The organism is Actinomadura sp. 6K520 (assembly GCF_004349245.1).
Taxonomy (GTDB): domain Bacteria; phylum Actinomycetota; class Actinomycetes; order Streptosporangiales; family Streptosporangiaceae; genus Spirillospora.
This window is the reverse complement of record NZ_SMLC01000032.1, coordinates 1-56,665: the sequence shown is the minus strand read 5'-3', so window position 1 is coordinate 56,665 and position 56,665 is coordinate 1. Positions and strand designations below refer to the sequence as shown.

Here is a 56,665-nt window from a genome sequence, read left to right as displayed (position 1 = left end):
CGCCGTAGCTCATCATCCCCAGGCAGATCCGCGAGACCCGCATGCCCGTCGTGCCGAGCCGTACCTGTTCCATCGCTGCTCCTCTCAACCTCTCCACGGTGCACGGCCACACCGGCGATCACCAGCCCCACCCCGGCTAGTTCCGGTCCCGTCGGAACCTGCCGCAGCACCACCAAGCCGATCACGGTGGCGGTCGCCGGCAGCAAGGCGACCATGACCGCATAGGTGGCACGGCTGAGCCGCGCCATCGCCAACTGGTCGCACACGTAGGGAATGACCGACGACGAGATGCCCACACCGATCCCTGCGGCGAGTGCCACCGGGTCCGTCAGCACCGTCGCGGCCTGCACGCCACCCAGAGGCAGGACGAACACCGTCGCGATGACCATCGCCATGGCCAGCCCGTCGATGCCCCCCGCCTCGGACTGTGCCGCCCGATGCGCGACCACCACGTACACGGCGAACAGTCCCGCATTCGCGAACGCGAAGGCGAACCCCAGTGGCTCCCCCTCAAGCCGCACGTCCGTCAGCACGTACACGCCGCACACGGCCGCTGCAAGGGCGGCGAAGTTCCGGGCCGTCCGAACCCCCACTGCCGCGAGCGCGATGACGGGCAGGAACTCGATCGCCGCCACCGTCGCCAGCGGCAGCCTCGCGATCGCCATGTAGAAGGACGAGTTCATCACGGCGAGCACGGCGCCCCAGACGACGATCGTCCGCCACCCGTTCCGGTTGAACCTGCGCCATGGGCGGCGCCAAAGGACGAACACCACGACGGCGCTCCAGATCCGCAACCCGGCCACGCCGAGCGGCCCCACGCGGGAGAACAGCAGGACGGCGAACGAGGGCCCCAGGTAGTGGAAGACCGCGCTACCGACGAAGTACGTCCAAGGCGGAAACGACATGGCCGTATCGTCGGCCGATCCGTAGGTTGGAGGAATGGCCAACCGAAGGGGCCGTCCGGGCCGCGCCTACGAACCGAAGCCGCTCGACGCGATCGACCTAAGGATCCTCACCGAGTTGCAGCGGGACGGCCGCGCGACCCTGGCCGAACTGGGCCGCCGCGTCGCACTGTCCGCCCCGGCCGTCGCCGAACGCGTCCAGCGCCTTGAGGATTCCGGCGTCATCACCGGCTACCACGCCACGGTCGACGCGGTCGCCCTGGGCTTCCCCATCGCGGTCCTCGTCCGGGTAAGCCCGAGCCCACGCGAACTGAGCCGCATCCCGAAGATCGCCGACGAGATCCCGCAGATCGTCGAATGCCACCGCATCACCGGGGACGACTGCTTCTTCTTCATCGCCCACCTGCGCAGGGTCGAGGAACTGGAACCGATCCTCGACCGCTTCACCCCGTATGCCCGCACGACGACCTCGATCCTTCAGTCCTCGGCCGTTCCGCGGCGTCCTCTCCCGGTCGACTGACGGCATCCGACCACGCCTAATCAACCGGTCTAGATCTCCCCAAAGGCGCCATAAAGGTGATCCGTCACGGTTTGCACCCTCGCTGCGGGAGGGCACCCTCCGGTCACCGGGTCGGCGGCCCCACGGCCGCGACGGGGAGGGGGTTCGATGACGACCAAGACGACTCACGGCGCCGCTTCGACATCGGCGCGTGGGCGGCAACTGACCTCGGGGTGGCTGACGTTCGCCGGCACGATCGCCCTGGTGGTCGGCACGTTCAACATCATCGCCGGACTGGTCGCGCTGCTCGACGACGAGTACTACCTCGTCGGCCAGAACCAGATCCTGGTGTTCGACTACACCACGTGGGGCTGGTTCTGGCTCGCTCTGGGCATCTTCCAGATCGCGGTCGGGGCGGGGATCGTGGCGGGCAAGATGTGGGCGCGCGTGGTCGGTGTCGTAGGCGCCGTCCTGGCGGCGATCGGGCACCTGGCGTTCCTGCAGGCGTTCCCCATCTGGTCGGTGCTGACCATCGCGCTGTGCGTCCTGCTGATCTACGCGCTCACCGCGCCGCCGCCCGGCAGCCGGGCCGCCTGATCGCACGCCGCTGAGCGGCGGCGGCAGGGGCCCGTCCGGACGGGACGAGCCCCTGGTGGATGTGCGGGGTCAGTTGAAGGCGCGGCACTCGACCACGGCGCGGCGTTCGGTCATGCCCTGCTGCGTCGCCGAGGTCACGCATGCCTGCTGCTTCGCGGTGAGTTCGGGCTGGCCGCACTCGGTGACGCTGGAGTAGGTGCGGCAGTCCTGGCGTGCGGACTCGGGCTGGGCTCCCTGGGCGGCCGCGGCTCCGCCCACCCCCGTGAACCCTACGGCCGCGGCGATCAAGGCACCGGTCATGACCCTCTTCACGTGCTTCCTCCCCCGTCGTGCGCATCAGCCAACGAGCGTCATCCTCCCCGGGGCCTCCGACCACCAAACGCCCTCAAACTCCAAGAAAACCACCAAATCCCCAGGTCAGCGGGCGAACTCGGCGCGGACACCGAGGAGCCGTACCGGCCGCCGTTCGGTGAACCGGTCGAGCGCGGCGAGGGCGGCTTCCTCGATCCGGTCCGCCGCGGTCGCGGGCGCCTCCAGCGTCCGGCCGTGCGTCCGGGTGATGAACGGCGCGTACCGGACCTTGACGATGACGCGGCCGATGTCCCGCCCGTCGTCGGCGACGTCGTGCGCGACCCGCCGCGCCAGTCGGGCGACCTCGCGCCGCACGTCCTGCCAGTCGTCCAGATCGTGCTGGTACGTGGTCTCCCGGCCGCGGGACCGCGGGACGTGCGGCGCGTCGCTCACCGGCGAGTGGTCCCGGCCCTGGGCGAGCAGCACCAGCCAGGGGCCGGTCGTGGGGCCGAGCTCCGCGGCGAGGACGTCCGGATCGGCCGCCGCGAGTTCGCCGACCGTGCCGATGCCCAGTCCGCGCAACCGCTTGGCCGTCTTGGCCCCGATGCCCCACAGCGCGTCCGCCGGGCGGTCGCCGAGCACCTCGAACCAGGTCTCCCCGGTGAGCCGGAAGATCCCGGCGGGCTTGCCGAAACCGGTCGCCAGCTTCGCCTGGAGTTTGTTCTCCCCGATGCCCACCGTGCACTCCAGCCCCGTCGCCGCGCGCACCCGGTCACGGATCCGCCGGGCCAGCGCCTCCGGATCGCCGTCGACCGCCAGGAACGCCTCGTCCCAGCCGAGTACCTCGACCACGAGACCGAACTCCCGCAACGTCGCCATGACCCGCTCCGAGACGTCCTCGTAGAGATCGCTGTCCACGGGGAGGAACACGGCGTCCGGACATCGCCGGGCCGCCGTCCGCAGCGGCAGCCCGGAGTGGACGCCGTAGGCACGCGCCTCATAGGACCCCGTGCTGACCACGCCGCGCTTCGTCGGATCGCCGTCACCTCCGACGACGACCGGCCGCCCGCGAAGCTCCGGATGGCGCAGCACCTCGACGGCGGCGATGAACTGGTCCAGGTCAACGTGCAGGACCCAACGAGCCACCTCCCCATTGTCCCTCTACCAGCAGGGACAGGGCTCAGGCGGGGACCGTCGCCCGCGCCACGCGACACCGACAAAGCGCTGCATTGTTCCCGGCAGGACGGAAAATGTGAGCAAATCAGCCTTTAATGGGATTTACCCTGAAGGAGACATTCTTTCGCTTTTCAGTGGTAGGGCTGCAAGGGCCAAAGAAAGGATGCACATGCTTACCAAGGAACAAATTCCTCAGGTGTTGGACCACCCGCTCTACGACGAGGGCGGCAGCAAGGTCGGCGACGTCAAGCACGTCTTCCTCGACGACGAGACCGGGCGTCCCGAGTGGCTGGGCATCCAGATCGGACTGCTGGGCAACAAGGAGACCTTCGTCCCGACCAGCGGAGCCGAGTGGGTTTCCGACCATGTCGAGGCGGGGTACGAGAAGGAATTCATCAAGCAGGCACCCCACGTGGACGTCGAGGCCGGGCACATATCGGCGGACGAGGAGGAGCGGCTGTACCGCTACTACGGCCTTGAGCCGGGCGGAACGCGCGCCCCCGCACAGCCCGGGGAGGCGCCGCCGGAGCGGGCACGCGAGCCCGACGACGCGATGACCCGCTCTGAGGAGCAGCTCCACGTCCACAAGGAGACCCGGGAGAGCGGCCGCGCCAGGCTGCGCAAGTACGTGGTCACCGAAGAGCAGCAGATGACCGTTCCGGTCAGCCACGAAGAGGTCCGGGTCGAGCGTGAGCCGATCACCGACGAGAACCGGGACGCGGCGATGCGCGGATCGGAGATCACCGAGGCCGAGCACGAGGTCACCCTGCACGAGGAGCGGCCGGTGGTGTCCAAGGAGACCACCCCGGTGGAGCGCGTGCGGGCCAGCAAGGAGACCGTCACCGAAGAGGAGACCGTCGGCGGCGAGATCCGCAAGGAGCGCATCGAGATGGAGGAGGAGGACGCAAGACGGCGAGGCCGCCGCGAGCGGTGACCCGCCTCCCGCCCCGGGCCGATCGGCGGCCCGGGGCGTCCCTGCGCCCTGCCCCCGCCACCGCATCAGGCCGGAGCCATCCCGCGGACACGGGGATCGGCTGCGCGCCTACCGCTTGAGGTCGGTCAGCAACGCGGCGAACGCCCGCCGGCTCACCACCAGCTTCGGGCCGTCCGGGTCCTTGCTGTCACGAACGGCGACCGTGCCGGGAACCGAGGCCAGTTCAACGCAGTCACCACCATTGGCGGTGGTGTAGCTGGACTTGCGCCATGCGGTCTTAGTCAGGTCCATTTCTCCCGTACCACCTTGCGAATCATTTCGAGGGACTGGTCCGTGGGCAGGGCCAGCGATCGGACGGCCATGAGGGTTCTGCTGAGGGTCGCGATGTCTTCCGGGTCGCTCATCGTGAGTCCGCGCGCCGCCATGTCCGCGTACGCGATCTCGGTCCGGTCAGCCAGGGTAGCGATGTTGAACGCACCGCTGTTGCCGACGTGCTCGCCCCGGCTCGGGACGATCTGCAGGGCCACGGCGCCCTGTTCGGCCATGAGGAGCAGATGCTCCAGTTGCTCCTTCATGATCTCCGGGCTGCCGGTGAGCCGGTGGAGGGAAACCTCGTCCTGGAGGAGCGAGAAGTCGGGAGGGGGCGGGTTCTCCCTGAAGAGGATGCTCTGCCGGTTCATCCGCGCTTCGACGGCGTCCTTGTCGCCCTTGAGAACCGCTGACGCGTAGGCCGGGGTCTGGAGCAGTCCATGGACCAGGAGGGGCTGGTACGACTCCAGCATGCACGCCTCGGGTTCGACGGTGTGCCAGTCGAACCACGTCGGGAAGGTGGCGTCCTTGACCAGGTCGTCGTACAGGTAGAGAAGCTCGCCGTTCGCGTCCAGGGCGTGGTCCATCGTCTCGGCGAACTCCCGCGTGCAGCGGGTCCGGCCGTTCTCGACCGCCCCGATGTACTGCGGCTTGACGCCCATGCCGCCGTTGGCTCGCCGGGCGACGGATTCCTGCGTCCAGCCCTTGGCCTCCCGCAGCCGCCGGAAGCGGCGCCCGAAGGCGAGCAGCGTGGGCGAGACCGTCCCGCGCTTCCGCTGTGGAGCCATGTCCTCATCCTCCCTTGCAAAGGGCGCCCAACCAACACCCAATCGGCATGGGCGCACGGAACCTGACTTGCCTCGCATGGCCTGCGATTTGTTACGCAGAGTACTTTGAAGATGGCTGACTGTCGCTGGAAATGCAGGACACGTTCCGAAGGTGGTGGCCATGCCTCCGACAGCTGTGGCGCCTGAGGTGCCGACGCTCGTGCTCGAACCGTCCGGACGGGCGCCGTCGCTGGCGCGGCGGTTCGTCGCCGACCGGCTCCGGGAGTGGGGAATCGCGGACGACTCCGACGCGCGGGTCGTCGTCTCCGAACTCGTCACGAACTCGCTGCAGCACGGGGAGGGGCCGATCGTCGTCCGGGTGCTGCGGGACGAGCGCGACGGGCGTCCCGTGATCGAAACGTGGGACGGAGGCCAGGGGCTGCCCGAGATCAGGCCGGAGGACCATGCGGCTACGTCCGGGCGCGGATTGCTCATGGTCTCGCAGCTCGCCTTGGACTGGGGCACCCGGCCGCTGCTGGAAGGAGGCAAGCTGACGTGGGCGAAGTGCTGAACCTGGAACGCGGCGTCCTGCTCTGGCGGACGCGAATGGGCCGGAAGACCGCCGTCCGGTACCTCGACGTCCTATCGGTCGCACTGCGGCCAAAGGGATGGCGCTTCATCAAGCTCTACCGGCCCGCCCCGACCCCGCTCCTGCGCGTCTACGCGTGCGGGCCCGAGGAGATCGGAATCATGGTGAGCGTCTTGGCCGTACCGGGCGGCGCCTGGGGCTACCACGAAGCCCCGCGCGGACGTCGGGGATACCTCGCCCCCTGCGGCGACGCGAAGGCCGCGGCGGATGTGGTGGACGGCCTCCTCAAACACCGCATGTACCCGTCCACCTGGTAAGCCGTGGTCCGGTCGCGTGACTCATCGGCGCCGCCGGGTCGGGGGCGGCATCACGAGCGGCGCTTGCCCGCGTACTGGCGGCATTCGCCGGTGAAGACGGTGGCCAGTTCGGTCTTGATGATCGCGGGGGCGATGGCGGCGAGTTCCGCGGGGTCGCGGTGAGCCTGCATCGCCAGGCCGTCGGTCACGGCGGCCAGGCGGACGGCGGCCGGTCTCGGTTCCAGGGACGGTTCGACCTCCCCGCACTCCTTCCCGTTGTGGACGGCCTGGACCAGTTCGTCGAGAAGTGTGCGGGCCGTCGCGATGTCGACCTCGGCCAGGGCCGGGACGTCCAGGGCACGCCCCTCGAACGCCTTGACGACGCGGAACTCGGCGCGGCGTTCGCCGTCCAGAGGCAGGAACTCCGCCAGCGCCTCGGCGAGCACCTGTGAGATGGGGCGGCGATGTTCGGCGCCCGCCTGGATCCGTTCGTCGATCCTGCCGCGGATGGACGCGCTGACGTGGGTGAACGCGTGCAGGAGCATCTCGTCCTTGGTGCGGAAGTAGTGCTGCACCAGCCCGACCGAGATGCCCGCGGCGGCGGCGGTTCGGGCGACGGTCACCCTGTCGAAGCCGTCCTCGGCGATGAGGTCGCAGACGGCCGCGGCGATCTGGCGGCGGCGCTGTTCGTGATCGGCGATTCTCGGCACTTGATAACCATATCGCGGTACGGTAAAACCGTATGGCCATATTGCCATCGATCCCGACCGAGGACTCCCCCATGCTCATCCGACGCTGGTGGCCGCTCGTCGCGGTCCTGCCGGTGGCGCTGCTCTGCGTACCGATCGTCCCGGCCGCGGCGCGACCCGACCGGTACGCGGCGATCGACGCCTACGTCCGCGAGCGGATGGAGGCCACGCACACCCCCGGGCTCGCCTACGCCGTGGTCGGCCCCGACGGCCCCATCCACCAGCGCGCCTGGGGGACGGACGGGCGAGGAGACCGCGTCACGTCCGAAACCCCGTTCCTGTGGGGCTCGGTAGCCAAGCCCGTTACGGCGACCGCCGTCATGACGCTCGTCCAGTCCGGACGGCTCCGGCTGGACGGCCGGGTCGTCGATCACGTACCGGAGTTCCGGTTCGGTGGTGCGGCGCACTCCTCCAAGGTCACGGTCCGCCATCTGCTGAACCAGACCGCCGGGATCCCGGCATCCGTCACCGCCAGGATCACCGACTGCTTCGGCTCCGGCTGTCCCGGGCCCGCCGAACGCCTCCGTGCGCTGGACGGCGTGCCGCCGCTCGGGCCTCCGGGAACCCGGTATGCCTACACCAGCGTCAACTACCTGGCCCTAGCCGCGGTGGTCGAGTCAGTCACCGGGCGGCCGTTCGCCGAGCACCTGCGGCGGGCCGTGCTCGGCCCGGCGGGCATGGACGGCGCCATCGCCGACGCTGCATCGGCCGAGCGGCTCCCTCCCGGGCACCAGCTCCTCTGGGGCTTCCCCGCCGCGACCGCGGACGGGTTCGACCACCACGGCGCAAGTTACGGCTACCTGGGGGGTGACCTGAACGACCTCGCCGCCTTCGCCTCACTCCAGCTCCGGTCCGGCCGGCCCGTGCTAGAGCCGGAGTCCGCGCGGGTCATGCGGGCGGAGGGGCGGCTGGAACCCGGCGGCGACGGGACGGGCTACGGGTTCGGCTGGCGGGTCGGCGGGCTGGACGCGCCGCTCGACGGCTCCATCTGGCATACGGGCGGTCACCCCGGCTACTCCGCGATGGTGTTCCTGCTGCCACGGCGGAACGTGGCCCTGGTCGTCCACCAGAACCTCTACGGGCTGCTGCAGGACGCGGCGGTCATGCAGGCCGGGTTCGGCGCGGCCCGGCTCCTCGCGGGCGGCCGGCCGGCCGACGCACCGTCCGCGTCCGGACACCACCTGGCCGTCTGGGGCGTCACCTCGGTCGCCATCCTGCTGCTCCTCGCGGCCGGGCGCTCGGTTCAGCTCCTCCGCCGCCCTGTCGTCCACGCCTCCACGCCGCGCCGTGCCACCATGACCGCCGCCTGGGCTGCGGCAGGCGCGTCGCCCGGGGTCGCTCTCGTGGCCCTGGCCGGGCGGGCCGGCTTGACCGCGCCGATGATCTGGGTGCCGGACGCGTTCCTCGCCCTGTGCGTCGCAGCCGTCGCCGGTGCCGCCACCGTCGTGCTCCGATCCGCGCTCGCCGTCCGCGCCCATCGGCGCCGCGGGTAGTCCCCGGAAACGGCGAAGGCCGCCGCCCGCGTGATGCGGACGGCGGCCTTCCTTCGTGCCTGGACTTACCGGTTGTACTGCCCGAAGTCGTACTCCTCCAGCGGCACGGCCTCGCCGGAGCCCTGCCCGAAGGCGTACTCGGCGCCGTCGTCGTAGGAGCCGACGGAGTACACCGCCGCCTTCGCCTCCTCGGTCGGCTCGACCCGGACGTTGCGGTACTGCGGCATGCCGGTACCGGCCGGGATGAGCTTGCCGATGATGACGTTCTCCTTGAGGCCGAGCAGCGGGTCGCTCTTGGCGTGCATCGCCGCCTCGGTGAGCACCCGGGTCGTCTCCTGGAAGGACGCCGCCGACAGCCACGACTCGGTCGCGAGCGAGGCCTTGGTGATGCCCATCAGGACGGGGCGGCCGGCGGCGGGCACGCCGCCCTCGGCCACGACGCTCCGGTTCGTCTCCTCGAAGATCGGCCGCTCGACCAGGTCGCCCGGCAGCAGATCGGTGTCGCCCGACTCGAGGATGTTCACCCGCTTCAGCATCTGGCGGACGATGATCTCGATGTGCTTGTCGTGGATCGACACACCCTGCGACCGGTAGACCTCCTGGACCTCCTGGACCAGGTGGAGCTGCACGGCGCGGGGCCCGAGGATGCGCAGCACCTCGTGCGGGTTGATGGCGCCCGCGATGAGCTGCTGGCCGACGTCGACGCGCTCGCCCTCCCGGACCAGGAGGCGGGACCGCATCGGCACCGGGTAGGCGATCTCGTCGGAGCCGTCGTCGGGGACGACGACGACCTTCCGCGACTTCTCCGTCTCGTCGATCTTGACGGAGCCGGCGACCTCGCTGATCGGGGCGACGCCCTTGGGGATGCGGGCCTCGAACAGCTCCTGGACACGCGGCAGACCGTGCGTGATGTCGCCGCCCGCCACACCGCCGGTGTGGAAGGTGCGCATCGTCAGCTGCGTGCCGGGCTCGCCGATGGACTGCGCGGCGATGATGCCGACGGCCTCACCGACGTCCACCCGCTTGCCGGTGGCCAGCGAACGGCCGTAGCAGGCGGCGCAGACACCGATCTTGGCCTCGCAGACCAGGGCGCTGCGGGTGCGGACCTTGTCCACGCCCGCCTCGACCAGGCGCGACACGACCGCGTCGGACAGGTCGGTGTCGGCCGGGAAGATGACCGTCCCGTCGACGACGACGTCCTCGGCGATCGTGCGGCCGACCAGGCTGGTCTCCGAGGTGGCCAGCTTGACCAGCGTGCCGTCGGGCATCTTGTCGGCGACCTCGAACGGGATCGTCCGGTCGGTGCCGCAGTCGATCTCCCGGACGATGACGTCCTGCGCGACGTCCACCAGGCGCCGGGTCAGGTAACCCGAGTCGGCGGTGCGCAGCGCGGTGTCGGCCAGGCCCTTGCGGGCGCCGTGCGTCGAGATGAAGTACTCGACGACCGACAGGCCCTCGCGGAACGACGACTTGATCGGACGCGGGATGGTCTCGCCCTTGGGGTTGGAGACCAGGCCGCGCATGCCGGCGATCTGGCGGAGCTGGAGCGGGTTGCCGCGGGCACCCGACTGGATCATCATCCAGATCGGGTTGTCCTTCGGGAACGCCTCCTCCATGTCCACCGCGACGTCCGCGGTGGCCTTGTTCCAGATCTCGATGAGCTCCTGCTTGCGCTCGTCGTCGGTGATCAGGCCGCGGTTGAACTCCCGCTGCACCTTCTCCGCGCGCTGCTCGTAGCCGCCCAGGATCTCCGCCTTGTTCGGCGGCGCGAGGACGTCGTCGATCGCGATCGTGACGCCGGACCTGGTCGCCCAGTGGAAACCGGTGCTCTTCAGCGCGTCGAGGGAGTTCGCGACCTGGACCTTCGGGTACGTCTCCGCCAGCTCGTTGACGATGGCCGACAGCTGCTTCTTGCCGATCTCGTCGTCGACGAACGGGAAGTCATCCGGCAGCGTCTCGTTGAACATGGCGCGGCCGAGCGTGGTCTCCAGCCGGTACGGCTGCCCCGGCTCGTAGCCCTCCGGCGCGATCCAGTCGCGCGGCGGCGGGATGTCCTTCAGCCGCAGGCTGATCTTGGCCTGCAGGTCCAGCTCACCCCGGTCGTAGGCCATGATCGCCTCGGCGGACGACCCGAACGCGCGTCCCTCGCCCGCGGCCCCGTCCTTCTGCGTCGTCAGCCAGTACAGGCCGATGACCATGTCCTGGGTGGGCATGGTGACGGGCTTGCCGTCCGACGGCTTCAGGATGTTGTTCGTGGACAGCATCAGGATGCGCGCCTCGGCCTGGGCCTCGGCCGACAGCGGCAGGTGCACGGCCATCTGGTCGCCGTCGAAGTCCGCGTTGAACGCGGTGCAGACGAGCGGGTGGATCTGGATGGCCTTGCCCTCGACCAGCTGCGGCTCGAACGCCTGGATGCCGAGACGGTGCAGGGTCGGCGCCCGGTTCAGCAGCACCGGGTGCTCGGTGATGACCTCTTCCAGCACGTCCCACACGACCGGGCGGGCCCGCTCGACCATCCGCTTGGCGGACTTGATGTTCTGCGCGTGGTTGAGGTCGACGAGCCGCTTCATGACGAACGGCTTGAACAGCTCCAGCGCCATCTGCTTGGGCAGGCCGCACTGGTGCAGCTTGAGCTGCGGGCCGACGACGATGACCGAACGGCCGGAGTAGTCGACGCGCTTGCCCAGCAGGTTCTGCCGGAACCGGCCCTGCTTGCCCTTGAGCATGTCGGACAGCGACTTCAGCGGGCGGTTGCCCGGCCCGGTGACCGGGCGGCCGCGGCGGCCGTTGTCGAACAGCGCGTCGACGGCCTCCTGCAGCATCCGCTTCTCGTTGTTGACGATGATCTCGGGCGCGCCCAGGTCGAGCAGGCGCTTGAGCCGGTTGTTCCGGTTGATGACGCGGCGGTACAGGTCGTTCAGGTCGGACGTGGCGAACCGGCCGCCGTCGAGCTGCACCATCGGACGCAGGTCCGGCGGGATCACCGGGATGCAGTCCAGCACCATGCCGAGCGGGCTGTTGCGGGTGTTCAGGAACGCCGAGACGACCTTCAGCCGCTTGAGGGCGCGGGCCTTCTTCTGGCCCTTGCCGGTGCGGATGACGTCGCGCAGCTTCTCGGCCTCGGCGTCGAGGTCGAAGTTCTGCAGCCGCGCCTGGATGGCCGCGGCGCCCATGCCGCCCTCGAAGTACTTGCCGAACCGGTCGCGCATCTCGCGGTAGAGCAGCTCGTCGCCCTCCAGGTCCTGGACCTTGAGGTTCTTGAAGCGGCTCCAGACCTCGTCGAGGCGGTCGAGTTCGCGCTGCGCGCGGTCGCGCAGCTGCTTCATCTCCCGCTCGGCGCCGTCGCGCACCTTGCGCTTCTGGTCGGCCTTCGCCCCGGCCTCCTCCAGCTCCGCCAGGTCGCCCTCCAGCTTCTGCTGGCGGGCCTCGACCTGCGCGTCGCGGGCCTGCTCGATCTGCTGGCGCTCCACGGAGATGTGGGCCTCCAGCGTCGGCAGGTCGCGGTCGCGCCGCTCGGCGTCCACGCTGGTGATCATGTAGGCCGCGAAGTAGATGATCTTTTCGAGATCCTTCGGGGCCAGGTCCAGCAGGTAGCCGAGGCGGGACGGGACGCCCTTGAAGTACCAGATGTGCGTGACCGGGGCGGCCAGCTCGATGTGGCCCATCCGCTCACGGCGCACCTTGGCGCGGGTCACCTCGACGCCGCAGCGTTCGCAGATGATGCCCTTGAACCGGACGCGCTTGTACTTACCGCAGTAGCACTCCCAGTCGCGGGTAGGACCGAAGATCTTCTCGCAGAAGAGCCCGTCCTTCTCCGGCTTCAGGGTCCGGTAGTTGATCGTCTCCGGCTTCTTCACCTCGCCGTGCGACCACTGGCGGATATCGTCGGCGGTCGCCAGACCGATGCGAAGCTCGTCGAAGAAGTTGACGTCAAGCAACAGTTTTCCCCTTGAGTTGATCAGACCTCTTCGACACTGCTCGGCTCACGCCGGGACAGGTCGATGCCGAGCTCCTCCGCAGCACGGAAGACGTCCTCGTCGGTGTCGCGCATCTCGATGGACATGCCGTCGCTGGAGAGCACCTCGACGTTCAGGCACAGCGACTGCATCTCCTTGATGAGCACCTTGAAGGACTCGGGAATGCCGGGCTCGGGGATGTTCTCGCCCTTGACGATGGCCTCGTACACCTTCACGCGGCCGAGGACGTCGTCGGACTTGATGGTCAGCAGCTCCTGCAGGGCGTAGGCGGCGCCGTACGCCTCCAGGGCCCACACCTCCATCTCACCGAAGCGCTGCCCGCCGAACTGGGCCTTACCGCCGAGCGGCTGCTGGGTGATCATGGAGTAGGGACCGGTCGACCGCGCGTGGATCTTGTCGTCGACCAGGTGGAGCAGCTTGAGGATGTAGATGTAGCCGACCGAGATCGGGTCCTTGTAGGGCTCGCCGGTGCGGCCGTCGAACAGCCTGGCCTTGCCGCCCGGGCCGACCAGGCGGTCGCCGTCGCGGTTCGGCAGGGTGGACTCGATCAGGCCGGTGACGTCGCTCTCCTGGGCACCGTCGAACACCGGGGTCGCGGTGTTCGTCCACGGCTCGGCCTCGTCGGCGCCGATCGCCTTGAGGGCCCGCTTCCAGTCGGTGTCGTCCCCCTCGATCTTCCAGCCGCGGGAGGCGACCCAGCCGAGGTGGGTCTCCAGGACCTGGCCCACGTTCATGCGCCCGGGGACGCCCAGCGGGTTCAGGACGATGTCGACCGGGGTGCCGTCCTCCAGGAACGGCATGTCCTCGACCGGCAGCACCTTGGAGATGACGCCCTTGTTGCCGTGCCGGCCGGCGAGCTTGTCACCGTCGGTGATCTTGCGCTTCTGCGCGACGTACACCCGGACCAGCTCGTTCACGCCGGGCGGGAGCTCGTCGCCCTCGTCGCGGGAGAACACCCGGACGCCGATGACCTTGCCCTGCTCACCGTGCGGCACCTTCAGCGAGGTGTCGCGGACCTCACGGGCCTTCTCACCGAAGATCGCCCGCAGCAGCCGCTCCTCCGGGGTCAGCTCGGTCTCGCCCTTCGGCGTGACCTTGCCGACCAGGATGTCGCCGGGGACGACGTCGGCGCCGATGCGGATGATGCCGCGCTCGTCGAGGTCGGCCAGGACCTCCTCGGAGACGTTCGGGATGTCCCGGGTGATCTCCTCGGGGCCCAGCTTGGTGTCGCGGGCGTCGACCTCGTGCTCCTCGATGTGGATCGAGGACAGGACGTCGTCCTGCACGAGGCGCTGGGACAGGATGATGGCGTCCTCGTAGTTGTGGCCCTCCCACGGCATGAACGCCACGAGGAGGTTCTTGCCGAGCGCCATCTCGCCCTGGTCGGTGCACGGGCCGTCGGCGATGACCTGCCCGAGCTCGACCCGGGCGCCCTCCTCGACGATCGGCTTCTGGTTGAAGCAGGTGCCCTGGTTCGACCGCTTGAACTTGGCGACGCGGTAGGTCGTCCGCGTGCCGTCGTCGTTCATGACGGTCACGTAGTCGGCGGAGACCTCCTCGACGACGCCGGCCTTCTCGGCCGTGATGACGTCGCCGGCGTCGGTCGCGGCGCGGTACTCCATGCCGGTGCCGACCAGCGGCGCCTCGCTGCGCAGCAGCGGGACGGACTGGCGCTGCATGTTGGAGCCCATCAGCGCGCGGTTGGCGTCGTCGTGCTCCAGGAACGGGATCATCGCGGTGGCGACGGAGGTCATCTGCCGCGCCGAGACGTCCATGTACTGGACGTCGCGGGCGGGCACGAGCTCGACCTCGGCGCCCTTCTTGCGGACCAGCACGCGATCGTCGACGAACGTGCCGTCGTCGTTGATCAGCGAGTTGGCCTGCGCGATGATGTAGCGGTCCTCCTCGTCGGCGGTCAGGTAGTCGATCTCGTCGGTGACGATGCCGTCGGTGACGCGCCGGTACGGGGTCTCGACGAACCCGAACGGGTTGACCCGGCCGTACGCCGCGAGCGAGCCGATCAGCCCGATGTTCGGGCCTTCCGGCGTCTCGATCGGGCACATGCGGCCGTAGTGGGACGGGTGGACGTCGCGGACCTCCATGCCCGCCCGCTCGCGCGACAGACCACCGGGACCCAGCGCGGACAGCCGCCGCTTGTGCGTCAGTCCGGCCAGGGGGTTGGTCTGGTCCATGAACTGCGACAGCTGGCTGGTGCCGAAGAACTCCTTGATGGAGGCGACGACCGGCCGGATGTTGATCAGGGTCTGCGGCGTGATGGCCTCGACGTCCTGGGTGGTCATCCGCTCGCGGACGACGCGCTCCATGCGCGCCAGGCCGAGCCGGACCTGGTTCTGGATCAGCTCGCCCACCGTGCGCAGGCGCCGGTTGCCGAAGTGGTCGATGTCGTCGACCTCGATCGGGACCGGGACGGCGCCGAGGGTGGCCTCCTCCTCACCGGCGTGCAGCCGGACGAGGTAGTCGATCGTCGCGACGATGTCGTCCTCGGTGAGGGTGCCCTGGTTCATGTCCAGGTCGAGGCCGAGCTTCTTGTTGATCTTGTAGCGGCCGACCTTGGCGACGTCGTAGCGCTTCGGGTTGAAGTACAGGTTCTCCAGCAGCGTCTGCGCGGACTCGCGCGTCGGCGGCTCACCCGGGCGCAGCTTGCGGTAGATGTCGAGCAAAGCGTCATCCTGGCCGGACGTGTGGTCCTTCTCCAGGGTGACGTTGATCGACTCGTAGGAGCCGAAGCGCTCGCGGATGCGGGCCTCGTCCCAGCCGAGGGCCTTGAGCAGCACGGTGACGGGCTGCTTGCGCTTGCGGTCGATGCGCACGCCGACGTTGTCGCGCTTGTCGATCTCGAACTCGAGCCAGGCGCCGCGGCTCGGGATGACCCGGCAGCCGTAGATGTCCTTGTCGGACGCCTTGTCGAGGGCCCGGTCGAAGTAGACGCCGGGCGAGCGGACGAGCTGGGAGACGACCACCCGCTCGGTGCCGTTGATGATGAAGGTGCCCTTCGGGGTCATGAGCGGGAAGTCGCCCATGAACACCGTCTGGCTCTTGATCTCACCGGTGGTGTTGTTGATGAACTCCGCCGTGACGAACATCGGGGCGGAGTAGGTCATGTCCTTGTCCTTGCACTCCTCAACGGAGTACTTGGGCGGCTCGAACCGGTGGTCGCGGAACGACAGCGACATGGTTCCGGAGAAGTCCTCGATCGGACTGATCTCTTCGAAGATCTCCTCCAGCCCCGACTGGGTCGGGACGCTCTTACTTCCGGCCTTCTGGGCCGCCTCGACCCGGGCCTTCCACCTCTCGTTGCCCAGCAGCCAGTCAAAAGAGTTGGTCTGCAGAGCAAGGAGGTCCGGGACTTCGAGCGGCTCCTTGATGCGCGCGAAGGAGACGCGGTTCGGACCGGTTGCGGTATTCGAGGCGTTGCGCGAGGCTGCCAAGAGTGGTCCTTCCGAGGGCTCGCGGCGTAACTTGGTGACACGCACGCCAGACGATCCACGTCCGAGACCTGCACAAGGGGGTCCAAAAGGGACCACGGCAGGGGTGCTCTCACACGCGGATAGTCAGAGGGCAGCGCAAAGGGGCAGTGTAGCCGACTGGTACACCGCTCGCAACTCTAGCGCCGCAGTATGCATCACGTTGCCATGGAGCATCGCTCCTCAACGCCTCTCAGTCAAGAGCGGACTTGGACTTTTCGGCCCCTGACCTGCAGTGAGGAAGGCCATAGTTTAAGGCCCCGGCGCCGGTCGGCCGACCGCCCCCGCGAAGCCGCGAACGGCCGCCCCCGAGGGGGCGGCCGCACGGTGTTCCCAGGTCGTCCCGGCGAGCGGTCTCAGCGGATCGCGGGCCGGTGGTCCGGGCGGGTCAGGAGATCACGTCGACGTCCTGCGCCAGCCACTTGCCGTCGGTCTCGACCATCGTCATCTTCAGGCGCAGCGACTCGGGCAGGCGCTGGGTCTCGTCGTCCTTGGTGGCCGACGTGCGGTTGGCGTAGACGAGGACCACGACCTTGCCGGGGGCGGCGCTGACGACGCCCGTCTTGAGCACCGTCGTGGTTCCGACGAGCTGCTGCTGCGTCGCGCTCGCCTTGAAGGACGGCATCTCCTTCATGTAGTCGCCGCGCAGCTTCCCGGTCGTCATGTCGGCGGCCGTCTTCATGTCGGCGTCGATGGTCCGGTAGTCGTACGACGACAGCGCCTTGGCGGCCTTGGACGCGGCCCACGCGCCCTCCCTGCCGGCGGTCTCGACGGCGTTCTGCTCCCGGTCCTTGAGGTACAGCACCGTGGCCGCGGTACCGAAGGCGAGGACGAGGACGGCCAGCACGGCGATGACCGTGTACCCGGAGCGGGTGGCGTGGCCGCGGGCGTCCCCCTCGTCGTCGTCCTCGTCGTCTTCGTCGTCTTCGTCGGCGGCCGGCTTCTTCAGCTTGACCGGCCTGGCCGGCTTGCCGACCTTCTTCGGCTTCTCGACCTCGGCGGTCTCGTCGTCGGTCTCGGCCGACTCTTCTTCGGTGTCGTCGGCGTCTTCGGTGTCGTCGGCGTCCAGGTCGGCGGAGGCTTCCTCGCCGGGGTCGTCGTCCGCGCGGGTTTCGACCTCGGGGTCGTCCACATCGGCCACAGACGCCTGTGCGGGCTCTGAGGTCTCCTCTGCCGCGTCGACATCGCCGTCGGGTGCCTCGGAGGCTTCCGGGGCCTTCTTGGCGCGACGGGCCTTCTCAGACGTTTTGACGGTCTTTTTCGGCTCCGGCTCGTCCGCGGCGGCGGCGTCCGCGGCCTCCTGGGCCAGGCGGGCCGCCTCCTTCGCCTTGGCGGCGGCCTCCTCCGCCAGGCGGGCGGCCTCGGCGGCCTCCTCGGCCCTGCGCGCCTTCTCGTCCGCGGCGGTCTCGTCCGCGGCGGTCTCTGCCGCGGCGCTCTCTGCCGCGGCCTTCTCGTTCTTCCGTGCGGAGCGCTTGCCCCGGCCGAGCATGGTCACGGGACCACCTCCAGTTCGGACACGAGCCAGCGATCATCGACCCGGGTGAGGTCCATCAGGTACCTGTAGGCGCGCGCCGCGCCGTCCTTCACCTTGGGATTGGTGACCGTCCCGTTGAGGGACACCATCACTTCGGCGGAGTCGTCGTCGATGGACACGACGCCTGCCTCGACCTGGTCGACGCTCGACTTGGCCTGGGTCTTGCTGAGCTGGTCCAGGAGCTGCTTCGACTGGGTGCTGAGCTTGTTCTTCAGCTCGCCGGTGGTGCCCTCGACGATCCGGTCGAGGTCCTTCTGGGCGGTCTCGTGGTTGAGCGACATCAGGTTCACGCCCATCTGCCGCGCCGCCTGCGTGGCCTTGGCGCGCTCGTCGGCGTCGTTCTTGCCCTGCCAGGTGCGGGCGCCGAGCACGCCGGTGGCGACGACCAGCGCGACGACGAGCACGCCCAGGACGACCGTGGTGATCTGGGGCCAGCGGCGCCTCATCGGACCCCCCTCACTGGCTCAGGGGTCCGAGCATGAGCCACTTCCACGAAGAATCTCCCAACTCACGGGTACCGGCGGTGCGGGGCATGGCGTACCGCTTGCCGTCGGGCCCGTAGACGGCACCGGTCGTTGGATCGTATCCAGCGAATTCCACTGAGTTGGCCGGATACGAGAGGTAGAGGTTGCCGTTCGCCAGCTGTGCGGTCGGGGCCGCGGCCTTCGCCTTGGCGTCGCCGTCCTTTGCCTTGGCCTTGGCGTTCGCATTGCCGTCGCCGTCGCCGTCGCCGTCTTCGGCATAGGCGCCGCCCTCGGGGAAGCCGGCGCCGGCGGTGGCGCCCGGCGGGACCTGCGGGTACGGCGCGATGGCGTCGGCCGGGAAGTTGCGGGGGCCGCGGACGGCGGTGGACGAGTTCTTCGGCGCCTTGCAGCCGGCGTCCAGGCGGGGCTTCTTCTTGGCCGTGTGCTGCGGCCAGCGCCGCTTCACCTGCTCGTAGCCCTCGGTGCACGGGGGCGGGGAGTCGATGTTCAGCGCGAGGCCCAGGTGCTGGGTGCCATCGCCGGGCGTGACGGTGAACGCGCCCGCGATCGTCACCGGGTAGAGGATGAACAGCGAGCGCAGGCCCGCCTTGCGCGAGGAGATGACCTGGCCGGTGGTGGTGAGGTTCGCCAGGAGGACGGGCAGCGTCGGCGCGAGCTGGTGGATGGCCTTGTGCGTCTCGTCCACCGCGCCCGGCACGCTGTCGATGGTCCGGCGCAGCGCCGGGTCGTCGTTGCGGAGGGACGTGGTCAGCTCGTTCAGGTTCCGCGCGAAGCCCCGGATGTTGGCGGCCTGCCCGCGCTGGGTGTCCAGGACGGTCATGCTGTTGTCCAGGAGCCGCTTGGTGTCGGGGTACGCCTGGTCGGCGGTCTCCAGGATGCGGTCCGTGTCGTCGAGGAGGGACTGGAGGTCCTCGGCGGAACCGGAGAACGCCCTGTTCAGCTCGTCCACGATGATGCCGAGGTCCTCGGTGTTCACCGAGCCGACCAGCGCGTCGACGTTGCGCAGCAGGTCGGCGGTGGACACCGGCAGCGTCGTGCGGTCGCGCGGGATCGTGTACGGGTCGCCCTCGTCGAGGTAGGGCCCGCTCTTCCGTCCCGGGACGAGGTCGATGTACTGCTCGCCGACCGCCGACCGGTTCGCCACGACGGCCTTCGTGCCCTCGCGCGGGATCCGCTCGCCGCGCCGGAGCTCCAGCTTGACCCGGATACCGGTCTCGGTCAGCTCGATCGGCCCGACCCGCCCGACCGGGACGCCCCGGTAGGTGACCTCGGCGTTGCTGAACACGCCGCCCGAGTCGGTCAGGTCGACGTAGGCGACGTACTCGCGGCCGAGGAGGCCGCGGCCGACCCCGATGTAGTTCACAGACACGACCGCCACGCCGACGACGGTGATCACCGCGAAGGTGATCAGCTGGAGGATGATTCCGCGGCTGAGGATCACGAGAGGCCCCCCGTCATCAGGGTCCGCAGACCACTGTCACCGGATCCCGGGCCGAGTGCGCCGGGACGGCCCTGCTGGTCCGAGCGGGGCTGGTCCGAGCCGGGCTGGCCCGAGCCGGGCTGCTCCGAGCCGGGCTGGTCGCCGTTCCCCGGCAGGCCGGGCAGGCCGCCGGAGCCACCGCCGGGCGACTGCGGCAGCACGCCCAGCGGCGAGTCGGGCAGCGTCACGTTCGGGACCTGGAGCATGTTGCGCATCTGCTGGCCGCTGCCGAGCGTCTTCTCCAGGTCGGTGCCGCCGAACAGGTTGTGCGCGAGGGACTCGAAGTCCAGGTCGATGCGCAGGTGGACGTTGCCGTAGTCGCCCTCGATGACGTTCTCGAACGTCGCGGGGAACGGGAAGGTGATCAGCGTCTCCAGCGACTTCGGCAGGTCCGAGCCGGCCTTGTTGAGGTTCCGCAGGATCTTGTCGAGGTCCTGCAGGTTGGCGAGCAGGTCGGCCTTGGACTGGTTGATCACGTTGGTGGTGGTGCGGCTGAGCTTGTCCAGCGCGACCAGCATCTTGGTGAGGTCGGCGCGGTTGCGGTCCAGGACGGCGATCGCCGGGCCCGTCTGGTCGATGGTGTTCCGGATCGTCTCGCGCTCGTCCGCCAGCTTCCCGCTGAGCCGGTCGATGCTGTCCAGTGCCCGGGTGATCGCGGTGCGGTTGCGGTCGAGCGTGCCCGTGAACGTGTTGAGCCGGTGCAGCACGGACTTGATCGTCGCCTCGCGGCCGCCCATCGCGGCCTGCAGCTCCCGGCTGATCGTGGAGACCTGCTCCAGCCCGCCGCCGTTCAGCAGCAGCGACATCGCCGACAGCACCTCTTCGATCTCGGTGCCGCGGGAGGTGCGGTCCAGCGGGATCAGGTCGTCGTTCCCGAGCTGCCCGGTCGGGGGCTCGTTCGCCGGTGAGTCGAGCTGCACGAACTTCTCGCCGAGGAGGCTGGTCTGGCCGATCGTCGCGACGGCGTTGTCCGGCAGCTTGACGTCCTTGCGCACCTTGACGGTGACGACGGCGTACCAGCCGCGGTCGGACCGCGCGTCCCCCGCCAGCTCGATGTTCTCGACCTGCCCGACCGAGACGTCGTTGACCTTGACCGCCGACTGCGGGACGAGGTCCAGCACGTTCGAGAACTCGATCTTCACGGTGGTCGGGTCCGACCCGAGGTCGGGACCGCCGGGCAGCGGCAGCGACGACACGCCGTCGAACGTGCAGCCCGTCAGGGCCGTCACGCCGGCGACCGCGACGACGCCGAACAGCCGTGCGCGGCCGCCCGCGAGGCGTCCCGCCCGGCGTACCCGCCGTGTCGTGCTCATCGGCCACCTCCAGGCAGCAGCGCGGTGATGTCACCCGGCGCGCCCTGCGCCGCGGCGGCGCCGGTCCCGCCGCCGTTCGACCGGTTGTTCGTCTTGGCGGACTTGGGCGGCCCCTGGGGCCCGTAGGCGTCCGGCGGGATCGGGACCGGGTCGTAGTGCGTGGTCAGCGCGGTGATCCAGGACAGGTCCAGGTGCAGGCCCGTCAGCGCCTTGCCGATGCCGTTGTACGGCTCGACGAAGTCGAGGCACTCCTTGGCGGGCGTCCCCACCGAGTACGCCAGCGAGCAGACCCAGTCGGCCAGGTCGTGGAACTGGCGGAAGTTGTTGCGGGTGTGGATGGTGCCGCTGATCGGGTCGTACGCGCGGGCCAGGTTGTTGATGGCCAGCGGGCCGGCCTGCAGGATCTCGGCGAGGGCGTCCCGCTCCTTCACCAGCACGCCGGTGATCTGGGCGAGCTGCCGGACGCTCGCGGCCAGCTCGCCGCGGTTGTCCTTGACGAACCGCTGGACGTTGCGCAGCGTCGGCGCGAGGGTGTTGAGGGCCGCGCTCAGCTCCTCCTTCTCCCCCGCGAGCTGCGCCGACACCTCGTTGAGATGCCCGCCGAAGGACTTGATCTGCTGGTCGTTGGCCTTCATCGCGTCGGTGATGACGCGCAGGTTCCGGATCGTCTCGGCGATGTCACCGCGGTCGGTGCTCAGGGTGCTGAGCGCCTTGGAGGTGTCCGCGATCGTCTGCCGGATGTCGTCGCCCTGCCCCTCCAGGTTCGAGGCGCCGACCCGCAGCAGCTCCGACAGGGCCCCGCTGCCGTCCTCGTCCGGTGCGTTGGCGCCCTCCGGGCCGAGGGCCTTGGTGAGGTCGTTCAGGCTGCCGCCGATGTCGTCGATCTCGACCGGGACCGCGGTGCGGCTCGTGGTCAGGGTCGCGCCGTCCGCCAGGACCGCGCCGCCCTTGTACACCGGCGTGAGCTGGATGTACCGGTCGGCGACGAGCGTCTGGTTGATGATGACCGCCTGCGCGTTGGCCGGAACCTTGTACTTGGCGTCGTACTCCAGCTCGACCTTCACCGAGTCGCCGACGGGGTCGACGCTCGTGACCTCCCCGACGGGGATGCCGAGGATGCGGACGTCGGCGCCCGGGTAGAGGCCGACGGTCCGGGTGAAGTACGCCGTCATCCGGCGCTGCTCCGGCTTCTGGAGTACCAGCAGGAGCACGGCGGCCAGCACCGCGACGGCGAGTATCGCGCCGCCGAGTCGGAGGATGGTCCCTGAATTGCGCACGGAAACCTGCCTGCTCACGGGAGGAAGGGCAACGGGTTGTCGCCCGTGACGCCGGTCTGGCCATTGCCGGACGAGCCGTTTCCGTTGCCGGTACGGCCGCCCTGCTGGTGGGTGCTGCCTCCGCCTCCGCCGCCGCCCGGCCCGTCGCCGATCGAGGCGGGGATCGGCAGGAGGTTCTGGATCCACGAGTCGAACCAGCGGCCGGTGCCGGTCACGTCGGCGAACTGCCGGGCGAAGGGCGCGAACAGCTGCAGGATCCGGTCCAGGTTGTTCTGGTTCTTCAGCAGCACCTGGTTGACCCGCGCCAGGTTGTTCAGCATCGGCTTGAGCTGCTTCTCGTTCTCACTGATCAGCGCGTTCACCTGCTGGGACAGCGTCACGGTGCGGATCAGCAGCTGGTGGATCACCTCGCGGCGGGCCTGCACCGCCTGCAGCACCTTGTCGCCGTCCTGGACGAGCTCGGCGAAGTCCTGATTGCGGTCGGCGAGCAGCTGCGAGACATCCTTGGCCTTGCCGGTCAGCTCGTGCAGCTCCTCGTCGCGGGACGCGATCGTGTCCGACAGCCGCCGCAGGCCCCGCAGCGACGCCCGGATCTCCTCGGGGGAGTTCTCGAAGGTCTGCGACAGCACCTCGAACGACTTGGCGACCTGCTCGACGTCGATCGCGCCGACCCGCTGGCTCAGCTCGCTGATCGCCGGGACGACCTCGAACGGGACGTGCGTCCGCTCGATCGGGATCGTGCGGCCGAGCTCGCCCTTCCCGCGCGGGATCAGCTCCAGGTAGTGCGAGCCCAGCACCGTCTTGATCTTGATGCTGGCCTCGGTGCGGTCGCCGAGCCGCACCCCGTCGTCGACCCGGAAGGTGACCTTGACGTGGTCGCCGTCCAGGTCCAGGGCCTCGACCTCGCCGACCTTGACGCCGGCGATGCGGACCTCCTCGTCGGCTTCCAGCCCCGCCGCCTCCTTGAACTGGGCGGTGCGGGTGGTGCCGCCGGCGACCAGCGGGATGTTCTGCAGGTTCATCGCGAGGACGACCAGCACGATGATGACGGCGAACCCGATGAGGCCGATGGGGACCGGGTTGCGCTCGCGGAACGAGACCCTCATCTACTTGCACCTCGCGTTCTCGTTCACGATCGCCGGCGTCTGGTAGACCGGTCCGCCAGGCAGCCGCACCCGCGCGTCGAGGCCGCAGATGTACATGTTGAACCAGGAGCCGTAGGAGGAGATGTTCAGCAGCTTCTCCAGCCGGTTCGGCGTCCGCTGCAGGCCCGCGTCGATGTCCTTGCGGTTCGCGTCGAACGTCCCGGTGAGCTTGCGCAGCCCCGCGATGTCGTTCCGGATGTCCGGACGCGCGTCGACGAGCAGGTCCTGCGTGGTGCCGGTCAGGTCGTTGATCGCGGCCACCGAGTCGAAGATCGCCTGGCGGTCGTCGGAGACGCCGCTGACGAACCCGCGCAGGTCGAGGATCAGCTTGTTGACCTCGTCGTGCCGCTCGTCGATGGTGCCGAGGACGGCGTTCAGGTTGTCGATCACCCGGCCGATGACGCGGTCCCGGTCGGCGAGCGTGTTGGTCAGCGACGCGACGTGCGCGAGCAGGCTGTTGATCGTCCCGCCCTCGCCCTGCAGCACCGTGATGATCTGCATCGCCAGCGTGTTGACGTCCTTGGGCTCAAGGGCGCGGAACAGCGGCCGGAAGCCGTTGAACAGCGTCGTCAGGTCCAGCGCGGGCTGCGTCTGCGAGATCGGGATCGTGTCGCCCGGGTCCAGGTAGTCGTTGGCCTGGCCCTCCCCGTCGGCCAGCGCGAGGTACCGCTGGCCCATCAGGTTGCGGTAGCGGATGTGCGCCTGCGTGGACGACGGCAGCCCCGCCCGGAACGCGCCGTTCTCCTGGACGCTGAACGTCACCTCGGCCTGGTGCCCCCGGTGGAGCTTGATCTCCTCGATCTGGCCGACGCGGACGCCGGCGACGCGGACGTCGTCGTTCTTCAGCAGCCCGGTCACGTCCGTGAAGATCGCCTTGTAGGTCTTGGACGGCCCGAACCGCATGTTGGAGATCGTCATCGCCAGCACGCCGGTGGCCACCGCGGTGATGACCACGAAGGTCAGCAGCTTGATCGCGGCACTGGTCGTCTTCACTTGATCGTCACCACCGATCCGCGCAGCAGCGGCCCGAACAGCAGCGACGAGACATCCGGGACCTCATCGGCCGGCGTCCGCGTCATGGGCCCGACAATGCTCTTGATCTTTTCTTCCTCGCTCATCGAACCCGGGTCGACGAAGATGTTCGACACCGCCCGGCCGCGGCCGCCCGCGGGCGCGTTCGCCGGGTCGGGGTCCTTCCACCAAAGGTCGTCCTCGGTGCCGTCCAGCGCCAGGTAGTCCGGGAACGGGACCCGCGGGTTCGGCAGGTTGTAGCAGCGCGGGTTCCGCTGGTCCTTCACCTCGGGCAGGTCCAGCGGGTTCTTGTAGCCCGGCCGCGGCTTGACGATCTCGATCGTCAGGTTGAAGGTCTTGGACCCGTTCCCGCCGGCCACCCGCTCGGCCTCCGGCTTGATCTTCATGAGCCCCGCCAGCACGCACGGCATCGACGGCGAGTACCGGGCGACGAGGCTGAGCACGTCCCGGTTCGCGATGTTGAACCCGACGATCTTCGGTCCGTTGGTGCGCATGAACACGTCGCCGTCCTGCGCCAGCGCGGTCGTCGCCGGGATCAGCCGCTCGATCGTCGCCGTCTTGTCGGTGATCGTCTTGCTGGTCACGTTGAGGTTCCGGAGCGTCTGCAGCAGGTCCGGCGCGGCGGCGTGGTAGATGTCGGACACGTCCGCCAAGCCGTTCAGGTCGTGGACGAGCGTCCCCAGCTCCGGGTTGATCTTCTTCAGCAGCGCGTCCGCCTGCTCCAGGTTCTGCCCGATCTGCTCGCCGCGCCCCTGCAGCGCCGTGGCCAGGGCGTTCAGCGTCGCGTTCAGCTCCGCCGGCTTCACCGCCTGCAGCAGCGGCAGCAGGTCGTTCAGCACCTTGTCGATCTCGACGGCGGCCCGGGACCGGTCCTGCTGGATCACGGCCCCCTCGGCCAGCCCCAGCGCACCCGGCTGCTCCGGGATGTGCAGCTCCACGTACTTCTCGCCGAACAGCGTCTTCGGCAGCAGCCGCGCCTGGACGTTGCCCGGGATGAGCTTCGCCTTGTCGGGGTCGAGCGCCAGGTGCAGCGTCGCGCCCCGCGCCGTCGCGTCGGTGTCGCGCACCTCGCCGACGATCAGGCCCCGCACCTTCACGTCCGAGTGCGGCAGCAGTTGCAGCCCGGCGCGCTCCGTCCGGACCGTCACCTCCGTCACCGGGGTGAACGCCTTGTTGAACAGCGCCACGGTGAGCACCAGCAACAGGACGATCACCAGCAACATGGCGATCCCGAGCAACCGAAACCGGATACGTTCCGTCATGATGCCGTTACCCCGCGATCCGGACTGTGGTATCTGTGCCCCAGATCGCCATGCCGAGGAGCAGGTCCGCCACGTTGATGACCACGATGCTGGTGCGCACCGCGCGGCCCACCGCGACGCCGACGCCCGCCGGGCCGCCGCTCGCGTGGTAGCCGTAGTAGCAGTGGATCAGCATGACCAGCACCGAGAATATGATCACTTTTCCGAATGACCACAAGATGTCGTTCGGTGGTAGGAACAAATGGAAATAGTGGTCGTAGGTGCCGGTCGACTGTCCGTAGAACACCGTCACGATCAGCCGCGTCGCGCCGTAGGAGGCCAGCAGGCCCACGATGTAGAGCGGGACGACCGCGATCATCCCGGCCAGCATCCGGGTCGTGACGAGGAACGGCATCGACGGGACCGCCATGACCTCCAGCGCGTCGATCTCGTCGGAGATCCGCATCGCGCCGAGCTGGGCGGTGAACCCGCAGCCGACCGTCGCCGACAGCGCCAGCGCCGACACCAGCGGGGCGATCTCGCGGGTGTTGAAGTAGGACGCGATGAACCCGGTGAACGCGGCCGTGCCGATCTGGTTCAGCGACTCGTAGCCCTGCAGGCCGACCTGGCTGCCGGTGAAGAACGTCATGAATCCGACGATCACCACCGAGCCGCCGATCACGGCGAGGCCGCCGGTGCCGAGGCTCACCTCGGCCAGCAGCCGCAGCACCTCCGTGCGGTAGCGGCGCAGCACCCGGAACGTCCACGCGAACGCGCGGGCGTAGAACGACATCTGGTGGCCGAAGTCGTCCAGCCGCTGGAGCGGCGCGTTCACCGCCTTGGTAACGGCCTTACCCGTCTTCCCAGGAGCCGTGCTCATCGCCTCGCCTCCGCTCGGCTGCGAGCGGCCGTGCCCGGCGCCGTCTTCCCTCGTCGCTCCGGTCGCAGGCTCCCTGCGCTCCTCAGTCCAGACGACGCCCGTCCGCTCGCCCTGCTCATCGCCTCGCCTCCGCTCGGCTGCGAGCGGCCGTGCTCGGCGCCGTCTTCCCTCGTCGCTCCGGTCGCAGGCTCCCTGCGCTCCTCAGTCCAGACGACGCCCGTCCGCTCGCCATCACATGCCCTTCGACGGCACGAACTGGAAGTACAACGCGGAGATCAGGAAGTTCTCCAGGAAGAGCAGCATGAAGGTGATGACCACGGTCTGGTTGACCGCATCACCGACCCCCTTCGGCCCGCCCTTCGCGTTCAGCCCCTTGTACGCCGCGACGAGGCCGGCGGTGATGCCGAACACGAACGCCTTGAACTCGGCCTGCAGCAGGTCCGGCAGTTGCGCGATCGCGTTGAAGGACGCCAGGTAGGCGCCGGGGGTGCCGTCCTGCAGCATGACGTTGAAGAAGTAGCCGCCCATGAGACCGACGACCGAGACCAGCCCGTTCAGGAACAGCGCGACGAACGCGCAGGCGAGCATCCGCGGCACGACGAGGCGGTGCAGCGGGTTGATGCCCAGCACCTCCATCGCGTCGATCTCCTCGCGGATCTTGCGGGAGCCGAGGTCGGCGCAGATCGCCGAGCCGGCGGCGCCCGCCACCAGCAGCGAGGTGACCAGCGGGCTGGCCTCCCGGACGATCGCGACGACCGCGGTCGCACCGGTGTAGGACTGCGCGCCGAGCTGCCGGATGAGCCCGCCGACCTGCAGCGACAGGATGCCGCCGAACGGGATGGCGACCAGCATGGTGGGGACGACGGTGACGCTGACGATGAACCAGGCCTGCTGGATGAACTCGCGCCACTGGAAGGGCCACTTGAACATCGCGCGGCCGGTGTCCAGGCAGAGGGCGAAGAAGCGGCCCGGCTCCCGGATCGCGATGTTGGCGGCGCCGTCCCCGATCTTACGGAACGTCGTGGACGACCCGCCGCCCTTGCCGTCCCCTCGCTGGTCCGCGCCGATACCAGGAGTGGACATCAGTACCCTGCACCCGCCCCAGGCTGTCCAGGCGGCGGGTTACCCGGGAAGTGACCGGAGGAACCGCCGGGGTGCATGCCGGGCGCGGGCGGCGGCCCGCCGGCGGGCGCCATCGACGCCACGTACCGCGGCCACTCCTCCACCCAGTTGCGGCCCAGGTCGTCGACGAAGGATCCGGGCGGCGGGGTGACGCCGTGCGCGGCGCACCAGGCGCCGGGGGCGTGCTGCCCCGGGCGGATCCGGCCGTCGCTGGTCATCAGCTGCGGCGGGATCGGCGGCAGCTTGCCCGGGTCGTGGCCCTGCTTCGCCTCGGCCTCCAGCTCAGAGACGTCCTTCTCCTCCGACATCCCGATCGGGCCGATCTTGCGCGCGTTGAGGAACTGCCGGACGACCGGCTCCTCGCTGGACAGCAGCATCTCGCGCGGGCCGAACATCACCAGCTCGCGGCGGAACAGCAGGCCGATGTTGTCCGGAACGGTCCGGGCGGTGTTGATGTCGTGGGTGACGATGAGGAACGTCGCGCCGATCTCGGCGTTCAGGTCGACGATCGTCTGGTTCAGGTAGGACGTGCGGACCGGGTCGAGGCCGGAGTCGGGCTCGTCCACCAGCAGGATCTCGGGGTTCAGGACGAGGGCGCGGGCGAGGCCGGCGCGCTTCTTCATCCCGCCGGAGATCTCCCCGGGAAGCTTCTTCTCGGCACCGAGCAGCCCGACGAGTTCGAGCTTCTCCATGACGATCCGCTTGACCTCGGACTCCGACTTCTTCGTGTGCTCGCGGAGCGGGAAGGCCACGTTGTCGTAGATGTTCATCGACCCGAAGAGGGCGCCGTCCTGGAACAGCACGCCGAACAGCTTGCGGGTCTCGTAGAGCTGCGCTTCCGGAAGGTGGGGGAGGTCCCGGTCGCCGACCCAGATGTGCCCCCGGTCCGGCTTGAGCAGCCCGACCAGCGACTTTAGGAAGACCGACTTACCGGTGCCGGAGGGGCCCAGGAGAACGGAGATCTCTCCCGCGGGCAGCGTCAGCGACACGTCCTGCCAGATGGTCTGACGGCCGAAGGACTTCGTCAGCCCTTCGACTCTGATCTCGACGCCCACTCGTCACCTTTCGTCCAGGCCGGGGGAATCCCGAACCAATGAGCGAGTAGCTCTAGGCTCTTTGTCGTCACACCGCGTGTCCGCCCTCTTACTACCGTCCGGTAGCCGTGACGGGTGCCACTACCGTAGCGGGACTCCGTCCAATTGGAAGGGGTTCCACTCCAGATCAGCGGCCAAATGCGACGTCGTAAGACAATCGTTACTTACGGCGCCTATGAGACTAGTGGTCCAAGAACCGGTGCCTCAAGCGGGGTCGGGGTGTTCGGCCGGGGAAGGACGGCTTCGTCCGGTCCACCGGGACGCTCCGGCCCTCGTGTGGCCACAGCGTCAGAGGGGACGGTACGCCGCGCTCCAATATGCGCACAACCCGCCCGGACGCACGCTTTCCGGCATGCGTTTATCACTCCGGCACAACGAAAAGAGGCGGCCGCCCCACCCGTGGTGGGACGACCGCCTCCCGAGGAGCGAACGGAGCCGTAGCAGCCCCGGGCTCTGGAACGCCCTACTTGACGGTGACCGTCGCGCCGGCCTTCTCCAGGGCCTCCTTGGCCTTGTCGGCGGCCTCCTTGTTGACCTTCTCGAGCAGCGGCTTCGGCGCGCCGTCGACCAGGTCCTTGGCCTCCTTCAGGCCGAGGCTCGTCAGCGCGCGTACCTCCTTGATGACCTGGATCTTCTTGTCGCCGGCACCCTCGAGGATGACGTCGAACTCGTCCTGCGCGGCGGCCTCCTCGGCGGCCGGGGCGCCGGCCCCGCCCGCGGGGGCGGCCACGGCCGCGACCGGCGCCGCGGCCTTGACGTCGAAGACCTCCTCGAACTGCTTCACGAACTCCGAAAGCTCGAGAAGGGTCATCTCCTTGAAGGCGTCGAGCAGGTCGTCGGTGCTGAGCTTCGCCATGATCTTTCCTCCGCTATGGCTTGAAAACTGGGGATTACGTAACCGCGGGTGCCTACTCGGCGGACGCCTCGGCGGCCTCGGCGGCCGGCGCGTCGGCGGCCTCCTCGCGCTTGGCGCGCAGCGCCTCGGCGAGCTGCGCCGTCTGCGTCGGCAGGGCGTTGAAGAGCGCGGCCGCGTTGGACAGCGAGCCCTTCATCGCACCGGCGAGCTTCGCGAGGAGCACCTCGCGCGACTCGAGGTCGGCGAGCTTGGTGACCTCCGCCGCGCTCATCGCCTTGCCGTCGATGTACCCGCCCTTGATCACCAGCAGCGGGTTGGCCTTGGCGAAGTCACGCAGGCCCTTGGCGGCCTCGACCACGTCGCCCCGGACGAACGCGATGGCCGAGGGGCCTTCGAGCAGGTCACGGAACTGCTCGTCGACACCGGCCTCGTCCGCCGCGCGCCTGGTCAGCGTGTTCTTCACCACGCGAAACCGTGCGGTCTCGCCGAGATTGCCGCGCAGTTCCCCGACCTGCGCGACGGTCAGCCCGCGGTACTCGGTCAGCACGGCGCCGCTGGAGCTCTGGAACTCGTCCTTGAGCTCGGCGATCGCCGCGTCCTTATCGGCCCTGGCCATGCGGCCTCCTTCCGATTACCTGGGTGTTCACGACCCTCCCCGTCCCCCGGGGACGGGGCCCGATCGAACCGAAAAACGCCCCGGCGCAGGCGCACGGGGCGTCCAGGCAAGGCACGGAGGCCATGCGGAAGCTCTCGTCTCACCTACGCAGGCCGCCCGACGAATCGGGTCCTTCGGCCACCTCGGCAGGAGGTGACGACCGGCGGTCTTCGGCACCGAACAGAGTACGTGCACGTTCCCCGACTTACCAAATCAGCGAGGGGACCGCGCCATCACGGCGCGGCCCCCTCCCGTCATCGGCCCTGTCAGCTTCCCGGCAGGCCGCCGCCACCGAGCCCCTGCAGCATCTGGCTGAAGTCGGTGACCTGGTTCGCCGGCGGCGGAGTGATGTTCACCGGCTTGCCGAAGTCGCGGTACTTGATGGCCATGTTCATGACGCCCTCGGCGGTCTGCTGGGACTTCATGGTCATCTTGCGGGGCAGCTGCTGGTCGTCCACCCACAGGTCGAACTGCATGTTGTCCATGCCGCTCTGCGCGTAGCCCTTGCGGAGCAACTCCTGCTGGTCCGCGGGCAGCTTCGCGATCGCGTCCTCCAGCCGGTAGGTACCGGTGAAGTGCGTCGTCTGGACGCCGTCGACCGTCTCCTTGCCGACCTCACGCGCGTCCTTGGACGCCGTCAGCATCTTGGTGTTCTGGACGGGGTCCATCTGCTGCGACTGCTGGAGCAGCTGGTCGACGTTCAGACCGGACTTGCGGCCCAGCTCGTCCAGCGACATCTTCAGCCACGGCTTGCTCGCGGACCCGCCGCCGAGCTGGCTGAGCGCCGGCATCTTCATGTAGATGGTCCGGCCCACCAGCATCTGCTGCATGCCCGGCATCGACTGGCCGGCGACCGTCATCTTGTCGAAGTTCATGCTGTAGGCGAGTTCCGGCTTGAGCTGGTACTGCATCCCACCGGTCATCGAGACGTCGCCGTCCGCGGCACCGGTCATCTGCATCGCCATGCTCGCCTTGAAGGTGTCGAGCTGGCCGGTCTTCTCCGCTGCCTTGCCGAGCACCTGGGCGGCCGAGAGCTTCAGGTTCTCACCGGCCTCGCCCACCTTGTCACCGGCGCCGCCGAGGCAGCCGGTCAGTGAGAGGGCGAGGCCGGTGGCCAGCGCGACGCCCGTGGCGAAACGACGGATCATCGTGGGGGGTCTCCTTGGTCTGCTCCACGGCCCGCTACATCCGTGCACGGTCGGGCCGCCTGAAGGATCAGACGCACCAGGGATCCACCGGGTTCACCGTTGCGGCGATCTTGTTGGCGGAAGGTCAGTTCCCGCCGAGCAACCCGGCGATCGACAGTTCACCGACCTGGTCGGACGGCGGCGGGTTCACCTTGAACGACTTGCCGTAGTCACTGTAGAGGACGGTCACCGTGCCGGTCTCGCCCTGCTCGCCGTTCATCTTCGACACGAGCTTGCGCGGCAGGTTCTCCCCGTCCGTCCACAGATCGAAGTTGATCTTGTGGTTCGCCTTCTCCGCCGGCAGCCACTTGCGCACCTTCTCGCGCGACTCCGCGTCGAGCCGGTTCAGCGCGTCCTGGACGGTCACCGTCCCGGTGTAGTGCGTCGTCTCGACCCCGTCGACCTTCTCGGTGCCGACCCGGCGCGCGTCCTTGGAGCCGGTGAACATCTTCGTCTGCTCGGCCGGGTCCACCTTCTGGACCTGCCCGATCAGACCCTGGATGTCGAACCCGGTGTGCTGCGCCGCCTGGTTCACATCGATCTTCACCCACGGCTTGCCGCCGCTGACGAACTGGGCGAGCTGCGGAACCTTCGCGTACAGCACGTTGCCCGTGTACAGCGCCTGCCCCTGCGCCCCCGGGACGCTCTTCCCACCACGGCTGAACTCGTCCAGCTTCGCGCTGAACTGCAGCGTCGGCCGCAGCTGGAACTGCCCGTCGGCGCGGATCTCTCCGCTACCGCCCTGCCCCGTCCCGGTCACCGTGAGGTCGGCCTTGAACGTGTCGGCCTCGCCGGTCTTCTCCGAAGCCTTCAACAGCGCCTGACTGGCACTGAGCTGCATGTTCTCCGTGGTCCCCGTGCCGCCTCCGCCGCATCCGGTCAGAAGAAGCGCGGCGCTCACGGCGGTACCGCCGGCCGCCACCACGAGTCGTCGTTTCATGAGGTTCGAACCTCCCTTGTCGCCCTGCTGGTGATCCCAGTGTCACGGGGACGCCAACGACGCTACATCCCCCGGTGGTACGAATGCCCCCACCCGAGGTACGACCATCGTCGTAGGCGGGTTTATTGCATTGCCCTCGGCGGTCGGGCCCTGGGGGCCCTCCCTTCAACGGGCAATGCGCGCGATCGCTGCATCGCTCCGGCTCGCCCAGGGGCTCGCTGCGCGATCAGGTACCTCGCAGGCTCGGGACCTGCCTTCGGACGCGATCGCAAGCGTTGAGGTTGTCGCGGGGTTGCGGCGGGGGCTGAGGTCTGCGTGCGCTCGGTGGCTTGGGGTGGGGTCAGCGGTAGGCGTTGAAGGTCATGGAGCCGGTGAAGGTGGCGCCGGGGGCCTGGGCGTTGAGGCCGATCGTGGTGGGGCGGGCCTTGCTGTCGGCCCAGAGGTCCAGGCCGCAGCCGGTGTCCTGGGGGATCCACTCGCGGATCGCGGCGGCCGCGTCCTGCGGGAGCAGCGAGTAGACGCTGCCCATGCGGGCCTGCGCGGTGAACTGGGTCTTGCCGCTCTCGTCCGGCTCGCTCGCGGTCGTGCCGGGCAGCGTCCCGACCATGAAGGTGAACTGGCGGGGGTCGGACTGGGTCTGCAGGGTGTTCAACTGCGCGGCGGTGAGGGTGGACTGGGTCCACTTCTCCCCGTCGAAGCCCTTGAGGGTCCGGCCGCTCACCACGACCTTCTGGGTGATCTTGGTGAGCTCGCCGCCCTGCATCGTCTGGGTGACGCCGGTCGCGTTCATCGCGAACTTCGGGTACAGGGTGAACGACGCGGTCTCCGCGGCGTGCTTGTAGTCGCCGTTCGAGCCGATGGACACCTTGACCTCGGTCTTGCGGGTGAAGGCGTTGAGGCTCGGGCCGGGCTGGGGCGGCGCGGTGGGCAGGTTCGCGAAGGCGCCTCCCCTCGGGGTGCCCGGTGCGCCCGGGGTGTTGCCCGGCCCGGCCGGGCCACCGGAGCCCGGCGCCGCCGGGGCGCCCGGGGTGACGAGGCCGGTCGCCGTGCCGTTCGGGTTGGCCGGGTCCTGCCGGGACATGGCCGCGGACGCGGGCGACGCGCCCCCGTCCCCGGCGGAGTCACCGCCGACCTGGACCACCATCACGATCGCCGTGGGCACGACGGCGACGGCGGTGACTGCGGAGATGGCGATGGCACGGTCGGTTCGACGCTTCACGGAGAAGATTCAACACCAGAATTCCCACCGGTAACAAAACAATCCGGTCACCTGATTGTCCGGTTCCGGACGCGGATCTATGTATCCAGCCTGTCAGGTGCTATATGCCCGCACGCGAACAGGGCGCCCCCGGAGCGGGGACGCCCTGTGCGGCGACGCTTGCTCAGACCCCTTCGAGGTCGGCGGTGAGGTTGCGGACCGCGTTCGGGTCCACCGGGATGCTCGGGCCCATCGACGTCGTCAGCGACGCCTTCTTCACGTACCGGCCCTTCGCGGCGGACGGCTTGAGCCGCTGGATCTCCTCGACGGCCGCGGCGTAGTTCTCCACCAGCTGGCGCGGCTCGAAGGACGCCCTGCCGATGATGAAGTGCAGGTTCGCGTGCCGGTCGACCCGGAACTCGATCTTGCCGCCCTTGATGTCGGTCACGGCCTTGGCCACGTCCATCGTGACCGTGCCGGTCTTCGGGTTCGGCATCAGGCCGCGGGGGCCGAGCACCCGGCCCAGGCGTCCGACCTTGCCCATCTGGTCCGGCGTGGCCACGACCGCGTCGAACTCCAGGAAGCCGCCCTGGATCCGCTCGATCATGTCGTCGGAGCCGACGAGGTCGGCGCCCGCCGCCTCGGCCTCCTGCGCCTTGGCGCCGACGGCGAAGACCAGCACGCGGGCGGTCTTGCCGGTGCCGTGCGGCAGGTTGACGGTGCCGCGCACCATCTGGTCGGCCTTGCGGGGGTCGACGCCCAGCCGCAGCGCGACCTCCACGGTCGGGTCGAACTTGACGACCTTGGTCTCCCTGGCCAGCTGCACGGCCTCGGCCGGGCTGTACAGCCGGTCCCGGTCGATCTTCTCCGCCGCGGCGCGGTAGCCCTTGCTGCGCTTCATGATGATTCCCTTCTGGAATTCGTGGTACGGGCCAGCGCCTGGCCCTGCCACTGCCGTCCCGCCGCCCACCGGCGGAGGGAGCCGGCGTCAGGTCACTTGACCTCGATGCCCATCGACCTGGCGGTGCCCGCGACGATCTTCTCGGCGGTCTCCAGGCTCTTGGCGTTGAGGTCGGGCATCTTGGTCGTGGCGATCTCGCGGACCTGGTCGGCGGTGATCGAGCCGACCTTGGTCTTGTGCGGCTCGCCGCTGCCCTTGTCGACGCCCGCGGCCTTCAGGATGAGCTGCGCGGCCGGCGGGGTCTTGGTGACGAAGGTGAACGACCGGTCCTCGTAGATGGTGATCTCTACGGGGACGACGTTGCCGCGCTGGGACTCCGTGGCAGCGTTGTACTGCTTGCAGAAGTCCATGATGTTGACGCCGTGCGGACCGAGCGCGGTACCGACGGGCGGCGCCGGAGTCGCGGCCCCGGCCTGCAGCTGCACCTTGACGAGTGCGGCAACCTTCTTCTTCTTCGGAGGCATATGTACCCCTTTGTCCCATTTATTGGTGGTTCCGACTCCCGGTCATCCGGGCAACACGGCGGCTGGGACGCATCCACCGTGTAGGAACCGCTGCGATCCCGTCCCCCATGCGCGGGAGGCACATCTGCGGGACGGAAACCTTGTCGACCTGTCCGGGCCGAGCCCGCTCTCGCGGGAACCCGTCCAGGGTACGCGCTGGTCGGAGCAGGTCGGTCAGATCTTGGAGACCTGGTTGAAGGAAAGCTCGACGGGCGTTTCCCTGCCGAAGATCGAGACCAGGACCTTGAGCTTCTGCTGCTCGGCGTTGATCTCGTTGACCGTGGCGGGGAGGGTGGCGAACGGGCCGTCCATGACGGTGACCGACTCGCCGACCTCGTAGTCGACGGTGGCGGGGGCCTTCGCCTGCTCCTTGGTCTTGACGGTGCCCTCCTCGGGCTCCGGGGCCAGCAGGCTCGCGACCTCGTCCAGGCTCAGCGGGGACGGCTTGTTCAGCAGCCCGACGAACCCGGTGACGCCGGGGGTGTTGCGGACCGCGGCCCAGGACTCGTCGGTCAGCTCCATGCGGACCAGGATGTAGCCCGGCAGGACCTTCTCGTTGACCTTCTGCCGCTTGCCCTGCTTGATCTCGGTCACCTCGTGCTGCGGGACCTCGATCTGGAAGATGTAGTCCTCCATGTTGAGGGTCTGCGTCCGGGTCTCGATGTTGGTCTTGACCCGGTTCTCGTACCCCGCGTAGGAGTGCACGACGTACCAGTCGCCCGGCTGGAGCCGGAGCTGCATCTTGAAGTCGGCGTAGGGGTCGGCCGGGGGGCCGGCCTCCGCTTCGTCCTCGTCCTCGTCCGCGTCCTGCTCGCCCGCGACGGCCTCGGCGAGATCAGCGGCGTCCGCGGCGACGGCCGGCTCGGGGGCCTCGCCCTCGAGCTTCGTGTCCGCGGGCTCGCCTTCGCCGGCGGCGACGGCCGCCTCGGCCGTCTCCTCGGCGGGCTCGGCCGCCTGGTCTGCCGCAGCAGCCGCAGCGGACTGGGCCTCTTCAACGGCCTCGTCGTAGGGCTGGGAGGGCTCGGACACGGTGTCTCTTTCTCTCGGCTTGCGGTGAATGGACTTGCGGTGGTGCGGCGGCGGCTCGTCCCGTACGCCGCGGCCCCGGGCGCGATCAGCCGAAGACGGCGTAAACGCCCTGCTGCAGCCCGTAGTCGACGCCGGACACGATCCCGACCATGATCAGTACGAAGACCAGGGCCGCGACCGTGTAGGTGATGAGTTCCCGCCGCGTCGGCCAGATGACCTTGCGCAGCTCGGCGATGATCTGGCGCACGAAGAGCGCCGGAGTCGTCCGCCGCGGGGACTTCTCCTTCTTGCGCTTGCCCTCGCCCTTGGCCTCGGGCTCGTCGCGCTCGTCGGTCTCAGTCGCCATTTGCCGCCGTTCACCTCATAGGTCGTGATCCAACCACCATGTGGTTGCCGCACGGTCCCGTGCCGCGAAGCGCCACGGCGCCGCCATGTCGCGGCCGGCACGGGTGCGCGCACCGCACCTCGCAGGGCAGGAGGGACTCGAACCCCCAACCGCCGGTTTTGGAGACCGGAGCTCTACCAATTGAGCCACTGCCCTTCATTCCCCGGGTCAACGGAGAACACCCGGCCACGGGACCGGGTCGTGCCGCGTCCAGCTTACGACCTCTGCCGACATCCGTGTGCGGACAGGCTCGTAGAGCGGGGACACGCCACTAGGACGGTGAGTCTACGTGCCCCGGGCCCCCGCGTCGAACCGGATGGCGCGAGACGCCCGCCCCATGTCACCGGACCGCGTCGTCGGACCGTGCCAACGGACGCGCCGGTCCCGCCCCGGTATATCGCTCTGGCCACCGGACATCGTCTGTAACGATAGGGATATGAGCATCGACCGTCCTCGCATCTCCAAGCGCATCGCCGCGATATCCGAATCCGCCACGCTGGCCGTCGACGCCAAGGCCAAGGCGCTCAAGGCGGCGGGCCGCCCGGTCATCGGGTTCGGCGCGGGCGAGCCCGACTTCCCCACCCCCGACTACATCGTCGAGGCCGCGGTGGCCGCCTGCGCCGTGCCGCGCTTCCACAAGTACACGCCCGCGGGCGGGCTGCCCGAGCTGCGCACCGCCATCGCGGAGAAGACCGGGCGGGACTCCGGCTTCCGGGTCGAGTCGTCCCAGGTCCTGGTGACCAACGGCGGCAAGCAGGCGGTGTACGAGGCGTTCGCGACGCTGCTCGACCCGGGCGACGAGGTGCTCGTGCCGACGCCCTACTGGACGACCTACCCCGAGTCGATCAAGCTGGCGGGCGGGGTGCCGGTGGACGTGGTCGCCGACGAGACCACCGGCTACAAGGTGAGCGTCGACCAGCTGGAGGCGGCCCGCACCGACCGGACGAAGATCCTGCTGTTCGTGTCGCCGTCCAACCCGACCGGCGCCGTGTACTCCCGCGCCGAGATCGAGGCGATCGGCCGCTGGGCGGACGAGCACGGCCTGTGGGTCGTCACCGACGAGATCTACGAGCACCTGGTGTACGGGGACGCCGAGTTCCACTCGATGCCCGTGGTGGTGCCGGAGCTGGCCGACCGGACGGTCGTGCTGAACGGCGTCGCCAAGACGTACGCGATGACGGGCTGGCGGGTGGGCTGGCTGATCGGCCCGGCGGACGTGGTGAAGGCCGCGGCCAACCTCCAGTCGCACGCGACGTCCAACGTGGCGAACGTGTCGCAGGCCGCGGCCCTCGCGGCGGTGTCGGGCGACCTGTCGGCGGTGGCGGAGATGCGCACGTCCTTCGACCGGCGACGCAGGACGATCGTGCGGATGCTGAACGAGATCCCGGGCGTGGTGTGCCCCGAGCCGGAGGGCGCGTTCTACGCCTATCCGTCCGTCAAGGAACTGCTCGGCAAGGAGATCCGCGGCAAGCGCCCCGAGACGTCGGTGGAGCTGGCGGCGCTGATCCTGGAGGAGGCGGAGGTCGCGCTGGTGCCGGGCGAGGCGTTCGGCACGCCGGGCTACTTCCGCCTGTCGTACGCGCTCGGCGACGACGACCTCGTCGAGGGCGTCTCGCGGGTCGCGAAGCTGCTGTCCGAGGCGAGCTGACACCCCCTCGCGGTGACGAACCGGCCCCGGGCGCTCACGTGCCCGGGGCCGGTTCCGTCACGGGCGGACGCCCTCGGCGACGCGCATCAACTGGGTCTCGATCTGGCCGCCGCCCGACACGGTCACGCCGACGCCGGGTCTGGCGAGCCAGGAGATCTGGCGTCCGGAGCCGGGACGGTCGGCGGTGAGCGCGGGCGTCCCCCGCACGGACGTGCGGCCGGGCAGGCCGGGTGACTTCATGAGGTCGCGCGGGTCGGTGAGCCCGCTCCCTCTCACCACGGCGATCTCCAGCCACCCCGTGCTCCCGCGCCACTCGCACGTCGTCGTCTCGCGCTCGGCGCCGCCCGTCACCGCGCACGGGCCCGCGGCGGCGAGGCCGTCCGGGACGTAGGTGATCCAGCCCGGCAGGCCGTCCACCACTCCCCCCGGGCCGGGCTTGCGCGGGTCCCCCGCGGACCCGCCCGCCGGCGGCTGGGCCTTCGGCCGGGGTGAGGCGCCCGCCCCGGCCTCCCCCTTGGTTGACGAGGACACGGAGGGGCCCGGCGCGGGCGGTCGCTCCGGCTGCTCGATCGTAGGACCGCCCTCCGCGGGGCGTGCGGTCCCGGGGTTCCCGGCGGGTGTGGCCCGGAACGACTGGTAGGTGGGCACCAGGGCGAGCGCCGCGACCGTGACCGCGGCGGCGCCGGCGGCGGCGTGGATACGGGCCTTGCGGCGCCGGTGGCGGCGCCTGACGTCCGCGACGAGCGACGCCGGCGCGGTCGTCCCGGCCACCCGCTCGGCCATGGCCTGCCGCAGTTCACTCTCCAGGTCCATCGCTCATCTCCCCAGTGGCGCCAGGTTCGTGTCGAGGCGCTCCCGGAGCCTGGCGAGCCCCCGGGACGCCTGGCTCTTGACCGTTCCGACCGAACAGCCGAGCGCCTGCGCCGTCTCCGCCTCCGACAGGTCCTCCCAGAACCGCAGGACCAGCACCGCCCGCTGCCGCGGGCCGAGCCTGCGCAGCTCGTCCATGAGCGTCCCTCTCAGCTCGACGGCGTGTTCGGGCGAGGCCGCCGGCCGTTCCGGAAGCCGCGCCATGTGGATCTCCTTCAGTACCTTCCAGCGCCGGGAGCGGCTGATCACGAGATTGACCAGGATCTTGCGGACGTAGGGCTCGGGGTCGCTGCCGGGCTCGATCCGTCCCCAGTGCCGGTACGCCTTCTCCAGCGCGGTCTGCAGGACGTCCTCGGCGTCCTGCCGTGCCCCGCACATCAGCGCCGCGGTGCGCAGCAGGGCATCGCCGCGTGCGGCCACGAACTCCACGAACGTCTGGTCGTCTCGACGCCCCACTGTGCTCCGTCCCGGGCTGGCGAATCCGGCCGGTCTTCTGTCGGGGGTGGGCGGCTCCGCGCCGAGCCGCCCACCCGGCTACTGGTACCGCTGCGTGCTGCCGCGGCCTGGTCCGGTCCGTCTACCGGGCCTGGGCCAGCGCGGTGGTGACGTCCTTGAGGCCGCCCGCGAGGACGGGGCTGCCGCTGACGAGCAGCGACCGGCCGTCCGCGTCGAACAGCAGCACGCCGCCGCGGTCCGGGAGGATCGAGCCGGCCGTGCCGCCGGGCACGGTCACGGGGGTGCCGCCCCCGGGCAGCTTCAGCGCCTGCCGCAGCTGATTCTGCGTCATGCCGGCGGGCGTCCTCAGGGTTTCGACGGTGATCCACCGGCCGGTCTTGTCCGCCCACTTCTGCGTGACGGCGCAGATGTTCTTCTTCCGGAGGTCGGCGGAGCCGGGGACGGTCGAGACGTGCCGCAGGCCCTTGGCCAGCAGGACCTTCCGCTCGACCGTGCCGCCGACCTCGACCGCGGGCGCCAGCTTGGTGCAGTCGAGCCGGGGGACCGCGGGCAGGCCCGGCTTGGCGGGGACGCGGGCGGACGGCCTGGTCACCGGCGCCTCCTTCGTCGGCTGCTTCACGGACGGCGCACAGGTCGGCAGGTCGGCGGGGACCTTGCCCCGGGCGTCCGGCACCTTGGCGTCCGGGAGCTGGGCGTCGGGGAGCCGGGCGCCCGGGAGGTCCGTCTCGGGCACGTCCACCTTCGGCAGCTCCCTGGTGGCCGGGTTCTGCTCCAGGTGCTTCTGGACCTGCTTCTCCGCGCCCTTCTCCACGCCGGTCTCCGGGAGCTTGGCGCTGGGCAGCGCGGGCTTGGCCGGCAGGCAGGTCGGTGCGGTGCTCGGCACGGCGTCCCCGAGCTCGCGCTCCACCGCGGGAGCCTTGGCGCCCTGCGGGCGGAGGTCCGCCTCCTGGTGGGAGCCGGCCATCGCCCACGTCGCGCCGCCGCCCACGGCGACGGTCCCGATGGTGGACGCCGCGATCAGGGCGGCCTTCAGCGTGATCATCGTGTATCCCTTCCTGCCCGTGCTCTCTGCCCCGTGCTTTCCGCGTGGGGGGTGCCGTCTCTCTCTGGCGCCCCTCGTATACGCACGGTGTCCGGGCGGGGTTGCACGCGATTCCAAAGTTTTTTTGGATGCCCATGTGCAGGGATGGCCGTCGCGTGTCATGCGAGGTAGTCCGGTGGTGTGATCCTTCCGGAAGGGGGTTCAACGGCGCCGATCACCCGGCAGCATTGGCACATGGAGGCCCCTACCGTGTCAGCTCGTCCCGCCCAGGAGGTTCTGGGTTCCGCCCGTCATGACGTGGCACTGCTCCCCAAGGCTCACCTGCACCTGCACTTCACCGGGTCGATGCGGCATTCGACGCTCGTCGAGCTCGCCCACGTGCACGGCGTGCATCTGCCCGACGCCCTCGTGGAGGACTGGCCGCCCAAGCTGCAGGCGACGGACGAACGCGGATGGTTCCGGTTCCAGCGGCTCTACGACATCGCCCGCTCGGTGCTCCAGACACCGGACGACATGCGCCGCCTGCTGCGGGAGACGGCCGAGGACGAGGCGGCGGAGGGGTCGGGCTGGCTGGAGATCCAGGTCGATCCGAGCGGGTACGCGGCGAAGTTCGGCGGGCTGACCCCGACGGTGGAGCTGGTGCTGGACGGGGCGCGGGACGCGTCCGCGGCCACCGGTGTCGGCATCGGCGTGGTCATCGCCGCGAACCGGACCCGGCACCCGCTGGACGCCAAGACGCTCGCCCGGCTGGCCGTCCAGTACGCCGGCAGGGGCGTCGTCGGGTTCGGGCTGTCCAACGACGAGCGGCGGGGCCGGGCCTACGACTTCGAGGGCGCGTTCCGGATCGCCAAGCGCGGCGGGCTGCTGTCCACCCCGCACGGCGGTGAGCTGCTCGGCGCGGCGAGCATCCGGGAGTGCCTGGAGATGCTGGACGCCGACCGGATCGGGCACGGCGTGCGCGCCGTGGAGGAGCCGCGGCTGCTGGCGCGGATCATCGAGCGCGGTGTGACGCTGGAGGTGTGCCCTGCGTCGAACGTGGGGCTCGGGGTGGCGGCGACGGCGTCGGACGTGCCGGTGCGGCGGCTGTACGAGGCGGGCGCGTCCATCGCGCTGGGCGCGGACGACCCGCTGCTGTTCGGTTCGCGGCTGGCCGTCCAGTACGAGCTCGCCCGCGCCGACCACGGCTTCTCCGACGCCGAGCTGGCCGACCTGGCGCGGCAGTCGATCAGGGCCTCGGCGGCGCCCGACGACGTGCGGGGGCGGCTGCTCGCGGGCGTCGACGCCTGGCTGGCGGGCTGAACCCGCCGGCCGGGGGCGCACGGGGTCAGCGGCCCCGTTCCCCGGGGTGGTCCGCGAGCGTTTCGACGCCGCGGAGGCGTTCCGCCCAGTCCGCCGTCGAGCGGGCGAGGTCCTGGCCGGTGCCGTGCGGGACGTCGAACGCGGCGGCGACGTTCACCAGCAGGCCGGCCGCCAGGAACCGGGCGATCTCGGCCGGGTCCGCGCCGGAGAGGTCGCCCACCACCCGCCACAGCCGGGCCCAGCGGATGTGGCCGAGCCTGCCGAACTCCTCGTCCCGGACGGCGACCGCGTGCACCTTGAGCTGCATCCGGAGCAGGTCGGGGTCGTCCAGCGGGAGCCGTCCGTACGCCTCCGCCATCGCGGCGACCGCGTCCTCGCCGTGCCGGCCGCCGGCGGCCCGCCGCAGGACGTCCTCGATCTCGTCGAAGCAGCGTTCGGCGGCGGCGAGGAAGAGGGCGTGCTTGGTCGGGAAGAGCCGGAACAGGTAGGGCTGGGAGACGCCGACGCGCTCCGCGATCGTCCACGTGGACGTGCCGTCGTAGCCGCCGTAGGCGAACTCGGCCATCGCCGCCCGGACCGCCAGCTCCCGGCGCGCGCCCAGGCTCATCCGCGGGCTCATGGAACCACGTTAATGTCGGGCCTCGCCGTCCGGGGGCCACATGCCGCGGTGTTCGAGGTGGGTCACCAGCAGTTCACCGGCCCGTACGACGTGGTCGCGCATCCGTTCGGCCGCCGCGGCGGCGTGTCCGTTCCGCAGCGCGGCGAGGATGTGCTCGTGGTCTCGCTTGGCGAGGTCCGGCCAGCCGGGAAGCCTCCCGTACAGCCCGCGCGGGACGTACCGGGCGGCCGTCCCGAGCGACCAGGCCAGCTTCGCGGAGTCGGCGGCCAGGTTGATCTCGCGGTGGAAGTGGTGGTTGTGCTCCTCCATCAGGTCGGGTCTCCCGGCGGCGAAGGCATGTTCCAGTTCGCGGTGGAGCGTCTCCAGGTCGCGCAGGTTCTTCGGGCCGATCCGCGGGGTGGCGCGGGCGGCCAGCTCGGCGGCGATGCCCGCCTGCACCCAGAACAGGTCCTGGACGTCCCGTTTCGACAGCGGCGCGACGACGAACCCGCGTCTCGGCTCCAGGACGACGAAACCCTCGCTGCGCAGCGACTTCAGCGCCTCCCTGACCGGGGTGACGCTGATGCCGAACTCCATGGCGAGCCGTTCCAGCCGCAGGTGCTCGCCGGGCCGGACCCGGCCCTCCATGATCAGCTCGCGGATGCGGGCGGCGGCCTCGTCGCTCAGCTGGAGGCGCATGCCGAGCGCCTGCCGGGGGGCGGGTGCGGGTAGGGCCACGGTCGTACTCCCGTCCGGGCCCCGCCGCGGCCGGCCCCGCGGTCCTCAAGGGCCCTGCCTCCATGGTTCCCGCTCGGCGGCCGTTTCAGCCGCCGGGCGGGCCGGGATGCGGTTCAGGCCCTGATCCCTTCGGCGAGCAGCAGGACGCCGAACGCCGCGAAGCCGGCGGCGGCGCCGTACTTGATGACCCGTTCGGGGAGCCTCCTGCCGAGGATCTGGCCGACCACGATAGCCAGCGCGTCCGCGGCGACCATGCCGAGCGTCGACCCGGCCCACACGCCGGTCAGTGCCACGAGGCCGCCGTGGTCGGCGGCGAGGGTGATGGTGGCGAGCATGGTCTTGTCGCCCAGCTCGGCCAGGAAGAACGCTCCGCCGACCGCCAGGATCGCCGAGCCGGTGGCGCGCCGTGCCCGGTCGCGTTCGTCGTCGTCGAGTTCGTCGCCGCGGAGCGTCCACAGCGCGAAGCCGAGGAACGCCAGGCCGGCGAGGACGGAGATCGGGCCGGTCGGGAGCGCGGCGCCGAGCGCCGCGCCGACGGCGACGCTCGCCAGGTGGACGACCGCGGTCGCGGCGGTGATGCCGATGAGCACGTGCAGCGCGCGGAAGCGGGTGGCGAAGGTCATCGCCATGAGCTGGCTCTTGTCGCCCAGCTCGGCGACGAAGATCACGACCAGGCTGATGAGGAAGGCGGACACCGGGTTCCCTCTCGCTCGGATGCCGGGCGAGGGCGGGGGTTCGGGCGCGCGACCTCGGCCCGGCATGACTGCCGGGCCGAGGGTCTCGTCCGCCTCGCGGGCCCGTCTGGACGCGGCCCGTGCGTTCGGAGGCCCGCGTGACCGGGCGCCGTCGGCGGCGCCAGTGTGTCGACCACGCGATTGGGACTACTCCCCCTCGACGCCCGCGAGCCTACCAACCCGCGGGTCAGAGGGTCACACCGACCAGGACCGGCTCGTTGACCAGCTCGACGCCGAACGCCTCGCGGACGCCGCGCCGCACCTCGCGGGCGAGCGCCAGGAGGTCGGCGGTGCTGGCGCCGCCCGGGTTGGTCAGGGCGAGGGTGTGCTTGGTGGAGATGCGCGCCGGGCCGACGGTGTGGCCCCTGCCGAAGCCGGCGCGGTCGATCAGCCAGGCGGCGGACGTCTTGACCCGTCCGCCGGTCTCCGGGTAGCGCGGGAACGTCGCGTCCGGGCCGAGGCGGTCGGCCACGCGGCGCTCCAGTTCGGCGAGCTGGCCGGGTTCCAGGATCGGGTTGGTGAAGAACGACCCGGCGCTGCGGCTGTCGGGGTCGGCCGGGTCCAGGACCATGCCCTTGCCGCGCCGCAGTTCGAGGACGGCGTCGCGCGCCTCCTTCAGCGTCACCCTGTCCCCGGGCCGGACGCCGAGCTGCTTCGCGAGTTCGGTGTAGGCGATGGGCCGCGACTCTTCGGCCTCGTGGAGCGCGTACGTCACGTCCAGGACGACGAACCGGTCGTGGCCTTTGAAGGCGCTGTGCCGGTAGGTGAACCGGCAGGCGTCGCGGTCGAGGGCGACGACGGTGCGGGCCTCCCGGTCGTAGGCGCGGACCTCGACGATCGTCTCGCTGACGTCCTGGCCGTAGGCGCCGACGTTCTGGATCGGGGTCGCGCCGACGCGGCCGGGGATGCCGGACAGGCACTCGACTCCGGCGAGCCCGTCGGCGACGCAGCGCGCGACGAACGGGTCCCAGTCCTCGCCGGCCTGGACCCGGACGTGGACGGTGTCGCCTTCGGCGGCGACGCGTTCGGTGCCGCGCGTGCCGACGTGGACGACGGTGCCGGGGAACCCGTCGTCGGACACCACCACGTTGCTGCCGCCGCCGAGCACGAGCACGGGTTCGCCCGTGTCGTCGGCCTTGCGGATCGCGGACACGAGTTCCGCCTCGGTCGTCGCCTCGACGAAGCGGCGGGCGGGGCCGCCGAGCCGCAGCGTGGTGTATCCGGCCAGGTTCACCTCTTCAGCGAACACCGCCACGTTCGTGTTCCCCTCCCGTACGTGCCCGGTCACCCGCCGCGTCCCGTCCGCGCCGTCCGCGGGCCGTTTCCGCGCGGCCGCGTCCGGCGGCCGCCCGGCACCGGCCGGGCGTCCCGGCCGGTGCGTCGCCACGGTGCGGTTCAGGCGAGCCTGACGACCGCCTTCGCGCGCGTGAGGACCTTCTGGTCGTTCGACTTGGCGGTGAGCGCCACGACGACCTTGTTGTCGTCGAGCTTCTCCTCCACCTGGCCGCTGATCTCCAGGGTCGCGCCGCCCTCGTCGGGGACGACGACCGGTGAGGAGAACCGTACCCCGTAGTCGACGACGGCACCCGGGTCGCCGGCCCAGTCGGTGACGAACCGGCCGCCCTGCGCCATCGTGTACATGCCGTGCGCGATGACGTCGGGCAGGCCCACGGCCTTGGCGGTGGACTCGCGCCAGTGGATGGGGTTGAAGTCGCCGGACGCGCCCGCGTACATGACGAGGTTGGCGCGGTCGACGGCGTACGTCTGCGCGGGGATCTCGGTGCCGACCTCGACGTCGGCGTAGTTCACCTTCGCGGTCATCAGGCCCCCCGCTCCACGATCGTGTTGTAGGTCTTGCAGATCAGCTCGCCCTCGACGGTCTTGATGTCGGTCTCGATGACCATCTTCTCGTTGCTGCCGATCGACTTGATCTCGGTGACGGTCGAGGTGCAGGTCACGACGTCGCCGGCGCGGACCGGTCGGGTGTACTCGAAGCGCTGCTCGCCGTGCACGACCATCGCGTAGTTCAGGTTGAGGTCGGGGTCGGCGAGGGCGGCGTTGCCGAGGGACACGACGATGGGGAAGGTCGGCGGTGCGATGACGTCGGGGTGGCCGGCCGCCTTGGCCGCCTCCTGGTCGCGGTACACGGGGTTGCGGTCGCCGATCGCGTCCGCGAACTCGCGGATCTTCACCCGGCTGACCTCGTACGGCTCGGTGGGCGGGAAGGTCCGCCCGATGAAATCACGGTTGAGTGCCATGCAATCCCGTCCCTCCAGGTCGAACAGGTGCCTGGTGCCCGCCTGGGCACGCGCTGCTTCCGTCTCGGTCGGACGGTAACAGAACGGCGTTCAGCCCGCCCTCGCGGGTGTCGTGTCGCGAGGACGGGCTGATCACGTCAGGGCAAGCATGCGAAGAAGCGACCGTTTCGCGGCCGGGCCGTGCGTTGCCGGGCCACGGCGCCGCGACCGACCGGCGGCTCCCGGTGCGGACGATGGTTCCCGGCTCCGCGCGAGAACGCGGCGGGCGGTACTCCGCCCGTCCGGACGGCGCTGGTTAGCGGGTCTCCCGGTGCGGACGGTGGGTCCGGCAGTTGGGGCAGTACTTCTTGATCTCCAGGCGGTCCGGGTCGTTGCGCCGGTTCTTCCGCGTGATGTAGTTGCGGTGCTTGCACTCCTGGCAGGCCAGCGTGATCTTCGGCCGGACGTCGGTGGCAGCCACGATGGAGTGCCTTTCTTACTGGGGAATGGGACTTCGGACCTCGGCCGCCCGTGCGGGCGGCCGGTGATCGCACCCAGCCTGCTCACCCCCGGGACCGGGGATGAGAGACATGGGTAGTAGCGAGGGCCGGACTTGAACCGGCGACACAGCGATTATGAGCCGCTTGCTCTGCCTGACTGAGCTACCCCGCCGTGATGGTCGGTGTGGACCGGAATGCAAGGATACCGGATGCGCACCGCGCCCCGGAAACGCGAAAACCCGGATCATGATCGGGGCATCGGTTCCGCGGGCTCCGCCGGACCGCCTCCAGGATACCGGGCGCGCCGATGACCTGCGAAACGTCCTGCCGGAACCGGTGGGACGCTACCACAGCCCCCTGTACGGAGCGAATCAGGTATCCGCGGGACACCCGGCCCGGATACGCCGAAGGCCGCCCCTGCACCGGGACGGCCTCTGAGCTGGTGGTTCTGAACTGGTGAGCCCCTTTACGGAATCGAACCGTAGACCTTCTCCTTACCATGGAGACGCTCTGCCGACTGAGCTAAAGGGGCCTGCGTCGTTCGCGCAGTGAAACCATACACGGAGACGGGACCGCGCGCGAACTCGTTACCCCCGCCCGTAGCCCCGCCCGTAGAGGCCGGCGAGGGCGTCCGCCCGGTGCGCGGCGCACGGGTCCGGGCGGACGGCGTCCTCGCTGGTCAGCGCAGCAGACTGCGGGCGATGACGAGCTGCTGGATCTGGCTCGTCCCCTCGTAGATGCGGAACAGCCTGGCGTCCCGGTAGAAGCGCTCGACGCTCACGCCGCGCATGTAGCCCATGCCGCCGAACACCTGCACGGCGCGGTCGGCGACGCGGCCGACCATCTCCGAGCAGAAGTACTTGGTGCAGGACGGCCCGAGCTTGGTGTCCTCACCCGCGTCGTAGGCCCTGGCCGCCTCCAGGACCATCGAGCGTCCCGCGTACAGCTCGGCCTGGGAGTCGGCGATGAGCCCTTGCACGAGCTGGTACTCGCCGATCGTCTTACCGCCCTGGCTGCGTTCCTTGGCGTACGCGACCGTCTCGTCCAGGATTCTCTGGGCGAGACCCACGCAGACGGCGGAGATGCTGATCCGGCCGTGGGCGAGGGATGCCATGGCGGTGCGGAAACCGGTTCCCTCCGTCCCGACCATGTTGCGGGCGGGGACGCGGACGCCGTCGAAGAAGACCTCGGCGGTGTGGGCGCCGCGCTGGCCCATCTTCTCGTCGGGCGGTCCGATCGTCAGGCCGTCCGCGCCCTTCTCGACGAGGAACGTCGAGATGCCCCGGGAGCCGGTGCCGCCCGTCCTGGCGAAGACCATGAAGACGTCGGCCTCGGGCGCGTTGGTGATGAAGCGCTTCGCGCCGTCGATGACGTAGTCGCCGCCGTCGCGGGCCGCGGTCGTGGTGAGGGTGCTGGGGTCGGAGCCGGCTTCGGCCTCGGTGAGCGCGAACGCCCCGACGACCTCCCCGGACGCGAGTTTCGGCAGCCAGGTGTCCCGCTGCTCGTCCGTCCCGGCGTTGACGAGGACCTGCCCGGCGATGCCGTTGCTGGTGCCGAACATCGAGCGGAACGCGGGGCTGGCGTAGCCGATCTCGAAGACCAGCCGCACCTCCTCGCTCACCGTGAGCCCGAGACCGCCGTACTGCTCGGGCAGCGCGTACCCGAACAGGCCCATGTCCCGGGACGTCTGCCGCAGCGGCTCCGGGATCGCGTCGGTCTCCTCGATCTCCTCCTCGCGGGGGATCACCTGGTCGCGGACGAAGCTGCGGACGGCCTTGAGCACGTCGGCGAAATCCTGAGACTCCATGGCACCCATTCTAGAATCAGATTCCAGGATGGCGCCCGTCTTCGCCGCCGCCGATTCCGGCGCCGGAACCGGCGAGGTCGGAACCGGCGGCGGCAGAACCGGCGGCGTCAGAACCGGACGAGGACCGCGGTGGCGTCGTCGTACCGCTTCCCGCGCGGGCCGGTCGCGGACCCCTCGGCCTCCCTGGTCCGCCGGATCAGCTCCCGCGGCCCCTCCTCGTCCAGCAGCCGGAGCAGGTCGCCCCAGCCCATCCGCCCGAACCGCTCCACGAGCCTGGACGCCCCGTCGCTCAGCACCGCCGCCCGCCGCAGCCCCGCCACCGGCACCTCACCGGTCAGCCCCTCGTACGCGGCCTCCGGTCTCGTGCTCGCCACCCAGAACCCGCCGGGGCTGTTCCGCAGGCTCCGCACGGACTCCAGCGTGTAGCTCGGCAGATGGTCGACGCGGTCGTCCCGGAAGACGCGCACCTCGCCGTCGTCCACCACGATCGGCGAGTCGGCGAGGACGTACCACTCCACCGCCGGGCCGCGCCGGCGCAGCAGCGACACCGTAGCCGAGGGGCTGTCCGGGTTCTGCAGGTCGCAGGTCCCCGCGTGCCCCTCCCCCGTCACCTTGATCGCCTCCGCGACCAGGTCGGGCAGCGGCCGGCCGTCCTCCGGCGCCAGCAGCGCCGCGATCCGCCCGCCGAGCCTGCGCACCAGCCACGCCGGGTCGTGCCGGCACCCGCTGTCCACGCCCGGCGGTGCCGTCGCCCCGTCCAGCAGCGCGACCCACCCGGGGCCCGCCGCCACGAAGTCCTCGTTCGGCCGCCCCGGAGTCGCCTCGCTCGCATAACTCACCTGCACGGACGCAGGTCTACCCCCTGGGCCGCCCCGCCGGTCACCGGTAGACCAAAACCCGAACATCGGGCCCCCGCGGGTCCGGCCGCGCCCCTCGTACCGGACGGTAACAGCACGGGCGGGACCCGCATAGTCTGTTGAGAGGCCCGACACAGGTGGTCCGGGGAAGGAAGTCCAGGTCACCCGGCATGGAGGCGGTGCACCCGCCGCGATCGCTCCGCCGGATGCGGGTGGGGGAGGCGTCTCGGCGAGCGCTGCCGGTTAACGTTGCACCACGACAAATAACCGCATTGCGGGAAAGTCTCGGGTAAACACGCCATGCGACACCTTCCCGGCGGACATCTGTAGATGGGAGAAACAATGAGCGGTGAGCCGAGCGGGACAGCCGAGCCCCATATGTCGCGCCTCCTGCGCTCGCGGCGCGACGCGGTCCTGGGCCGGTGGGTCGAGCTGGTCACCGAGGGGACGCGCGGCCGCATCACCGAGGCCGAGGTGCGCTCGGAACTGACCGAGCTGTACGACCTGGTCGAGGGCGCGCTCACCGACCCCGGCGGCACCACCGCGGGGGAACTGCGCGCGGCGCTCGCCGACATCTCCCGCAGCCGCGCCCGGCAGGGCTTCAGCCCGACCGAGACCGCCATCGGCGTGTTCGCGCTCAAGCGGGCCGTCCACGAGGAGCTGGAAGCCGGCGACGACGGGGTCTACGCCGACTTCATCGAGTTCTCCGCCTACATCGACGAACTCGGGCTGGCGACCTTCGAGACGTACGCCAACGCGCGCGAGCAGGTCATCGCCGACCAGGCCGAGCAGCTGCTGGAGCTGTCCACGCCCGTGGTGAAGCTGTGGGACGGCATCCTCGGCGTCCCGCTGGTCGGCACGCTGGACTCTGCCCGCACCCAGGTGGTGATGGAGACGATGCTCCAGATGCTCGCCGACACCGGCTCCCGGTACGCCGTGATCGACATCACGGGAGTGCCCGCGGTCGACACCGAGGTCGCGCAGCACCTGCTGAAGACGGTCATGGCGGCCCGGCTGATGGGCGCCGAATGCGTCATCTCCGGCATCCGCCCCCAGATCGCGCACACCATCGCCGCGCTCGGCATCGAGTTCGGCGACATCGTCACCAAGTCCAGCCTCGCCGACGCGCTGGCCCACGCGCTGCGCGGCAGCGGCCTGCGGGTCCTCGGCGAAAAGGACTCGTGATGCAGCAGATACCGATCCTCAAGATCGGCCGGTTCCTGCTGGTGTCCATCCAGACCGACCTCCAGGACCAGACCGTCATCGCGCTCCAGGAGGACCTGGCCGACGCGATCGTCAGGACCGGGGCGCGGGGTGTGATCATCGACATCTCCGCGGTCGACATCGTGGACTCGTTCATCGGCCGGATGTTCGCCACCATCGCCGCCATGGCGCGGCTGATGGACGCCGAGACCGTCGTCGTCGGCATGCGTCCCGCCGTGGCGATCACGCTGGTGGAGCTCGGGCTGTCCCTGGACGGCGTCCGCACCGCGCTGGATCTGGAGCAGGGGATGCGGCTCCTCGAGTCGTCGCTGGGTGACCGGTGACCACCGAGCCCACCGGCGAGATGCCCATCGCCAGTAATGACGACGTCGTGCGCGTGCGGCAGGTCGTGCGGACCGTGGCGGCCTCGGCCGGCTTCTCCCTCGTCGACCAGACCAAGATCGTCACCGCGGCCAGCGAGCTGGCGCGCAACACGCTCGTCCACGGCGGGGGCGGTTCGGTGGGCATCGCCCAGGCCGTCAGCGACCGCGGCAAGCCCGGTCTCCGCATCGTCTTCACCGACCAGGGCCCCGGCATCCCCGACACCGAGCAGGCCCTGGTCGAGGGATGGTCCAGCGGGAACGGGCTCGGGCTCGGCCTGTCCGGCACCCGCCGTCTCGTGGACGAGTTCTCGCTCGACAGCGTGCCCGGCGAGGGCACCACGGTGACGGTGGCCAAGTGGACCCGGTGACGGTCGCCGACTGGACGGCCAGCCCGACCGCGGACGAGTCGCGCTGGTTCACCGTCGAGGAGATCAGCGCCGCCGCCGGGGTGCGGCGCGGCATCACCGTGTTCGCCGAACGGCTCGGCTTCGCCGGGGAACGGCTCGGCCAGGTCCAGCTCGCGGCCACCGAGGCCGCCACCAACCTCGCCAAGCACGCGTCGCGGGGCGAGATGCTGGTGCGCGTCGTCCGGGACGGGACCGCCGCGGCGCTGGAGATCGTCTGCGTGGACCACGGCCCCGGCATCGCCGACGTGCCCCGCTCCCGCCTCGGCGGCTACTCCACCAGCGGGACGCTGGGCCTCGGGCTGGGCTCGATCGAGCGGCTCGCCGACCGCAGCGGCCTCCACTCGCTCCCCCGGGTCGGCACCACGCTCTACGCCCGGTTCCGGCAGCCGGCGGACGGCGCCGCGCCCGCGGCGTCCCGGTCCGACCCGCCGTTCGCCGGGGTGACCCGCCCGATAACCGGCGAGGCGGAATGCGGCGACGCCTACGCCGCGCTGGCCACCTCCGACGGGTCGGTGTACGCGATGCTCTGCGACGGTCTCGGGCACGGCCCGCTCGCGGCACGCGCGGCGCAGGAGGCCGTCCAGGTGATGCGGGAGACCCGGCTGCCGGCGCGCCCCGCCGAGATCCTCGAACGGATCCACCGGCGGCTGCGCCCCACCCGGGGCGGCGCCGTCGCCGTCGCGCTGATCGTCCCGGAGCGGGGGCGGGTACGTTATGCCGGAGTCGGGAACATCTCGGGGTGGATCGTCCATCCGGACCGCCGCACCGGGATGATCTCGGTTCCGGGAATCGCCGGGTCGCATGCCCGCGTCCGGGAGCAGGTCTACGATCTGCCGCCCGGGGCGGCGGTCGTGCTGCACTCCGACGGCCTGACCGAACGGTGGGATCCCGCCGCCCGGCCCGGGCTGTTCGGCCGCGAGCCCCTGCTGATCGCGGCGAGCCTGCTGCGGGACGCCGGTTCCAGACACGACGACCGTTCGGTGCTCGCGGTGACGTCGCCAGGAAGGGGGTGACCGCATGGCGGACGAGCTCGTGCGGCTGCTCCTCACCGCCGAGGAGGACGTGTTCGCCGTCCGGCAGGCCGGCAGGCACGTCGCCGCCGCCCTGCACTGCCCCCACCACGACCAGGTCCGCGTCGCCACCGCCCTCAGCGAACTCGGCCGGGAGCTGTACTCCTGCTACGGCCGGGTCTCGGTCGCCTTCCAGCTCGACCGGGACCACGACCCCGGCCTGATGATCGAGCTCGTCTTCACCCCCCGGCCGGACGTGGCGTGCCCCGGTGAGGGCGTCGCGGCCGCCGCACGCCTGATGGACAAGGTCGAGGAGGACGTCACGGGGGAGGTCGGCGTCGTCCGGACCCGCAAGAACCTGCCGCCGGGCGCCCGCGTCACCGACGACGGGCTCGACGAGCTGCGCGTCCGGCTGCGGCGGATGCACCCGGTCTCCGCGCTGGAGGAGCTGCGCACGCAGAACGTCGAGCTGATCGAGGCACTGGAGGAGTCCCAGCGCAGGCGCGAGGAACTCCAGGAGCTCAACGCCGAACTGGAGCAGACCAACCGGGGCGTGATGGCGCTCTACACCGAGCTCTCCGAGGAGTTGGAGAAGACCAACCAGGGTGTCGTGGCCCTGTACGCGGAACTGGACGAGAAGACCGACCAGCTCCGCGAGGCCGTCGAGACGAAGAACCGGTTCTGGGCCAGCATCAGCCACGAGCTCCGCACTCCCATCAACGGCATCCTCGGCCTCGCCCGCCTGCTGCTCGACCCCCGGAACGGTCCCCTCGGCGAGGAGCAGCAGCGGCAGGTGTCCCTGGTCATCGACACCGGGGCGGCACTGCTCGGGATGGTGGACGAGCTGCTGGACATGGCGAAGGCAGAGCAGGGCCGGCTGGAACCCCGTCCCGGCCTGGTCGACACGCACTCCCTGCTGGGCCAGCTGACCGCGCTGCTGGCGCCCATCGCCAAGCGCCAGGGCCTGACGCTCACCGTGGACGCCGCCGATGCTCCGCCCGTCCTGCTGACCGACGAGGTGATGCTGACGCGCGTGCTGCGCAACCTGCTCGGCAACGCGCTGAAGTTCACCGACACGGGAGAGGTGCGGCTGACCGTCCGGGCCGCGCCGGACCAGGTGACCTTCATCGTGGCCGACACCGGCAGGGGCATCCCGCCCGCCGACCGCGAACGGGTCTTCGAGGAGTTCTACCAGGTCCCCGGCGTGAGCGCGGGTGGCACGGGCCTGGGCCTGCCCTACGCCCAGCGGCTCACGATGCTCCTCGGCGGCGACCTCTCCCTGGAAAGCACCCTCGGTGCGGGGACGACCGTGACGGTGCGGCTGCCCACCCACCGGCCGCTCGCCGACCTCGGCCTTCGGCACGTACTCATCGTCGGCGAGGAGACGACGCGCCGCACCCTCCGCGGCCTGGTCGAGGACGTGGCCGACCGGGTGAGCGAGGCCCCGGACGCCGCCACCGCGCTGGACCTCGCCGCGTCCGCCGCACCCGACCTCGTCCTGCTCGGCTCCGGCGAGGACGTCACCGCCCTGCCGCCCGACGCGATGGTGGTGGCGGTCACCGAGGCGACGGCGTCGGGCCCGCCACCGCCCAGGGCCGACGCCACGCTGAGCAGGGACCACATCGATCCGGTCATGCTGGCGGAGACCATGCGGCAGATCAGGGAACGGCGAACGCGAGGGGACCGATGACGGACGTGGAGCACTGCACCGCGCTGGTCGTCGACGACGACAACACCAAGCGGTACATCATCGGGAGCTGGCTGCAGCGCGCGGGCCACACCGTGGTGTACGCGACGAACGGGGCGGAGACCTTCCATCGGCTCGCCGAACACGACGTGAACCTCGTCGTCCTGGACGTCAAGCTGCCCGACATGAGCGGCGTCGAGGTCAGCGCGCGGATCAAGGCGGACCCGGAGACCGCGTCCATGCCCGTCATCCACATCTCCGCGTGGGCGGTGGACGTCACCGACCGCACCCACGGGCTCCAGCGCGGCGCCGACGCCTACCTGACCGACCCCATCGACCCCGACGAGTTCATCGCGACCGTCGAGGCCGTCATGCGCTACTACCGCGCCCGGGTCCGGGCCGAGCGGGTGGCCGGCCAGCTCACCGCGTTCACCCGCACCTCCCTCGCGATCAACGCCGCGGAGAACTTCGAGGAGCTGACCACGGTCGCCGCCCGCGGCGCCTACGACATCTTCGCCGAGCCCGCCTCGGTGCTCGTCCTGGCCCCGGACGGCCGCCCCCGGCGGGCGGTCACCCTGGACGGCACACCCGAGCAGCGCACGAGCCCGCCCGGCGTGTTCGACCAGCTGACCGGCCTGATGGAACTCGGCGACGCGCCCGACACCGAAGTCGCCATCGTCTCCGCACACCAGTGGAAGTCGGTGCTGCCCGACGCGGTCGCCCACGGCGACGTCGCCGTCGTGATGTCCCGCTCGAAACGCGGCCGCCCCCCGATCTGCATCGGCATCGAGGCCCGCGGCGAGCCCGACGAGGTCGACCTCAACATCCTCCGCCAGCTCGGGCAGGCCCTGGCCCTGGCGATGGAGGCCATGCGCTCCTTCACCGAGCAGCACCTGATCTCCCTGACCCTGCAGCGCAGCCTGCTCCCCTCGGAGCACCCGTCCGTCCCGGGCTGGACGTTCTCCGTCCGCTACGAACCGGCAAGCGACCAGGCGGAGGTGGGCGGCGACTTCTACGAGGTCATCGACCGCGGCGAGCACGTGCTCGTCGCCATCGGCGACGTCCAGGGCCACTCCCTGCACGCCGCGACGGTCATGGCCGAGATCCGCCACGCCCTGCGCGCCTTCGCCGAGGAGGGCCACGACGCCGTCACCATCCTGAAACTCCTGAACGGCGTCATGCTGCGCTACCACGACGACCAGACCGTCACGATGTGCCTGATGACCCTCAACGTCCGCACCGGCGCCCTGCAGGTGGCCAACGCGGGCCACCTCCCCCCGCTGTACCTCACCGGCGGCGAGGCCCGCTACGGCACGGGCGGCGGCGTCCTCCTGGGCTTCCCCGCCGACCGCGTGGCGATCGAGGAGACCGAGGTCCCCCCGGGCGGCACCGTGGTCCTCATCACCGACGGCCTGATCGAAGACCGGGGCATCTCCCTGAGCACCAACCTGGAACGCCTGCGCACCATAGCCACCCCGGTCGACGACGACCTGGAACGATTCAGCGACCGCCTGATAGCCGAATTCGGCCACCGCGAAGACGACGTGGCCCTGGTGGCCCTCCGCCGCACCCCCTGAACGACCTCCCGGGCGGCCTCGGCCTCCACGATCGCGCTCCCGACCGTCCAGCCCGGAACCGGACCCATGGCCCCAGGTTTCGGACAGGGGCGGGCGCACATTACTGGACCATTTCGCGGCGGCGACCGCGGGCGTCCCGCTGCATGAGTCCGCTGATCAGTACGGTCGCCGGGCGCGGGCGAGAACCCTCCACTGATCATTTTCGGCCCCTCTAGCGGCCACTTCCGGTCAGCGATCTTTGTATCCACGCCGGCCCCGAGGGCCCCGGACCTCCCGGCGCCGCCCGGCAGAACAGCATTGTTTTCGCAGGTCAAGGCCATGAAAGGGCGTCCCGCAGACGGGCATGGTCCATCCGCTGGTGCGACTGAGGCCACCAGCGAGAGGACCACCGAGGGTAACGACACCGCATTTCACGACATCCCTCCCACCTGCGACTTTATCCACATCTCCGCAATAATCTCACTCTGGGCGACTATCGTCCCCCTGGCGCCGCGCTCGTGGCGTATCCCCCGGCGCACTCCCGAAGGAGCCCTGCCCCCGTGAAGCGTCACGACCCGCGTCCGCGCGTCCTGGCGGCCGCCGCCGTCGGGCTCGCGGGCCTGGCCGCGGCGGCTCTCCTCGGCTCACAGGCGTTCCAGCGGCACCCCGCCACCGCGGATCCGCCGACGCCCCCCGCCCCAGGCGCGCCGCAGGCGGCGGACGTCGCCGGGCCCTCCGCGGCGCCCGCACTGCCGCGTTCGGCACCGCTGCGGCTGGACGTGGCCCGTATCGGTGTCCGGGCACCGCTGATGTCCCTGGCCAAGAACCGGGACCAGACCGTCGAGACGCCCCCGCTGAGCCGCGCGCAGGAGCCCGGCTGGTACCGGCTGGGGCCCGCGCCCGGCAGCCGTGGCGCCGCGGTGATCATCGGCCATGTGGACACCGCGGACGGACCGGCGGTCTTCCACCGGCTCGGCGAACTGCGTCAGGGCGACCGGGTCGGCGTGCTCCGCGCCGACGGCCGCACGGCACTCTTCCGGATCGACTCGGTCGAGCGCTTCGACAAGGACCTGTTCCCCACCCGCCGGGTTTACGGGGACCCCGGCCACGCGGCGATCCGCCTGATCACCTGCGGCGGGCGCTTCGACCGCGGCAGCGGCCACTACACCGACAACGTCATCGCGTTCGGACACCTGGTCGGATCCGCCGGCGCGGGAACCCGCTGACATGCACGCGCCCTACGACCCCGCGT

Annotated in this window: 56 protein-coding genes and 3 tRNA genes (2 of these 59 running past the window's edge); 15 read left to right on the top strand and 44 right to left on the bottom strand. The window is 70.3% G+C overall.

The window, feature by feature from the left end:
• Positions 1-73: the 5' portion of an aldo/keto reductase gene (locus E1289_RS11615; protein ID WP_131978823.1), read on the bottom strand. The gene continues 908 nt to the left of window position 1, outside the view; the window shows 73 of its 981 coding nt (coding positions 1-73); it begins with the start codon at positions 71-73; its stop codon lies beyond the left edge, outside the window.
• Positions 1-905 carry the 5' portion of an EamA family transporter gene (locus tag E1289_RS11610; RefSeq protein ID WP_131978820.1) on the bottom strand. It extends 28 nt beyond the left edge of the window, so 905 of the gene's 933 nt are visible here — the first part of the coding sequence; it begins with the start codon at positions 903-905; its stop codon lies off the left edge, out of view. Before E1289_RS11610 ends, E1289_RS11615 begins: the two co-directional genes overlap by 101 nt.
• 34 nt (positions 906-939) lie before the next feature.
• On the opposite strand from E1289_RS11610, the gene E1289_RS11605 reads away from it, so the two are divergent.
• Together E1289_RS11605 and E1289_RS11600 are read left to right on the top strand one after the other, a co-directional pair.
• Positions 940-1,422 carry an Lrp/AsnC family transcriptional regulator gene (locus tag E1289_RS11605; protein WP_131978817.1) on the top strand — a complete coding sequence of 161 codons (483 nt, stop codon included), beginning with the start codon at positions 940-942 and terminating at the stop codon, positions 1,420-1,422.
• Between the two features lie 147 nt (positions 1,423-1,569).
• Positions 1,570-1,998: a hypothetical protein gene (locus E1289_RS11600; protein ID WP_131978814.1), complete on the top strand. Its 429-nt coding sequence runs from the start codon at positions 1,570-1,572 to the stop codon at positions 1,996-1,998.
• Positions 1,999-2,067: 69 nt separating this feature from the next.
• Here the strand turns inward: E1289_RS11600 and E1289_RS11595 are convergent, their stop codons facing one another.
• Entirely contained in the window at positions 2,068-2,298 is a 231-nt protein-coding gene (locus E1289_RS11595) for a hypothetical protein (protein WP_131978811.1), read from the bottom strand.
• 117 nt (positions 2,299-2,415) lie between these two features.
• Positions 2,416-3,435, bottom strand: coding sequence for a DNA polymerase IV (locus tag E1289_RS11590; protein WP_131978808.1), 1,020 nt, complete (start codon positions 3,433-3,435; stop codon positions 2,416-2,418).
• Positions 3,436-3,661: 226 nt separating this feature from the next.
• Between E1289_RS11590 and E1289_RS11585 the strand changes: the two genes are divergently transcribed.
• Entirely contained in the window at positions 3,662-4,399 is a 738-nt protein-coding gene (locus E1289_RS11585) for a PRC and DUF2382 domain-containing protein (RefSeq protein ID WP_243712756.1), read from the top strand.
• A 108-nt stretch (positions 4,400-4,507) separates the two neighbouring features.
• Here the strand turns inward: E1289_RS11585 and E1289_RS11580 are convergent, their stop codons facing one another.
• Together E1289_RS11580 and E1289_RS11575 are read right to left on the bottom strand one after the other, a co-directional pair.
• Positions 4,508-4,690: a DUF397 domain-containing protein gene (locus tag E1289_RS11580; RefSeq protein WP_131978802.1), complete on the bottom strand. Its 183-nt coding sequence runs from the start codon at positions 4,688-4,690 to the stop codon at positions 4,508-4,510.
• On the bottom strand, positions 4,681-5,496 hold the full coding sequence (locus tag E1289_RS11575; RefSeq protein WP_131978801.1) for a helix-turn-helix transcriptional regulator: 816 nt from the start codon (positions 5,494-5,496) through the stop codon (positions 4,681-4,683). Before E1289_RS11575 ends, E1289_RS11580 begins: the two co-directional genes overlap by 10 nt.
• A gap of 160 nt (positions 5,497-5,656) precedes the next feature.
• Between E1289_RS11575 and E1289_RS11570 the strand changes: the two genes are divergently transcribed.
• Together E1289_RS11570 and E1289_RS11565 are read left to right on the top strand one after the other, a co-directional pair.
• A complete protein-coding gene (locus tag E1289_RS11570) occupies positions 5,657-6,046 on the top strand; it encodes an ATP-binding protein (protein ID WP_131978798.1) in 390 nt (129 codons plus the stop codon).
• Complete coding sequence (locus E1289_RS11565) at positions 6,031-6,381, top strand: hypothetical protein (RefSeq protein WP_131978795.1); 351 nt, start codon at positions 6,031-6,033, stop codon at positions 6,379-6,381. Before E1289_RS11570 ends, E1289_RS11565 begins: the two co-directional genes overlap by 16 nt.
• A 50-nt stretch (positions 6,382-6,431) precedes the next feature.
• On the opposite strand, the gene E1289_RS11560 is transcribed toward E1289_RS11565, so the two are convergent.
• Positions 6,432-7,070 carry a TetR family transcriptional regulator C-terminal domain-containing protein gene (locus tag E1289_RS11560; protein WP_131978792.1) on the bottom strand — a complete coding sequence of 213 codons (639 nt, stop codon included), beginning with the start codon at positions 7,068-7,070 and terminating at the stop codon, positions 6,432-6,434.
• A gap of 71 nt (positions 7,071-7,141) precedes the next feature.
• Here E1289_RS11560 and E1289_RS11555 point away from each other — a divergent pair, with 71 nt between their 5' ends.
• Positions 7,142-8,602: a serine hydrolase domain-containing protein gene (locus E1289_RS11555; protein WP_131978789.1), complete on the top strand. Its 1,461-nt coding sequence runs from the start codon at positions 7,142-7,144 to the stop codon at positions 8,600-8,602.
• A gap of 65 nt (positions 8,603-8,667) precedes the next feature.
• Here E1289_RS11555 and E1289_RS11550 read toward each other — a convergent pair whose 3' ends face one another.
• From E1289_RS11550 to E1289_RS11440, 23 genes are all read right to left on the bottom strand, one after another.
• The gene (locus tag E1289_RS11550; protein ID WP_131978786.1) at positions 8,668-12,540 is read right to left on the bottom strand and encodes a DNA-directed RNA polymerase subunit beta'; all 3,873 of its coding nucleotides are present in this window, start codon (positions 12,538-12,540) and stop codon (positions 8,668-8,670) included.
• Between the two features lie 20 nt (positions 12,541-12,560).
• Complete coding sequence (gene rpoB / locus E1289_RS11545) at positions 12,561-16,028, bottom strand: DNA-directed RNA polymerase subunit beta (RefSeq protein WP_131978783.1); 3,468 nt, start codon at positions 16,026-16,028, stop codon at positions 12,561-12,563.
• 424 nt (positions 16,029-16,452) lie between these two features.
• Positions 16,453-17,559, bottom strand: a complete 1,107-nt coding sequence (locus tag E1289_RS11540) for a hypothetical protein (protein WP_131978780.1) — start codon at positions 17,557-17,559, stop codon at positions 16,453-16,455.
• Positions 17,556-18,044, bottom strand: coding sequence for a hypothetical protein (locus E1289_RS11535; RefSeq protein ID WP_131978777.1), 489 nt, complete (start codon positions 18,042-18,044; stop codon positions 17,556-17,558). The genes E1289_RS11540 and E1289_RS11535 overlap by 4 nt, the downstream gene beginning before the upstream one ends.
• 10 nt (positions 18,045-18,054) lie before the next feature.
• Positions 18,055-19,524: an MlaD family protein gene (locus tag E1289_RS11530; protein ID WP_131978774.1), complete on the bottom strand. Its 1,470-nt coding sequence runs from the start codon at positions 19,522-19,524 to the stop codon at positions 18,055-18,057.
• Entirely contained in the window at positions 19,521-20,876 is a 1,356-nt protein-coding gene (locus E1289_RS11525; protein WP_131978771.1) for an MCE family protein, read from the bottom strand. The genes E1289_RS11530 and E1289_RS11525 overlap by 4 nt, the downstream gene beginning before the upstream one ends.
• Positions 20,873-22,171, bottom strand: coding sequence for an MCE family protein (locus E1289_RS11520; RefSeq protein ID WP_131978768.1), 1,299 nt, complete (start codon positions 22,169-22,171; stop codon positions 20,873-20,875). The genes E1289_RS11525 and E1289_RS11520 overlap by 4 nt, the downstream gene beginning before the upstream one ends.
• Complete coding sequence (locus E1289_RS11515; protein WP_131978765.1) at positions 22,168-23,259, bottom strand: MCE family protein; 1,092 nt, start codon at positions 23,257-23,259, stop codon at positions 22,168-22,170. The genes E1289_RS11520 and E1289_RS11515 overlap by 4 nt, the downstream gene beginning before the upstream one ends.
• Positions 23,260-24,291 carry an MCE family protein gene (locus E1289_RS11510; protein ID WP_131978762.1) on the bottom strand — a complete coding sequence of 344 codons (1,032 nt, stop codon included), beginning with the start codon at positions 24,289-24,291 and terminating at the stop codon, positions 23,260-23,262.
• Positions 24,288-25,592 (bottom strand): MCE family protein, encoded by a 1,305-nt coding sequence (locus E1289_RS11505; RefSeq protein ID WP_131978759.1) that lies wholly within the window; start codon positions 25,590-25,592, stop codon positions 24,288-24,290. The genes E1289_RS11510 and E1289_RS11505 overlap by 4 nt, the downstream gene beginning before the upstream one ends.
• Before the next feature lie 7 nt (positions 25,593-25,599).
• Positions 25,600-26,364: an ABC transporter permease gene (locus E1289_RS11500; protein ID WP_347813571.1), complete on the bottom strand. Its 765-nt coding sequence runs from the start codon at positions 26,362-26,364 to the stop codon at positions 25,600-25,602.
• 318 nt (positions 26,365-26,682) lie between these two features.
• The gene (locus tag E1289_RS11495) at positions 26,683-27,381 is read right to left on the bottom strand and encodes an ABC transporter permease (protein WP_229808653.1); all 699 of its coding nucleotides are present in this window, start codon (positions 27,379-27,381) and stop codon (positions 26,683-26,685) included.
• A 152-nt stretch (positions 27,382-27,533) separates the two neighbouring features.
• Entirely contained in the window at positions 27,534-28,628 is a 1,095-nt protein-coding gene (locus tag E1289_RS11490; RefSeq protein WP_131978750.1) for an ABC transporter ATP-binding protein, read from the bottom strand.
• 502 nt (positions 28,629-29,130) lie between these two features.
• Positions 29,131-29,523 (bottom strand): 50S ribosomal protein L7/L12, encoded by a 393-nt coding sequence (rplL, locus tag E1289_RS11485; RefSeq protein ID WP_131978747.1) that lies wholly within the window; start codon positions 29,521-29,523, stop codon positions 29,131-29,133.
• Between the two features lie 52 nt (positions 29,524-29,575).
• A complete protein-coding gene (gene rplJ, locus E1289_RS11480; protein ID WP_131978744.1) occupies positions 29,576-30,139 on the bottom strand; it encodes a 50S ribosomal protein L10 in 564 nt (187 codons plus the stop codon).
• Positions 30,140-30,444: 305 nt separating this feature from the next.
• Positions 30,445-31,326 (bottom strand): hypothetical protein, encoded by an 882-nt coding sequence (locus tag E1289_RS11475; protein WP_131978741.1) that lies wholly within the window; start codon positions 31,324-31,326, stop codon positions 30,445-30,447.
• Between the two features lie 124 nt (positions 31,327-31,450).
• Positions 31,451-32,305, bottom strand: coding sequence for a hypothetical protein (locus E1289_RS11470; protein WP_243712755.1), 855 nt, complete (start codon positions 32,303-32,305; stop codon positions 31,451-31,453).
• A gap of 340 nt (positions 32,306-32,645) precedes the next feature.
• Positions 32,646-33,524 carry a hypothetical protein gene (locus tag E1289_RS38925; RefSeq protein WP_131978738.1) on the bottom strand — a complete coding sequence of 293 codons (879 nt, stop codon included), beginning with the start codon at positions 33,522-33,524 and terminating at the stop codon, positions 32,646-32,648.
• Between the two features lie 163 nt (positions 33,525-33,687).
• Complete coding sequence (gene rplA, locus E1289_RS11460) at positions 33,688-34,404, bottom strand: 50S ribosomal protein L1 (protein WP_131978735.1); 717 nt, start codon at positions 34,402-34,404, stop codon at positions 33,688-33,690.
• Between the two features lie 92 nt (positions 34,405-34,496).
• The gene (gene rplK / locus E1289_RS11455; protein ID WP_131978732.1) at positions 34,497-34,928 is read right to left on the bottom strand and encodes a 50S ribosomal protein L11; all 432 of its coding nucleotides are present in this window, start codon (positions 34,926-34,928) and stop codon (positions 34,497-34,499) included.
• Positions 34,929-35,141: 213 nt separating this feature from the next.
• Entirely contained in the window at positions 35,142-35,996 is an 855-nt protein-coding gene (gene nusG, locus E1289_RS11450) for a transcription termination/antitermination protein NusG (protein ID WP_131978729.1), read from the bottom strand.
• A gap of 85 nt (positions 35,997-36,081) precedes the next feature.
• Entirely contained in the window at positions 36,082-36,342 is a 261-nt protein-coding gene (gene secE, locus E1289_RS11445) for a preprotein translocase subunit SecE (protein WP_131978726.1), read from the bottom strand.
• 122 nt (positions 36,343-36,464) lie between these two features.
• A tRNA-Trp gene (locus E1289_RS11440) sits at positions 36,465-36,537 on the bottom strand.
• Between the two features lie 280 nt (positions 36,538-36,817).
• On the opposite strand from E1289_RS11440, the gene E1289_RS11435 reads away from it, so the two are divergent.
• Positions 36,818-38,029 carry a pyridoxal phosphate-dependent aminotransferase gene (locus E1289_RS11435; protein ID WP_131978723.1) on the top strand — a complete coding sequence of 404 codons (1,212 nt, stop codon included), beginning with the start codon at positions 36,818-36,820 and terminating at the stop codon, positions 38,027-38,029.
• 57 nt (positions 38,030-38,086) lie between these two features.
• Here the strand turns inward: E1289_RS11435 and E1289_RS11430 are convergent, their stop codons facing one another.
• The 3 genes from E1289_RS11430 to E1289_RS11420 all read right to left on the bottom strand — a co-directional run bounded on the left by E1289_RS11430 (position 38,087) and on the right by E1289_RS11420 (position 40,397).
• Positions 38,087-38,842: a hypothetical protein gene (locus tag E1289_RS11430; protein ID WP_131978720.1), complete on the bottom strand. Its 756-nt coding sequence runs from the start codon at positions 38,840-38,842 to the stop codon at positions 38,087-38,089.
• 3 nt (positions 38,843-38,845) lie between these two features.
• Positions 38,846-39,355 carry a SigE family RNA polymerase sigma factor gene (locus tag E1289_RS11425; protein WP_131978717.1) on the bottom strand — a complete coding sequence of 170 codons (510 nt, stop codon included), beginning with the start codon at positions 39,353-39,355 and terminating at the stop codon, positions 38,846-38,848.
• 121 nt (positions 39,356-39,476) lie between these two features.
• Positions 39,477-40,397, bottom strand: coding sequence for a hypothetical protein (locus E1289_RS11420; protein WP_131978714.1), 921 nt, complete (start codon positions 40,395-40,397; stop codon positions 39,477-39,479).
• A gap of 249 nt (positions 40,398-40,646) precedes the next feature.
• On the opposite strand from E1289_RS11420, the gene E1289_RS11415 reads away from it, so the two are divergent.
• The gene (locus E1289_RS11415) at positions 40,647-41,696 is read left to right on the top strand and encodes an adenosine deaminase (protein WP_279487326.1); all 1,050 of its coding nucleotides are present in this window, start codon (positions 40,647-40,649) and stop codon (positions 41,694-41,696) included.
• Positions 41,697-41,721: 25 nt separating this feature from the next.
• Here E1289_RS11415 and E1289_RS38920 read toward each other — a convergent pair whose 3' ends face one another.
• The 11 genes from E1289_RS38920 to E1289_RS11360 all read right to left on the bottom strand — a co-directional run bounded on the left by E1289_RS38920 (position 41,722) and on the right by E1289_RS11360 (position 49,155).
• Entirely contained in the window at positions 41,722-42,315 is a 594-nt protein-coding gene (locus E1289_RS38920) for a TetR/AcrR family transcriptional regulator (RefSeq protein ID WP_207928917.1), read from the bottom strand.
• Between the two features lie 9 nt (positions 42,316-42,324).
• Positions 42,325-43,032: a GntR family transcriptional regulator gene (locus E1289_RS11405; RefSeq protein WP_207928916.1), complete on the bottom strand. Its 708-nt coding sequence runs from the start codon at positions 43,030-43,032 to the stop codon at positions 42,325-42,327.
• A gap of 113 nt (positions 43,033-43,145) precedes the next feature.
• Entirely contained in the window at positions 43,146-43,727 is a 582-nt protein-coding gene (locus tag E1289_RS11400) for a TMEM165/GDT1 family protein (protein ID WP_131978708.1), read from the bottom strand.
• Positions 43,728-43,953: 226 nt separating this feature from the next.
• On the bottom strand, positions 43,954-45,021 hold the full coding sequence (locus tag E1289_RS11395) for a UDP-N-acetylmuramate dehydrogenase (protein ID WP_131978832.1): 1,068 nt from the start codon (positions 45,019-45,021) through the stop codon (positions 43,954-43,956).
• Positions 45,022-45,161: 140 nt separating this feature from the next.
• Entirely contained in the window at positions 45,162-45,587 is a 426-nt protein-coding gene (locus E1289_RS11390) for a MaoC family dehydratase (protein ID WP_131978705.1), read from the bottom strand.
• Positions 45,587-46,024 (bottom strand): MaoC family dehydratase N-terminal domain-containing protein, encoded by a 438-nt coding sequence (locus tag E1289_RS11385; protein WP_131978702.1) that lies wholly within the window; start codon positions 46,022-46,024, stop codon positions 45,587-45,589. The genes E1289_RS11390 and E1289_RS11385 overlap by 1 nt, the downstream gene beginning before the upstream one ends.
• 295 nt (positions 46,025-46,319) lie before the next feature.
• Positions 46,320-46,484, bottom strand: coding sequence for a 50S ribosomal protein L33 (gene rpmG, locus E1289_RS11380; protein ID WP_026404241.1), 165 nt, complete (start codon positions 46,482-46,484; stop codon positions 46,320-46,322).
• Positions 46,485-46,601: 117 nt separating this feature from the next.
• A tRNA-Met gene (locus E1289_RS11375) sits at positions 46,602-46,675 on the bottom strand.
• Between the two features lie 287 nt (positions 46,676-46,962).
• Positions 46,963-47,035, bottom strand: a tRNA-Thr gene (locus E1289_RS11370).
• Positions 47,036-47,182: 147 nt separating this feature from the next.
• A complete protein-coding gene (locus E1289_RS11365; RefSeq protein ID WP_131978699.1) occupies positions 47,183-48,310 on the bottom strand; it encodes an acyl-CoA dehydrogenase family protein in 1,128 nt (375 codons plus the stop codon).
• Positions 48,311-48,417: 107 nt separating this feature from the next.
• On the bottom strand, positions 48,418-49,155 hold the full coding sequence (locus E1289_RS11360; RefSeq protein ID WP_207928914.1) for a protein phosphatase 2C domain-containing protein: 738 nt from the start codon (positions 49,153-49,155) through the stop codon (positions 48,418-48,420).
• A 354-nt stretch (positions 49,156-49,509) separates the two neighbouring features.
• Here E1289_RS11360 and E1289_RS11355 point away from each other — a divergent pair, with 354 nt between their 5' ends.
• The 7 genes from E1289_RS11355 to E1289_RS11325 all read left to right on the top strand — a co-directional run bounded on the left by E1289_RS11355 (position 49,510) and on the right by E1289_RS11325 (position 56,639).
• Entirely contained in the window at positions 49,510-50,352 is an 843-nt protein-coding gene (locus tag E1289_RS11355) for an STAS domain-containing protein (RefSeq protein ID WP_243712754.1), read from the top strand.
• Positions 50,352-50,714 (top strand): STAS domain-containing protein, encoded by a 363-nt coding sequence (locus tag E1289_RS11350; protein ID WP_207928913.1) that lies wholly within the window; start codon positions 50,352-50,354, stop codon positions 50,712-50,714. The genes E1289_RS11355 and E1289_RS11350 overlap by 1 nt, the downstream gene beginning before the upstream one ends.
• Positions 50,711-51,121: an anti-sigma regulatory factor gene (locus E1289_RS11345; protein ID WP_279487325.1), complete on the top strand. Its 411-nt coding sequence runs from the start codon at positions 50,711-50,713 to the stop codon at positions 51,119-51,121. The genes E1289_RS11350 and E1289_RS11345 overlap by 4 nt, the downstream gene beginning before the upstream one ends.
• Positions 51,109-52,173 (top strand): SpoIIE family protein phosphatase, encoded by a 1,065-nt coding sequence (locus tag E1289_RS11340; protein WP_131978690.1) that lies wholly within the window; start codon positions 51,109-51,111, stop codon positions 52,171-52,173. The genes E1289_RS11345 and E1289_RS11340 overlap by 13 nt, the downstream gene beginning before the upstream one ends.
• 4 nt (positions 52,174-52,177) lie before the next feature.
• Positions 52,178-53,860 (top strand): ATP-binding protein, encoded by a 1,683-nt coding sequence (locus E1289_RS11335; RefSeq protein WP_131978687.1) that lies wholly within the window; start codon positions 52,178-52,180, stop codon positions 53,858-53,860.
• Complete coding sequence (locus tag E1289_RS11330) at positions 53,857-55,434, top strand: fused response regulator/phosphatase (protein ID WP_131978684.1); 1,578 nt, start codon at positions 53,857-53,859, stop codon at positions 55,432-55,434. Before E1289_RS11335 ends, E1289_RS11330 begins: the two co-directional genes overlap by 4 nt.
• Positions 55,435-55,973: 539 nt before the next feature.
• Positions 55,974-56,639: a class F sortase gene (locus E1289_RS11325; protein WP_207928912.1), complete on the top strand. Its 666-nt coding sequence runs from the start codon at positions 55,974-55,976 to the stop codon at positions 56,637-56,639.
• Positions 56,640-56,665: the final 26 nt, after the last annotated feature.

Bases quoted from the DNA above. Each gene is read 5' to 3' on its own strand.
- E1289_RS11430 (WP_131978720.1), bottom strand. From the start codon at position 38,842: ATGGACCTGGAGAGTGAACTGCGGCAGGCCATGGCCGAGCGGGTGGCC.
- E1289_RS11475 (WP_131978741.1), bottom strand. From the start codon at position 31,326: ATGATCCGTCGTTTCGCCACGGGCGTCGCGCTGGCCACCGGCCTCGCC.
- E1289_RS11605 (WP_131978817.1), top strand. From the start codon at position 940: ATGGCCAACCGAAGGGGCCGTCCGGGCCGCGCCTACGAACCGAAGCCG.
- E1289_RS11575 (WP_131978801.1), bottom strand. From the start codon at position 5,496: ATGGCTCCACAGCGGAAGCGCGGGACGGTCTCGCCCACGCTGCTCGCC.
- E1289_RS11365 (WP_131978699.1), bottom strand. From the start codon at position 48,310: ATGGAGTCTCAGGATTTCGCCGACGTGCTCAAGGCCGTCCGCAGCTTC.
- E1289_RS11495 (WP_229808653.1), bottom strand. From the start codon at position 27,381: ATGTTCAAGTGGCCCTTCCAGTGGCGCGAGTTCATCCAGCAGGCCTGG.
- E1289_RS11390 (WP_131978705.1), bottom strand. From the start codon at position 45,587: ATGACCGCGAAGGTGAACTACGCCGACGTCGAGGTCGGCACCGAGATC.
- E1289_RS11580 (WP_131978802.1), bottom strand. From the start codon at position 4,690: ATGGACCTGACTAAGACCGCATGGCGCAAGTCCAGCTACACCACCGCC.
- E1289_RS11355 (WP_243712754.1), top strand. From the start codon at position 49,510: ATGAGCGGTGAGCCGAGCGGGACAGCCGAGCCCCATATGTCGCGCCTC.
- E1289_RS11385 (WP_131978702.1), bottom strand. From the start codon at position 46,024: ATGGCACTCAACCGTGATTTCATCGGGCGGACCTTCCCGCCCACCGAG.
- E1289_RS11535 (WP_131978777.1), bottom strand. From the start codon at position 18,044: ATGAGGCGCCGCTGGCCCCAGATCACCACGGTCGTCCTGGGCGTGCTC.
- secE (WP_131978726.1), bottom strand. From the start codon at position 36,342: ATGGCGACTGAGACCGACGAGCGCGACGAGCCCGAGGCCAAGGGCGAG.
- E1289_RS11515 (WP_131978765.1), bottom strand. From the start codon at position 23,259: ATGAGGGTCTCGTTCCGCGAGCGCAACCCGGTCCCCATCGGCCTCATC.
- E1289_RS11570 (WP_131978798.1), top strand. From the start codon at position 5,657: ATGCCTCCGACAGCTGTGGCGCCTGAGGTGCCGACGCTCGTGCTCGAA.
- E1289_RS11435 (WP_131978723.1), top strand. From the start codon at position 36,818: ATGAGCATCGACCGTCCTCGCATCTCCAAGCGCATCGCCGCGATATCC.
- E1289_RS11350 (WP_207928913.1), top strand. From the start codon at position 50,352: ATGCAGCAGATACCGATCCTCAAGATCGGCCGGTTCCTGCTGGTGTCC.
- rplA (WP_131978735.1), bottom strand. From the start codon at position 34,404: ATGAAGCGCAGCAAGGGCTACCGCGCCGCGGCGGAGAAGATCGACCGG.
- E1289_RS11525 (WP_131978771.1), bottom strand. From the start codon at position 20,876: ATGAGCACGACACGGCGGGTACGCCGGGCGGGACGCCTCGCGGGCGGC.
- E1289_RS11420 (WP_131978714.1), bottom strand. From the start codon at position 40,397: ATGATCACGCTGAAGGCCGCCCTGATCGCGGCGTCCACCATCGGGACC.
- E1289_RS11335 (WP_131978687.1), top strand. From the start codon at position 52,178: ATGGCGGACGAGCTCGTGCGGCTGCTCCTCACCGCCGAGGAGGACGTG.
- E1289_RS11600 (WP_131978814.1), top strand. From the start codon at position 1,570: ATGACGACCAAGACGACTCACGGCGCCGCTTCGACATCGGCGCGTGGG.
- E1289_RS11555 (WP_131978789.1), top strand. From the start codon at position 7,142: ATGCTCATCCGACGCTGGTGGCCGCTCGTCGCGGTCCTGCCGGTGGCG.
- rplJ (WP_131978744.1), bottom strand. From the start codon at position 30,139: ATGGCCAGGGCCGATAAGGACGCGGCGATCGCCGAGCTCAAGGACGAG.
- rplK (WP_131978732.1), bottom strand. From the start codon at position 34,928: ATGCCTCCGAAGAAGAAGAAGGTTGCCGCACTCGTCAAGGTGCAGCTG.
- E1289_RS11500 (WP_347813571.1), bottom strand. From the start codon at position 26,364: ATGTCGTTCTACGCCCGCGCGTTCGCGTGGACGTTCCGGGTGCTGCGC.
- E1289_RS11470 (WP_243712755.1), bottom strand. From the start codon at position 32,305: ATGAAACGACGACTCGTGGTGGCGGCCGGCGGTACCGCCGTGAGCGCC.
- rplL (WP_131978747.1), bottom strand. From the start codon at position 29,523: ATGGCGAAGCTCAGCACCGACGACCTGCTCGACGCCTTCAAGGAGATG.
- E1289_RS38920 (WP_207928917.1), bottom strand. From the start codon at position 42,315: ATGAGCCCGCGGATGAGCCTGGGCGCGCGCCGGGAGCTGGCGGTCCGG.
- E1289_RS11505 (WP_131978759.1), bottom strand. From the start codon at position 25,592: ATGACGGAACGTATCCGGTTTCGGTTGCTCGGGATCGCCATGTTGCTG.
- E1289_RS11595 (WP_131978811.1), bottom strand. From the start codon at position 2,298: ATGACCGGTGCCTTGATCGCCGCGGCCGTAGGGTTCACGGGGGTGGGC.
- E1289_RS11330 (WP_131978684.1), top strand. From the start codon at position 53,857: ATGACGGACGTGGAGCACTGCACCGCGCTGGTCGTCGACGACGACAAC.